Annotated in this window: 48 protein-coding genes and 1 tRNA gene (2 of these 49 cut by a window edge); 35 read left to right on the top strand and 14 right to left on the bottom strand. The window is 64.8% G+C overall.

What is annotated here, in order from left to right:
* From rplJ to AC07OC_RS22580, 10 genes are all read left to right on the top strand, one after another.
* Positions 1 to 395, top strand: the 3' portion of a protein-coding gene (rplJ, locus tag AC07OC_RS22625) for a 50S ribosomal protein L10 (RefSeq protein ID WP_218297387.1). Its footprint begins 130 nt before the window's first position; the window shows 395 of its 525 coding nt (coding positions 131-525); its start codon lies beyond the left edge, outside the window; the stop codon is at positions 393 to 395.
* Between the two features lie 40 nt (positions 396 to 435).
* Positions 436 to 813, top strand: coding sequence for a 50S ribosomal protein L7/L12 (gene rplL / locus AC07OC_RS22620; protein ID WP_008907085.1), 378 nt, complete (start codon positions 436 to 438; stop codon positions 811 to 813).
* A gap of 266 nt (positions 814 to 1079) precedes the next feature.
* The gene (gene rpoB, locus AC07OC_RS22615; RefSeq protein WP_218297386.1) at positions 1080 to 5192 is read left to right on the top strand and encodes a DNA-directed RNA polymerase subunit beta; all 4113 of its coding nucleotides are present in this window, start codon (positions 1080 to 1082) and stop codon (positions 5190 to 5192) included.
* A 21-nt stretch (positions 5193 to 5213) separates the two neighbouring features.
* Positions 5214 to 9449 (top strand): DNA-directed RNA polymerase subunit beta', encoded by a 4236-nt coding sequence (gene rpoC / locus AC07OC_RS22610; protein ID WP_218341322.1) that lies wholly within the window; start codon positions 5214 to 5216, stop codon positions 9447 to 9449.
* Between the two features lie 152 nt (positions 9450 to 9601).
* Positions 9602 to 10168: a LemA family protein gene (locus AC07OC_RS22605; protein WP_218341323.1), complete on the top strand. Its 567-nt coding sequence runs from the start codon at positions 9602 to 9604 to the stop codon at positions 10166 to 10168.
* A gap of 18 nt (positions 10169 to 10186) precedes the next feature.
* Positions 10187 to 11614, top strand: a complete 1428-nt coding sequence (gene rsmB, locus AC07OC_RS22600) for a 16S rRNA (cytosine(967)-C(5))-methyltransferase RsmB (protein ID WP_255591650.1) — start codon at positions 10187 to 10189, stop codon at positions 11612 to 11614.
* A 46-nt stretch (positions 11615 to 11660) separates the two neighbouring features.
* On the top strand, positions 11661 to 12233 hold the full coding sequence (locus tag AC07OC_RS22595) for a DUF4390 domain-containing protein (protein ID WP_218297403.1): 573 nt from the start codon (positions 11661 to 11663) through the stop codon (positions 12231 to 12233).
* Positions 12230 to 14530 carry a sensor histidine kinase gene (locus tag AC07OC_RS22590; RefSeq protein WP_218341324.1) on the top strand — a complete coding sequence of 767 codons (2301 nt, stop codon included), beginning with the start codon at positions 12230 to 12232 and terminating at the stop codon, positions 14528 to 14530. The genes AC07OC_RS22595 and AC07OC_RS22590 overlap by 4 nt, the downstream gene beginning before the upstream one ends.
* A gap of 38 nt (positions 14531 to 14568) precedes the next feature.
* The gene (locus tag AC07OC_RS22585) at positions 14569 to 15252 is read left to right on the top strand and encodes a response regulator (protein WP_218297382.1); all 684 of its coding nucleotides are present in this window, start codon (positions 14569 to 14571) and stop codon (positions 15250 to 15252) included.
* A gap of 68 nt (positions 15253 to 15320) precedes the next feature.
* Positions 15321 to 15396 (top strand) — tRNA-Phe (locus tag AC07OC_RS22580).
* A 501-nt stretch (positions 15397 to 15897) separates the two neighbouring features.
* On the opposite strand, the gene AC07OC_RS22575 is transcribed toward AC07OC_RS22580, so the two are convergent.
* Positions 15898 to 16317 carry a 5-carboxymethyl-2-hydroxymuconate Delta-isomerase gene (locus AC07OC_RS22575; protein WP_218297381.1) on the bottom strand — a complete coding sequence of 140 codons (420 nt, stop codon included), beginning with the start codon at positions 16315 to 16317 and terminating at the stop codon, positions 15898 to 15900.
* 14 nt (positions 16318 to 16331) lie between these two features.
* Positions 16332 to 17312: a Bug family tripartite tricarboxylate transporter substrate binding protein gene (locus AC07OC_RS22570; protein ID WP_218341325.1), complete on the bottom strand. Its 981-nt coding sequence runs from the start codon at positions 17310 to 17312 to the stop codon at positions 16332 to 16334.
* A 104-nt stretch (positions 17313 to 17416) separates the two neighbouring features.
* On the opposite strand from AC07OC_RS22570, the gene AC07OC_RS22565 reads away from it, so the two are divergent.
* Positions 17417 to 18349, top strand: coding sequence for a LysR substrate-binding domain-containing protein (locus AC07OC_RS22565; protein WP_218341326.1), 933 nt, complete (start codon positions 17417 to 17419; stop codon positions 18347 to 18349).
* A gap of 159 nt (positions 18350 to 18508) precedes the next feature.
* Here AC07OC_RS22565 and AC07OC_RS22560 read toward each other — a convergent pair whose 3' ends face one another.
* Positions 18509 to 19420 (bottom strand): LysR family transcriptional regulator, encoded by a 912-nt coding sequence (locus AC07OC_RS22560; protein WP_218297378.1) that lies wholly within the window; start codon positions 19418 to 19420, stop codon positions 18509 to 18511.
* A gap of 112 nt (positions 19421 to 19532) precedes the next feature.
* On the opposite strand from AC07OC_RS22560, the gene AC07OC_RS22555 reads away from it, so the two are divergent.
* The 5 genes from AC07OC_RS22555 (at position 19533) to AC07OC_RS22535 (ending at position 24712) form a co-directional block, all read left to right on the top strand.
* Positions 19533 to 20711, top strand: coding sequence for a CaiB/BaiF CoA transferase family protein (locus AC07OC_RS22555; protein ID WP_218341327.1), 1179 nt, complete (start codon positions 19533 to 19535; stop codon positions 20709 to 20711).
* Entirely contained in the window at positions 20704 to 21684 is a 981-nt protein-coding gene (locus AC07OC_RS22550; protein ID WP_218341328.1) for a hydroxymethylglutaryl-CoA lyase, read from the top strand. The genes AC07OC_RS22555 and AC07OC_RS22550 overlap by 8 nt, the downstream gene beginning before the upstream one ends.
* Positions 21685 to 21692: 8 nt before the next feature.
* Entirely contained in the window at positions 21693 to 22094 is a 402-nt protein-coding gene (locus tag AC07OC_RS22545; protein WP_218297375.1) for a VOC family protein, read from the top strand.
* 89 nt (positions 22095 to 22183) lie between these two features.
* Positions 22184 to 23146 (top strand): Bug family tripartite tricarboxylate transporter substrate binding protein, encoded by a 963-nt coding sequence (locus tag AC07OC_RS22540; protein WP_218341329.1) that lies wholly within the window; start codon positions 22184 to 22186, stop codon positions 23144 to 23146.
* Between the two features lie 51 nt (positions 23147 to 23197).
* Positions 23198 to 24712, top strand: coding sequence for a carboxylesterase/lipase family protein (locus tag AC07OC_RS22535; protein ID WP_494602293.1), 1515 nt, complete (start codon positions 23198 to 23200; stop codon positions 24710 to 24712).
* 40 nt (positions 24713 to 24752) lie between these two features.
* Here the strand turns inward: AC07OC_RS22535 and AC07OC_RS22530 are convergent, their stop codons facing one another.
* Complete coding sequence (locus tag AC07OC_RS22530) at positions 24753 to 25688, bottom strand: LysR family transcriptional regulator (RefSeq protein WP_218297372.1); 936 nt, start codon at positions 25686 to 25688, stop codon at positions 24753 to 24755.
* Positions 25689 to 25775: 87 nt separating this feature from the next.
* Here AC07OC_RS22530 and AC07OC_RS22525 point away from each other — a divergent pair, with 87 nt between their 5' ends.
* The 6 genes from AC07OC_RS22525 (at position 25776) to AC07OC_RS22500 (ending at position 31791) form a co-directional block, all read left to right on the top strand.
* Positions 25776 to 26993, top strand: coding sequence for a CaiB/BaiF CoA transferase family protein (locus AC07OC_RS22525; RefSeq protein WP_218341331.1), 1218 nt, complete (start codon positions 25776 to 25778; stop codon positions 26991 to 26993).
* Between the two features lie 4 nt (positions 26994 to 26997).
* A complete protein-coding gene (locus tag AC07OC_RS22520) occupies positions 26998 to 27849 on the top strand; it encodes an HpcH/HpaI aldolase/citrate lyase family protein (RefSeq protein WP_218341332.1) in 852 nt (283 codons plus the stop codon).
* Between the two features lie 38 nt (positions 27850 to 27887).
* Positions 27888 to 28856, top strand: coding sequence for a Bug family tripartite tricarboxylate transporter substrate binding protein (locus AC07OC_RS22515; protein ID WP_218341333.1), 969 nt, complete (start codon positions 27888 to 27890; stop codon positions 28854 to 28856).
* A gap of 122 nt (positions 28857 to 28978) precedes the next feature.
* Complete coding sequence (locus tag AC07OC_RS22510) at positions 28979 to 29941, top strand: D-2-hydroxyacid dehydrogenase (RefSeq protein ID WP_218341334.1); 963 nt, start codon at positions 28979 to 28981, stop codon at positions 29939 to 29941.
* Positions 29938 to 31245 (top strand): glycerate kinase type-2 family protein, encoded by a 1308-nt coding sequence (locus AC07OC_RS22505; RefSeq protein ID WP_494602289.1) that lies wholly within the window; start codon positions 29938 to 29940, stop codon positions 31243 to 31245. Before AC07OC_RS22510 ends, AC07OC_RS22505 begins: the two co-directional genes overlap by 4 nt.
* Positions 31246 to 31371: 126 nt before the next feature.
* A complete protein-coding gene (locus AC07OC_RS22500) occupies positions 31372 to 31791 on the top strand; it encodes a helix-turn-helix domain-containing protein (protein WP_218341336.1) in 420 nt (139 codons plus the stop codon).
* A gap of 25 nt (positions 31792 to 31816) precedes the next feature.
* Here the strand turns inward: AC07OC_RS22500 and AC07OC_RS22495 are convergent, their stop codons facing one another.
* Positions 31817 to 32710, bottom strand: coding sequence for a LysR substrate-binding domain-containing protein (locus AC07OC_RS22495; protein WP_494602287.1), 894 nt, complete (start codon positions 32708 to 32710; stop codon positions 31817 to 31819).
* Between the two features lie 124 nt (positions 32711 to 32834).
* Here AC07OC_RS22495 and AC07OC_RS22490 point away from each other — a divergent pair, with 124 nt between their 5' ends.
* From AC07OC_RS22490 to AC07OC_RS22475, 4 genes are all read left to right on the top strand, one after another.
* A complete protein-coding gene (locus tag AC07OC_RS22490) occupies positions 32835 to 34007 on the top strand; it encodes a CaiB/BaiF CoA transferase family protein (protein WP_494602285.1) in 1173 nt (390 codons plus the stop codon).
* A 14-nt stretch (positions 34008 to 34021) separates the two neighbouring features.
* On the top strand, positions 34022 to 34888 hold the full coding sequence (locus AC07OC_RS22485) for an HTD2 family dehydratase (protein ID WP_492245730.1): 867 nt from the start codon (positions 34022 to 34024) through the stop codon (positions 34886 to 34888).
* 85 nt (positions 34889 to 34973) lie between these two features.
* Positions 34974 to 35969 carry a Bug family tripartite tricarboxylate transporter substrate binding protein gene (locus AC07OC_RS22480; protein WP_494602283.1) on the top strand — a complete coding sequence of 332 codons (996 nt, stop codon included), beginning with the start codon at positions 34974 to 34976 and terminating at the stop codon, positions 35967 to 35969.
* Positions 35970 to 36229: 260 nt separating this feature from the next.
* Positions 36230 to 36523 carry a DUF4148 domain-containing protein gene (locus tag AC07OC_RS22475; RefSeq protein WP_369641186.1) on the top strand — a complete coding sequence of 98 codons (294 nt, stop codon included), beginning with the start codon at positions 36230 to 36232 and terminating at the stop codon, positions 36521 to 36523.
* A gap of 275 nt (positions 36524 to 36798) precedes the next feature.
* Here the strand turns inward: AC07OC_RS22475 and AC07OC_RS22470 are convergent, their stop codons facing one another.
* The 4 genes from AC07OC_RS22470 to AC07OC_RS22455 are packed head-to-tail and all read right to left on the bottom strand — an operon-like array spanning position 36799 to position 40265.
* On the bottom strand, positions 36799 to 37773 hold the full coding sequence (locus AC07OC_RS22470) for a Bug family tripartite tricarboxylate transporter substrate binding protein (RefSeq protein ID WP_218297361.1): 975 nt from the start codon (positions 37771 to 37773) through the stop codon (positions 36799 to 36801).
* A 33-nt stretch (positions 37774 to 37806) separates the two neighbouring features.
* Entirely contained in the window at positions 37807 to 38703 is an 897-nt protein-coding gene (locus tag AC07OC_RS22465) for an MBL fold metallo-hydrolase (protein ID WP_218297360.1), read from the bottom strand.
* Positions 38704 to 38737: 34 nt separating this feature from the next.
* Positions 38738 to 39724 carry a Bug family tripartite tricarboxylate transporter substrate binding protein gene (locus tag AC07OC_RS22460; protein WP_218297359.1) on the bottom strand — a complete coding sequence of 329 codons (987 nt, stop codon included), beginning with the start codon at positions 39722 to 39724 and terminating at the stop codon, positions 38738 to 38740.
* Positions 39725 to 39761: 37 nt separating this feature from the next.
* Positions 39762 to 40265, bottom strand: a complete 504-nt coding sequence (locus AC07OC_RS22455) for a 2,4'-dihydroxyacetophenone dioxygenase family protein (RefSeq protein WP_218297358.1) — start codon at positions 40263 to 40265, stop codon at positions 39762 to 39764.
* Between the two features lie 101 nt (positions 40266 to 40366).
* Here AC07OC_RS22455 and AC07OC_RS22450 point away from each other — a divergent pair, with 101 nt between their 5' ends.
* A complete protein-coding gene (locus AC07OC_RS22450; protein ID WP_218297357.1) occupies positions 40367 to 41371 on the top strand; it encodes a LacI family DNA-binding transcriptional regulator in 1005 nt (334 codons plus the stop codon).
* Positions 41372 to 41401: 30 nt separating this feature from the next.
* Here AC07OC_RS22450 and AC07OC_RS22445 read toward each other — a convergent pair whose 3' ends face one another.
* Positions 41402 to 41845 carry an ester cyclase gene (locus AC07OC_RS22445; RefSeq protein WP_218297356.1) on the bottom strand — a complete coding sequence of 148 codons (444 nt, stop codon included), beginning with the start codon at positions 41843 to 41845 and terminating at the stop codon, positions 41402 to 41404.
* Positions 41846 to 42079: 234 nt separating this feature from the next.
* Between AC07OC_RS22445 and AC07OC_RS22440 the strand changes: the two genes are divergently transcribed.
* Together AC07OC_RS22440 and AC07OC_RS22435 are read left to right on the top strand one after the other, a co-directional pair.
* Positions 42080 to 42874 carry an SDR family NAD(P)-dependent oxidoreductase gene (locus tag AC07OC_RS22440; RefSeq protein WP_218297355.1) on the top strand — a complete coding sequence of 265 codons (795 nt, stop codon included), beginning with the start codon at positions 42080 to 42082 and terminating at the stop codon, positions 42872 to 42874.
* Between the two features lie 126 nt (positions 42875 to 43000).
* Positions 43001 to 44059 carry a DMT family transporter gene (locus tag AC07OC_RS22435; RefSeq protein ID WP_494602280.1) on the top strand — a complete coding sequence of 353 codons (1059 nt, stop codon included), beginning with the start codon at positions 43001 to 43003 and terminating at the stop codon, positions 44057 to 44059.
* A gap of 138 nt (positions 44060 to 44197) precedes the next feature.
* On the opposite strand, the gene AC07OC_RS22430 is transcribed toward AC07OC_RS22435, so the two are convergent.
* The 3 genes from AC07OC_RS22430 to AC07OC_RS22420 are packed head-to-tail and all read right to left on the bottom strand — an operon-like array spanning position 44198 to position 46987.
* Positions 44198 to 44917, bottom strand: a complete 720-nt coding sequence (locus AC07OC_RS22430; RefSeq protein ID WP_494602278.1) for a glutamine amidotransferase — start codon at positions 44915 to 44917, stop codon at positions 44198 to 44200.
* Entirely contained in the window at positions 44914 to 45729 is an 816-nt protein-coding gene (locus AC07OC_RS22425) for a YggS family pyridoxal phosphate-dependent enzyme (protein ID WP_218341345.1), read from the bottom strand. The genes AC07OC_RS22430 and AC07OC_RS22425 overlap by 4 nt, the downstream gene beginning before the upstream one ends.
* Entirely contained in the window at positions 45722 to 46987 is a 1266-nt protein-coding gene (locus AC07OC_RS22420; protein ID WP_494602276.1) for a benzoate/H(+) symporter BenE family transporter, read from the bottom strand. Before AC07OC_RS22420 ends, AC07OC_RS22425 begins: the two co-directional genes overlap by 8 nt.
* Before the next feature lie 110 nt (positions 46988 to 47097).
* On the opposite strand from AC07OC_RS22420, the gene pdxR reads away from it, so the two are divergent.
* Complete coding sequence (gene pdxR, locus AC07OC_RS22415; protein WP_494602274.1) at positions 47098 to 48582, top strand: MocR-like pyridoxine biosynthesis transcription factor PdxR; 1485 nt, start codon at positions 47098 to 47100, stop codon at positions 48580 to 48582.
* 155 nt (positions 48583 to 48737) lie between these two features.
* Here pdxR and AC07OC_RS22410 read toward each other — a convergent pair whose 3' ends face one another.
* Positions 48738 to 48947, bottom strand: coding sequence for a hypothetical protein (locus AC07OC_RS22410; RefSeq protein ID WP_369641194.1), 210 nt, complete (start codon positions 48945 to 48947; stop codon positions 48738 to 48740).
* Positions 48948 to 49441: 494 nt separating this feature from the next.
* On the opposite strand from AC07OC_RS22410, the gene pgaA reads away from it, so the two are divergent.
* The 5 genes in view from pgaA to AC07OC_RS22385 are tightly spaced (at most 50 nt apart) and all read left to right on the top strand, a layout consistent with a single transcriptional unit that may run on beyond the window.
* Positions 49442 to 51883 (top strand): poly-beta-1,6 N-acetyl-D-glucosamine export porin PgaA, encoded by a 2442-nt coding sequence (gene pgaA, locus AC07OC_RS22405; RefSeq protein ID WP_218341348.1) that lies wholly within the window; start codon positions 49442 to 49444, stop codon positions 51881 to 51883.
* Positions 51883 to 53979, top strand: coding sequence for a poly-beta-1,6-N-acetyl-D-glucosamine N-deacetylase PgaB (gene pgaB, locus AC07OC_RS22400; protein WP_218341349.1), 2097 nt, complete (start codon positions 51883 to 51885; stop codon positions 53977 to 53979). The genes pgaA and pgaB overlap by 1 nt, the downstream gene beginning before the upstream one ends.
* On the top strand, positions 53976 to 55253 hold the full coding sequence (gene pgaC / locus AC07OC_RS22395; protein ID WP_218341350.1) for a poly-beta-1,6-N-acetyl-D-glucosamine synthase: 1278 nt from the start codon (positions 53976 to 53978) through the stop codon (positions 55251 to 55253). The genes pgaB and pgaC overlap by 4 nt, the downstream gene beginning before the upstream one ends.
* Positions 55243 to 55824 (top strand): poly-beta-1,6-N-acetyl-D-glucosamine biosynthesis protein PgaD, encoded by a 582-nt coding sequence (gene pgaD, locus AC07OC_RS22390; RefSeq protein WP_218341351.1) that lies wholly within the window; start codon positions 55243 to 55245, stop codon positions 55822 to 55824. The genes pgaC and pgaD overlap by 11 nt, the downstream gene beginning before the upstream one ends.
* Before the next feature lie 50 nt (positions 55825 to 55874).
* Positions 55875 to 56924, top strand: partial view of a sensor histidine kinase gene (locus AC07OC_RS22385; RefSeq protein ID WP_218341352.1) — the 5' portion only. It continues 855 nt past the right edge of the window; only the first 1050 of its 1905 coding nucleotides appear in the window; the start codon lies at positions 55875 to 55877; the stop codon falls past the right edge of the window.

Genomic DNA, 56924 nt, shown 5'->3' with positions numbered 1-56924 from the left:
AAGCTCGCAGCAAGGGCGTGAACCTGAGTGTTCTGAAGAACACCCTGGCTCGCCGTGCTGTAGCTGGCAGCGCGTTTGACGTGGTGGCTGACCAGATGACCGGTCCGCTGATCTATGGCTTCTCCGAAGACGCTGTGGCCGCCGCCAAGGTGGTGGCCGATTTCGCGAAAACCAACGACAAGCTGGTGATTCGTGGTGGCGCTTTCGGTGGCAAGGCCCTGGATGTCAACGGCGTTAAGCAACTGGCCAACATTCCTTCCAAGGAAGTGCTGCTGGCTCAGATTTGTGGCTTGCTTATGTCCCCCATGTCGCGTACGGCCGTTGTGCTGGGCGCACTGGCGGCGAAAAAAGGCGAAGGCGCAGCCGCACCGGCCGCCGAACCTGCCGCGGCTTGATAGCCGGGTAGTCAACCAACACAATTGTTAGGAAATCAAAATGGCATTCGATAAAGACGCATTCTTGACCGCGCTGGACAGCATGACGGTCCTGGAACTCAATGACCTGGTGAAGGCCATTGAAGAGAAGTTTGGCGTGAGCGCTGCAGCCATGGCTGCTCCTGCTGCCGCTGGTGGCGGTGCTGGCGCTGCTGCTGCTGAAGAAAAGACGGAATTCAACGTGGTGCTGACGGAAGCCGGCGCCAACAAGGTGTCCGTCATCAAGGCAGTGCGCGAAATCACCGGCCTGGGCCTCAAGGAAGCCAAGGACCTGGTGGACGGCGCTCCCAAGAACGTCAAGGAAGGCATTGCCAAGGCCGACGCCGAAGCTGCCGTCAAGAAGCTGGTGGAAGCCGGCGCCAAGGCCGAACTCAAGTAATTCGGTCTCGTTCAAGGGCTGGAGTGCTCCTCAAAGGGCCTCCAGCCTTTGGTGCTTTCAGAGCGCACCCGCAAGCCTCGTCTTCCACGAGTCTTTCGAGTGTCTTCTGACAACCCCGACAGCAGAAGACGCCTTGGTTCGGGTGATGTGCAATGCATCACCGTCCGCCATGGTTGGTAGTGGCCAACCGCCAAGCCCGTAAGGACACCTCTCCTTGCGGGTCAGTCGTCGAAGACCCAGGACTCATGTCTTTGCCCGGAGATCTCATGGCCTATTCCTACACCGAACGCAAGCGAATTCGCAAAAGCTTCGGCACCCGCGATAGCGTGCTCGAAGTTCCTTATCTGCTGCAGATGCAGAAGGACGCATACACCGCTTTCCTGCAGGCTGATAAAGCACCCCAGAAAAGAACCATCGAAGGCCTTCAGGCTGCATTCGACGCTGCCTTTCCTATCGTCTCCCACAACGGTTTCGTGGAGATGAAATTCATCGAGTACAACCTGGCCAAGCCCGCCTTCGACGTGCGCGAGTGCCAGACGCGTGGCCTGACGTTCGCGTCGGCCGTGCGTGCCAAGGTGCAGCTGATCATCTATGACCGCGAGTCCTCGACGTCGCAGTCCAAGGTGGTCAAGGAAGTGAAGGAGCAAGAGGTCTACATGGGCGAAGTGCCGCTCATGACCGACAAGGGCTCGTTCATCATCAACGGCACCGAGCGCGTGATCGTGTCCCAGCTGCACCGCTCGCCCGGCGTGTTCTTCGAGCACGACAAGGGCAAGACGCACAGTTCGGGCAAGCTGCTGTTCTCGGCGCGCATCATTCCTTACCGCGGTTCCTGGCTCGACTTCGAGTTCGACCCGAAAGACATTCTGTACTTCCGCGTGGACCGCCGCCGCAAGATGCCGGTCACGATCCTGCTCAAGGCCATCGGCCTGAACCCGGAATCCATCCTGGCGAACTTCTTCGTCAACGACAACTTCCGCCTGATGGACAGCGGTGCGCAGATGGAGTTCGTCTCCGAGCGCCTGCGCGGCGAAGTGGCGCGCTTCGACATCACCGACAAGTCCGGCAAGGTCGTCGTGGCCAAGGACAAGCGCGTGACCGCGCGCCACACCCGCGAACTGGAGCAGTCCGGCACCACGCACATCAGCGTGCCCGAAGACTTCCTGATCGGCCGCGTGGTGGCCCGCAACATCGTGGATGCGGACACCGGTGAGATCATCGCCAAGGCCAATGACGAACTGACCGAGGCACTGCTCAAGAAGCTGCGCAGTGCCGGCGTGCAGGACGTGCAGTGCATCTACACCAATGAACTCGACCAGGGCGCGTACATGTCGCAGACCCTGCGCATCGACGAAACGGTGGACGAGTTCGCAGCCCGCGTCGCCATCTACCGCATGATGCGCCCCGGCGAGCCGCCCACGGAAGACGCCGTGCAGGCCCTGTTCCAGCGCCTGTTCTACAACCCCGACACCTACGACCTGTCGCGCGTGGGCCGCATGAAGTTCAACGCCAAGATCGGCCGCGACGAATCCACCGGCCCCATGGTGTTGTCCAACGAGGACATCCTGGCCGTGGTCAAGATCCTGGTGGACCTGCGCAACGGCAACGGCGAAGTCGATGACATCGATCACCTGGGCAACCGCCGCGTGCGCTGCGTGGGCGAACTGGCCGAGAACCAGTACCGCACCGGCCTGGCACGTATCGAGAAGGCTGTGAAGGAGCGTCTGGGCCAGGCCGAGCAAGAGCCGCTGATGCCCCACGACCTGATCAACAGCAAGCCGATCTCGGCCGCGCTGAAGGAATTCTTCGGCGCCTCGCAGCTGTCGCAGTTCATGGACCAGACCAACCCCCTGGCTGAAATCACGCACAAGCGCCGTGTTTCCGCACTGGGCCCGGGCGGTCTGACCCGCGAACGCGCAGGCTTCGAAGTGCGCGACGTGCACGTGACCCATTACGGCCGCGTCTGCCCTATCGAAACGCCTGAAGGCCCAAACATCGGCCTGATCAACTCGCTGGCCCTGTACGCACGCCTGAACGAATACGGTTTCATCGAAACCCCGTACCGCCGCGTGGTGGAAGGCAAGGTCACGAACGAGATCGACTACCTGTCGGCCATCGAGGAAGGCAAGTACGTGATCGCGCAGGCCAACGCCGTGCTCGACAAGGACGGCCGCTTGACGGGCGAACTGGTCTCTGCCCGCGAAAAGGGTGAATCCATCCTGTGCGGTGCAGACCGTGTGCAGTACATGGACGTGTCGCCCGCGCAGATCGTGTCGGTGGCCGCCTCGCTGGTTCCATTCCTGGAGCATGACGATGCGAACCGCGCATTGATGGGCGCCAACATGTCGCGCCAGGCCGTGCCCGTGCTGCGTCCCGAGAAGCCCCTGGTGGGCACGGGCATCGAGCGTGTGGCCGCCGTGGACTCGGGCACCGTGGTCACCGCGACCCGTGGCGGTATCGTCGACTATGTCGATGCCACCCGCATCGTGGTGCGCGTGAACGACGACGAGGCCGTGGCCGGTGAAGTGGGCGTGGACATCTACAACCTCATCAAGTACCAGCGTTCCAACCAGAACACCAACATCCACCAGCGCCCCATCGTCCAGAAGGGTGACAAGCTGGTCAAGGGTGACGTGATCGCCGACGGCGCATCGACGGACTTCGGCGAGATCGCCATCGGCCAGAACATGCTGATCGCCTTCATGCCCTGGAACGGCTACAACTTCGAAGACTCGATCCTGATCTCCGAACGCGTGGTGGCCGAAGACCGCTACACCTCGATCCACATCGAGGAACTGGTGGTGATGGCGCGCGACACGAAGCTGGGCGCCGAAGAAATCACGCGCGACATTCCGAACCTGTCGGAACAGCAGCTGAACCGTCTGGACGAGTCCGGCATCATCTACGTGGGTGCCGAAGTGCAGCCCGGCGATACGCTGGTCGGCAAGGTCACGCCCAAGGGCGAGACCACCCTCACGCCCGAAGAGAAGCTCCTGCGCGCCATCTTCGGCGAGAAGGCTTCCGACGTGAAGGACACCTCGCTGCGCGTGGACCAGGGCTCGCAAGGCACCGTGATCGACGTGCAGGTGTTCACCCGCGAAGGCATCCAGCGCGACAAGCGCGCCCAGCAGATCATCGACGATGAACTCAAGCGCTTCCGCCTGGACCTGAACGACCAGCTGCGCATCGTCGAGGCCGACGCGTTCGACCGTATCGAGAAGCTGCTCAACGGCCGCGTGGCCAACGGCGGCCCGCAGAAGCTCGCCAAGGGCACGAAGATCGACAAGGCCTACCTGGCCTCGGTGGAGAAGTTCCACTGGTTCGACATCCGCCCCGCCGAAGACGAAGTCGCCACGCAACTCGAGTCCATCAAGAACGCTCTGGAGCAGACGCGCCACAGCTTCGACCTGGCCTTTGAAGAAAAGCGCAAGAAGCTCACGCAAGGCGACGAGCTGCCAGCGGGCGTGCTCAAGATGGTCAAGGTCTACCTGGCCGTCAAGCGCCGCCTGCAGCCCGGCGACAAGATGGCCGGCCGCCACGGCAACAAGGGTGTGGTCTCCAAGATCGTTCCGGTCGAAGACATGCCCTACATGGCCGACGGCACCCCTGCCGACATCGTGCTGAACCCCCTGGGCGTGCCCTCGCGGATGAACATCGGGCAGGTGCTCGAAGTCCATCTGGGCTGGGCCGGCAAGGGCATCGGCCAGCGCATTGGCGACATGCTGCAGCAGCAGGCCAAGGCCTCCGAGCTGCGCAAGTTCCTGGAAGAGGTGTACAACTCCCGCGGCCGTACCGAAGACCTCTCGCAACTGAGCGATGAGGATGTGCTGAACATGGCGGCCAACCTCACCAGCGGCGTGCCTTATGCCACTCCGGTGTTCGATGGTGCTTCGGAAGAAGAAATCAAGGACATGCTGAAGATCGCCTACCCGGACGACATTGCCGAGCGCAAGGGCCTCACGCCCACCCGCACTCAGGCATACCTGTTCGACGGCCGCACCGGCGAGCGTTTCGAGCGTCCGACGACCATCGGCTACATGCACTACCTGAAGCTGCACCACTTGGTGGACGACAAGATGCATGCCCGTTCGACCGGTCCTTACTCGCTCGTCACGCAGCAGCCGCTGGGCGGCAAGGCGCAGTTCGGCGGCCAGCGTTTCGGGGAAATGGAAGTGTGGGCGCTGGAAGCTTACGGCGCCGCCTACGTGCTGCAGGAAATGCTGACGGTGAAGTCCGACGACGTGGTGGGCCGTACCAAGGTGTACGAATCCATCGTCAAGGGCGAACACGCCATCGAAGCCGGCATGCCGGAATCGTTCAACGTGCTGGTCAAGGAAATCCGTTCGCTGGGCCTGGACATCGAGCTGGAACGCTCCTAAGCAGAAAAGGAAAGAGTCACTATGAAATCGCTACTCGACCTGTTCAAGCAATTCACGCCGGATGAGCATTTCGATGCCATCCGCATCGGCATGGCTTCGCCCGAAAAGATCCGCTCGTGGTCTTTCGGCGAAGTGAAGAAGCCCGAGACCATCAACTACCGCACGTTCAAGCCCGAGCGCGACGGCCTGTTCTGCGCCAAGATCTTCGGCCCCATCAAGGATTACGAGTGCCTGTGCGGCAAGTACAAGCGCCTCAAGCACCGCGGCGTGATCTGCGAGAAGTGCGGCGTTGAAGTCACGCAGACCAAGGTGCGCCGCGAGCGCATGGGCCACATCGACCTGGCCGCGCCCTGCGCGCACATCTGGTTCCTGAAGTCGCTGCCATCGCGCCTGGGCCTGGTGCTGGACATGACGCTGCGCGACATCGAACGCGTGCTGTATTTTGAAGCCTATGTGGTGACCGACCCCGGCATGACCCCGCTGAAGAAGTTCAGCATCATGTCCGAGGACGACTACGACGCCAAGCGCAAGGAATACGGCGACGAATTCATCGCCAAGATGGGCGCTGAAGGTATCAAGGACCTGCTGGAATCCATCGACATCGACCTGTCGATCGAACGCCTGCGCGGCGACCTGACCGGCTCCGAAGTCAAGGTCAAGAAGAACGCCAAGCGCCTGAAGGTGCTCGAAGCGTTCAAGAAGTCGGGCATCAAGCCCGAGTGGATGGTGCTCGAAGTGCTGCCCGTGCTGCCACCGGACCTGCGTCCGCTGGTGCCGCTGGACGGCGGCCGCTTCGCGACCTCCGACCTGAACGACCTGTACCGCCGCGTCATCAACCGCAACAGCCGCCTGCGCCGCCTGCTGGAGCTGAAGGCCCCTGAAATCATCGCCCGCAACGAAAAGCGGATGCTGCAGGAAGCCGTCGACTCGCTGCTGGACAACGGCCGCCGCGGCAAGGCCATGACGGGTGCCAACAAGCGCGCCCTGAAGTCGCTGGCCGACATGATCAAGGGCAAGTCGGGCCGTTTCCGCCAGAACTTGCTGGGCAAGCGGGTGGACTACTCGGGCCGTTCCGTGATCACCGTGGGCCCAACGCTCAAGCTGCACCAGTGCGGCCTGCCCAAGCTGATGGCCCTGGAACTGTTCAAGCCCTTCATCTTCTCGCGCCTGGAAGCCATGGGCATCGCGACGACGATCAAGGCCGCCAAGAAGGAAGTCGAATCCGGCACGCCGGTGGTGTGGGACATCCTGGAAGAGGTCATCAAGGAGCACCCCGTGATGCTCAACCGTGCGCCTACGCTGCACCGTCTGGGTATCCAGGCCTTCGAGCCCATCCTGATCGAAGGCAAGGCCATCCAGCTGCACCCACTCGTCTGCGCGGCCTTCAACGCCGACTTCGACGGTGACCAGATGGCTGTTCACGTACCGCTGTCGGTGGAAGCGCAGATGGAAGCCCGCACGCTGATGCTGGCCTCCAACAACGTGCTGTTCCCCGCATCGGGCGAACCCTCCATCGTTCCTTCGCAGGACGTGGTGCTGGGCCTGTACTACGCCACCCGTGACCGCATCAACGGCAAGGGCGAAGGCCTGGTGTTCGCTGACACCGGTGAAGTGCAACGTGCTCTGGACGCCGGCGAGGTCGAACTCGCCGCCAGGATCACGGTGCGCATGACCGAGTGGACCAAGAACAAGGAAACGGGCGACTTCGTTCCGTCCACCTCGCTCGTGGAAACCACCGCTGGCCGCGCACTGCTGTCCGAGATCCTTCCCAAGGGCCTGCCGTTCTCCAACATGAACAAGGCGCTCAAGAAGAAGGAAATCTCGCGCCTGATCAACGTGTCCTTCCGCAAGTGCGGCCTGAAGGAAACGGTCGTGTTCGCCGACAAGCTGCTGCAAAACGGCTTCCGTCTGGCCACGCGCGCCGGTATCTCCATCGCCATCGACGACATGCTGGTGCCTCCACAAAAGGCCGGCATCATCGAGCGCTCCGAGAAGGAAGTGAAGGAGATCGAACAGCAGTACGTGTCCGGTCTGGTCACCTCTGGCGAACGCTACAACAAGGTGGTGGACATCTGGGGCAAGGCCGGCGACGAAGTGTCCAAGGTGATGATGGCCCGGCTCTCCAAAGAGAAGGTCATGGACCGCCACGGCAAGGAAGTGGACCAGGAGTCGTTCAACTCCATCTACATGATGGCCGACTCCGGTGCCCGCGGTTCCGCCGCCCAGATCCGCCAGGTGGCCGGCATGCGGGGCCTGATGGCCAAGCCAGACGGCTCGATCATCGAAACGCCCATCACCGCGAACTTCCGCGAAGGCCTGAACGTGCTGGAGTACTTCATCTCCACCCACGGTGCCCGTAAGGGTCTGGCCGACACGGCGCTCAAGACCGCCAACTCCGGTTACCTGACCCGCCGCCTGGTGGACGTGACGCAGGATCTGGTTGTGACCGAGGAGGATTGCGAAACCTCCAATGGTTCGCTGATGCGCGCCATTGTCGAAGGCGGCGAAGTGATCGAATCGCTGCGCGACCGTATCCTGGGCCGCACGGCCGCAGAAGACGTGCTGCATCCGGAAACCCGGGCGGTGCTGGTCCAGGCGGGCGTCATGCTCGAGGAAGACCTCATCGAGGAACTCGAAGCCGCTGGCGTCGACGAAGTGAAGGTGCGCACGGCGCTGACCTGCGAGACCCGCTATGGCCTGTGCGCCAAGTGCTACGGCCGCGACCTGGGCCGTGGCGGCCTGATCAACCTCGGCGAAGCCGTGGGCGTGATCGCTGCCCAGTCCATCGGCGAACCCGGCACGCAGCTGACCATGCGCACGTTCCACATCGGTGGTGCCGCTTCGCGCGCCGCCATCGCATCGAGCGTGGAAGCCAAGTCCAACGGCGTGATCGGCTTCAATGCCACGATGCGCTACGTGAGCAACACCAAGGGCGAGCTGGTCGTCATTGCACGTTCGGGTGAGATCATCATCCACGACGAGCATGGCCGCGAGCGCGAGCGCCACAAGGTGCCTTACGGCGCGACGCTGACGGTCAAGGCCGACCAGCAGATCAAGGCCGGCACCATCCTGGCCAACTGGGATCCGCTGACGCGCCCCATCATCACCGAGTTCGCCGGCCAGACCAAGTTCGAGAACGTCGAAGAAGGTCTCACGGTGGCCAAGCAGGTCGACGAAGTGACCGGCCTGTCCACGCTGGTGGTGATCGATCCGAAGCGCCGCGGCGCTGCCAAGGTCGTTCGTCCACAGGTGAAGCTGATCGACGCGCAGGGCAACGAAGTGAAGATCCCTGGCACCGACCACTCGGTGACCATCGGCTTCCAGGTCGGCGCGCTGATCCAGGTGCGCGACGGCCAGGACGTGGGCCCCGGCGAAGTGCTGGCGCGTATTCCGGTCGAAGGCCAGAAGACCCGCGACATTACCGGCGGTCTGCCCCGCGTGGCTGAGCTGTTCGAAGCCCGCACTCCGAAGGACAAGGGCACGCTGGCCGAGATGACCGGTACCGTGTCGTTCGGCAAGGAAACCAAGGGCAAGGTCCGCCTGCAGATCACCGATCCTGAAGGCCACGTGTTCGAAGAGCTCGTGCCCAAGGAAAAGAACATCCTGGTGCACGAAGGCCAGGTGGTGAACAAGGGCGAGTCGATTGTGGACGGCCCCGCCGATCCGCAGGACATCCTGCGCCTCTTGGGCATCGAGGAACTGTCGCGCTACATCGTGGACGAAGTGCAGGACGTGTACCGCTTGCAGGGCGTGAAGATCAACGACAAGCACATCGAGGTGATCGTTCGCCAGATGCTGCGCCGCGTTGTGGTCGAGAACGTCGGCGAGTCGAACTACATTGCCGGTGAACAGGTCGAGCGCTCCGAGATCCTCAACACCAACGAGGCGCTGCAGGCCGAGGGCAAGATTCCCGCGACCTACAGCAACCTGCTCTTGGGTATCACCAAGGCTTCGCTGTCGACCGACTCCTTCATCTCGGCGGCTTCCTTCCAGGAAACCACCCGCGTGCTCACCGAGGCTGCCATCATGGGCAAGCGCGACGAGCTGCGCGGCCTGAAGGAAAACGTGATCGTGGGCCGCCTGATCCCGGCCGGTACGGGTCTGGCTTACCACCAGGCACGCAAGGCCAAGGATGCCATGGACGACGCCGAGCGCCGCGCCATCGCCGAAGCCGAAGCGGCCGAGATGGAAGCCCAGGCGGATGCCACCGAAGTCGAGGGCAGTGCCTCCACGGCCACCGACGCAGCTGCTGACTAAGCCCGAGGGCTGTCACTGAAGAGCTCCCGCCCTGTCCCTGGCAGGCCGGGAGCTTTTTTTTGGACACACCGTCTGCGCACCTTTCTTCTTTTCCTTTCTCCATTTACTTTTCGGGCCGGAACGCGTGGTGCACGCGGAGACGGCAGCTGTGCATGTGGTCATCGCCTCTTTTCTGGATTGTTTTTGCCATCGCCGTCTTCTGGGCCCTGGGCGCCTACAACCGCCTGATGCGGCTGCGCTCTGCCGTCGTGCAGGCGTTCGGCAGTTTTGACGCGCACATGGTGCGGCTGGTGGCGCTGCTGGGAGAGTTTGGAGCCGCGCATGCTGTCCAGCCTTCCACCTTGAGTGCCCCGGAACAGGAGATGGCAGCACTGCAGGGCGCCACCACCCAATTGAGTGCGTCGCTCGCAATGGCGCGTGCCCGTCCCCTGCAGGCAGATGCAATCGCCGCTCTGACGGCCGCACGCGATGTGCTGCAGGCTTGCTGGCAGAAGGCGGGGCGCAGGGAAGGGCAGGGCGACCCACCGCCCACAGCGGCTGACGCGCGGGACGCCTTGCCGTCGCCCTGGCAAATCCGGTGGGATGAACATGTCCAGCAGAACGACCAGGCCATTCGCGTCTTCAACGATGCGGTGTTGCACTACAACGCCGCCATTGCCCAGTTTCCCGCGAACCTGCTGGCCTGGGTGTTCGGATTCAAGGCCGCCCGGGGCCTGTAGACCGTTTTCAGGACCACCATGACCCAACTCCCTGCGCGCCGCCCCATGTCTTCTTCCGGGGGGCAACCTCCTTCGCCCCGCAGCCCCGCCCACCCGCCGTCCGGGGGCGGACAGCCGGTGGCGCTGTGGCAGCAGCTGGATGCCGTGGCCGGCGCCTTGCTGGCCATTCGCGGGGGCCAGTCCGGAACCGCCGCCATGGCGGCGGTGGACGTGGGTCTGCGCCCGGGCGTGCAGTCTCTGCTGTTCCAGGTGCTGCGCCAGGCCGGGCGCGCCGAGGCATTGCGCCGCCAGATGGTCGCCCGCACGCCGCCGCCGGCGGCGGATGCCTTGCTGTGCACGGCCCTGGCGCTGTGCTGGAACCCGGACGAATCGCCGTATGAGGCCTTCACGCTGGTGAATCAGGCGGTGGAGGCGGCCAAGCGGAGCGCATCCACCCGCGCGCAGGCCTCGTTCATCAATGGGTGCCTGCGACGCTTTCTGCGCGAGCGCGATGCGCTGGTCGCCCGCACCGGCGACGACCCGCTGGCCCGCTGGAACCATCCCCAGTGGTGGATCGCACGGCTGCGCAAGGACCATCCCCAGCATTGGGAGCAGATCCTTCAGGCCAACAACGCCCACGCGCCAATGACGTTGCGGGTTAACAAGCAAAAATGCACTCCGGCGCAATACCAGCAAGCGCTAGATGCTATTGATTTGGAAGCGTCTTCGTGGGGCGAGGCCGGGCTGGTGCTGCGGCACCCCGTACCTGTGCAATCCCTGCCGGGCTTTGACCAGGGCTGGGTGTCGGTGCAGGATGCCGCCGCGCAGATGGCGGCGCCCCTGCTGCTGGACGGCCTGGACCTCGCACAGCCCCTGCGTGTGCTCGACGCCTGCGCCGCACCGGGGGGCAAGACGGCCCACCTTCTGGAGCTGGCCGGTGCTGGCGCCCCTGTACAGGTCACCGCGCTGGAGATCGACGCCGCCCGCAGCGCCCGCATCGGTGACACCATGCAGCGCCTGGGGCTTCGTGCGCAGGTGGTCGTGGCCGACGCCGCACGCCCCCAGGACTGGTGGCAGCAGCACTGCGGGGGTGAACTGTTCGATGCCATCTTGCTCGATGCGCCATGCACCGCCTCGGGCATCGTGCGGCGCCACCCCGACGTGCGCTGGCTGCGCCGCGAGAGCGACATTGCCCAGTTGGCCGCCCTGCAGGCCCGCCTGTTGAAGACGCTCTGGCCCCTTCTGCGCCCAGGCGGGCGGCTGCTGTATTGCACCTGTTCCGTGTTCCGCGCCGAAGGCGACGACCAGGTGCAAACGTTTCTTGCACACAACACCGATGCGCAATTGCTGCCGTCGCCGGGGCATTTAATTCCCGGCAACGGGGACAAGCCCGGGGCTGTCCCGGACAATCAACCGGGTGACCACGACGGATTTTTTTACGCACTGTTGCAAAAATCGCCGCAATGAGTCCGTGATGGCTCGGTGGATGGTGGTTTGCGCAATTTTTGTGCTCATGGGATGTGCCGCCCTGCTGCCGGGGCTGGTTGCGGCAGGGCAAGCCGCCGCGCCCGAGGTGGGCGAACTGCGGCTCGAGCGGGCCGAAGACGGCCTGTACCTCAGCACCAACCTGCAGTTCATGCTGCCGGAACTCGCAGAAGACGCATTGAACAAAGGCATTCCCATGTTCTTCGTGGCGGAGGCCCAGGTGCTGCGCGACCGTTGGTACTGGTCTGACCGCCAAGTGGCGGAAACCACCCGCTATCTGCGCCTAAGTTATCAGCCATTGACGCGAAGATGGCGATTGAACATCTCCCCCGTGCCGTTCACCAACAGCGGCCTGGGCGTGGTGCTGGGGCAGAACTTTGACGACTATGCCGACGCGTTGTCTGCCATTCAGCGGATTTCGCGTTGGAAGATCGCTGAAAACGAGGTGATCGAGGCAGATGTCGTGCACACGGTCAACTTCCGGTTCAGGCTCGACATGTCCCAGCTGCCCCGCCCGTTTCAGATTGGGGCCGTGGGGCGATCCGGATGGAATCTGCTGGTTTCGCGCAGCCAGCGCCTGGCAGCGGAGCCTGCGAAGTGAGCCGCCCCGGCGCTCCCCGGCCGGCGGCGGCCTCCGCGTCGGCCCACGCCGCCGCACGCCAGTCGCGCGCCGTGCGCTGGGCGGTGGGGGTGGGCGCCGCCGCCATGTCTGCCATCGGCTTGGTGCTGATGTTCCTGCTTACCCTGGCGACCAACAACCGCGCGCTGTACGAGCGCAACTACGCCTGGCTCTTTGGCGTGAACGTGCTGGTGGCGCTGCTGCTGCTGGCCGTGCTGGTCTGGGTGGCGGTGCGCCTGGGCATGCGCCTGCGCAAGGGGCGCTTTGGCAGCCGGCTGCTCGTCAAGCTGGCGGCCATTTTCGCGCTGGTGGGCCTGATGCCGGGGCTGCTGATCTACGTGGTGTCCTACCAGTTCGTCACCCGCTCCATCGAGAGCTGGTTCGATGTGAAGGTGGAAGGGGCCCTGTCGGCGGGGGTGAATTTGGCCCGGGTTTCACTCGACTCGCTGGCCACCGACATGGCCGCCAAGACGCGCAACGCGGGTGCGCAGGTGGCCCAGGTGCCCGATGCCGCCGCCGGGCTGGTGCTCGAACGCATCCGCGAGCAGCTGGGCGCCACCGATGTCGTGCTCTGGAACGCTGCAGGGCAGGCGGTGGCCAGCGCCGGCCAGTCGCGCTTCAGCCTGAACCCCGACCGCCCCGGGGTGCCCCTGCTGCGCACCGTGCGCCAGCAGCGCGCCACCGCGCAGATCGAGGGGCTGGACGATATATCGGACCCTGCCGCCGCGCAGAACGCGCGGGTCAAGGTGCTTGCCCTGGTGAGCAGTCCCAGTGTGGGCTTGCTCGTGGAGCCCCGGTACCTGCAAGCCACGCTCCCGCTGCCGCCCGCGCTGGTGGCGAACGCCATCGCCGTGCAGGAGGCCAACCGTGAATACCAGGAGCGCGCGCTGGCGCGGGGAGGCCTGCGGCGCATGTACGTGGGCACGCTCACGCTGAGCCTTTTCCTGGCGGTATTTGGAGCCGTGCTGCTGGCGGTGCTGCTGGGCAATCAGCTGGCACGCCCCCTGCTCGTGCTGGCCGAAGGGGTGCGCGAGGTGGCGGCGGGCAACCTCAGCCCCAAGGCCGTGCTGCAGGGCAAGGACGAACTGGGCGGCCTCACGCGGTCCTTCGCCTTGATGACCCAGCAACTGGCGGATGCCCGGCAGGCCGTGGAACAGAGCATGGGTGAGGTCGATGCCGCCCGCGCCAATCTCCAGACCATTCTGGACAACCTGACAGCGGGGGTCATCGTCCTGGATGCGCAGGGGCTGATCCGGTCGTCCAACCCCGGCGCCACGCGGATCCTGCGCGCACCCATGGCGGTGTACGAAGGGCGTCCGCTGTCCGAGGTGCCCGGCCTTGCCGAGTTTGCGGCATCGATCCAGGGCCATTTCGACGCCTTCCTGGGGGACACCGAACGCCATGGGCTGGACCACTGGCAGCAACCGTTTGAACTGCATGCGTCGTCCGGCGGCGTGGGGCAGCACGCCACCAGCCTCGTGGCCCGGGGGGCCGAACTGCCTGATTCGGCCCGATTGTTGGTTTTTGACGACATTTCGGAAATTGTTTCAGCACAGCGTGCGCAGGCCTGGGGCGAGGTGGCACGGCGCCTGGCGCATGAAATCAAGAATCCGCTGACGCCCATCCAACTGTCCGCCGAGCGGCTGGAAATGAAGCTCTCGGGCAAGCTGCCGGATCCAGAGCAAGCCATCCTGGCCAAGTCCGTCAAGACCATCGTGGACCAGGTGGACGCCATGAAGCGGCTGGTCAACGAATTCCGTGACTACGCACGGTTGCCCGCCGCAGAACTGCATGCGCTGGACCTCAATGCGCTGGTCGCGGATGTGCTCCACCTGTATGGGGAAGAGAACGCCACCGTGCGTGTGGAAGCCGAACTGGACCCGCGCTGCCCCAGCATCGCGGGCGACGCGCAGCAACTGCGCCAGGTCGTGCACAACCTGCTGCAAAACGCGCAGGATTCCACCGAACAGGCCCGCGCCAGCACCTCCGAGCCCGTGCCCGCGGTGCGCATCAGCACGCGCTGGAGCGAGTCCTCGCGGCGCGTGCGGCTCACGGTATCGGACAGCGGCGCCGGCTTCCCCGCGCACATCCTTCAGCGGGCCTTCGAACCCTACGTCACCACCAAACCGCGGGGTACCGGCCTGGGGCTGGCCGTGGTCAAAAAGATTGCCGACGAGCACGGCGCACGCATCGACTTGTCGAATCGCATCGAAGATGGCGTGGTGCGGGGAGCCCAAGTGTCGTTATCATTCGCCCCTGAACCAGCGGTGGCGTCATAACAACACCGCCCCGCAGTACCCAAGGCGCTTCAACACACATGGCAAACATTCTGGTGGTCGACGATGAGCTCGGCATTCGTGATCTGTTGTCGGAAATCCTGAACGACGAAGGTCACAGCGTAGACCTCGCAGAAAACGCAACCCAGGCGCGTGCTGCCCGGTCGGGCAATACTTACGACCTGGTGCTGCTTGATATCTGGATGCCCGATACCGACGGTGTCTCGCTGCTCAAGGAATGGGCAACGGCCGGCGTGCTCACCATGCCCGTGATCATGATGAGCGGCCACGCCACCATCGACACCGCCGTGGAGGCCACGCGCATCGGCGCGTTCTCTTTCCTTGAAAAGCCCATCACCCTGCAAAAGCTGCTCAAGGCGGTGGAGCAGGGCCTGGCGCGCAATGCCGCCCACCAATCGGCCCCGGCGGCCGCCACCCAGGCGCCCGTTCACGCTCCCGCCGACCCCACGTTCTCGCAACTGCCGGCCGTATCGGCCGTGATGGCCAGCGTGGACGCCGGCCCGCACGCCCACCAGGGGTTTGATCTGGACCGCCCCCTGCGCGAAGCGCGTGATGGCTTCGAGAAAGCCTATTTCGAATTCCACCTTGCCCGCGAGGGCGGCTCGATGACGCGGGTAGCCGAAAAAACCGGCCTGGAGCGCACTCACCTGTACCGCAAGTTGCGCCAGTTGGGCGTAGACCTGGGGCGAGGCAAGCGCACCTAGCAGCACCGCAATAAATTCCTTCAGGTTCTTCAGAAGCCTCGATTTTTCTGGTTATAATTTGAGGCTCAGGCCCGGTAGCTCAGTCGGTAGAGCAGAGGATTGAAAATCCTTGTGTCGGTGGTTCGATTCCGCCCCAGGCCACCACTATTCATTTTGTAGTCGTCCATAGACGTCCGCAGAAGTTAAAAAGCCCTAAGTAAATCAACGACTTAGGGTTTTTTCATTCCAGGTCCGTCCGTAGTTATCCACCCCAAGCCAGCGCAAAGTGGGGCAACTTTGGGGGCAACTGCTGGGCTCGGGAGCAATATGTCCGGGCGACGCGCTTTCATTCACCATTGAGCGCAGTGATGGATCGAGACGATCCGCCAATGCCGCTGCGGATCAGACCTTTGGTCCGATTGGCGTGCTTCAAGCTGGACCAGGGCAGTCGAATCCCGCAGACGGACTGCCGCTCAGCTCAGATCAGCATGGACGGAGCGAGCATGGCGTTCGATCTCGCTCACGGTAGCCCTTTGCGCTACGTGCGGCTTGCGGTCTTCAATCGCGGCGCCCAAAGCGACCGTTGGAACTCTGCGGGCATCGCAAAGATGCCGATATCCCTTTCCGGGGTAAACATAGTCTGGGACGTTGGGCAGGACGCTGCTCCTAAGCTGGTTGCCGTTCGGCAAGATCAGGTCGTTGTCTTGCGGTTGGAAGTGGTCCATTCCACTCCCGCTTGAGGTAGTGTGTCTTCGGATGCTCACGCAGAAACACGCAGCATTGCACCCAGTCCATGGTCGCCGGGTGGGCGTCGATTGCGTGAGAAAGATGATCCAACACCATCGCGGCCATCGCGGCGCAGGTATCCGGCGGGCGCGGGTTGGTCAGCATGAGGGTCGCGATCAGTTGCTGCGCTTGCGGATCTACTCCGCACAACTCGGCGGCGATGGGAGTCACGCGCGACTTCAGGTCTGCGAGCACTGCCCATCCGCGCTCCGCCAGCGCATGGTGCAGAGCCCGCAATACAGGCTCCCATTCAATCGCTGCAAGCAGCGGCGGTGAAACCTGGATGGCAATATGCGGCATGGGGGGCTCCGTGTTCAGTCGATCTTGATGCCGACATCGCGGATCAGCTTCTGCCAGCGTGTCCGCTCGCTCGCCATCAGTCGCGCGAAAGCCTGGGGGGAGCTATCGACAGGTACCGAGCCGAGTGCGGCCAGCTTGTCTTGAGTGGTCTTGGTTGCGAGCACTGCGCCCATGTGTTTGACCAACCAGTCCGTGCGGTCGGCCGGCGTGGCAGCGGGGGCCAGGAAACCGTACCAGCCGCCAATTTCGGCATCCACACCCGATTCCTTGAGCGTTGGCACATTGGGCAAGGAGGGAATGCGCTGGGCTGCCGTCACCGCAAGCGCCTTCAGGCGCCCGCTGTGCACATGCTGCAAGATGGCCGGCATGGCCTCGAACACCATGTGAGCCGTCCCTCCCAGCACATCGTTGAGTGCAGGGGCGGAGCCGCGGTACGGAATGTGGAGGATGGACGTACGGGTCTGCTGCTTGAACAGTTCGCCCGCCAAGTGTTGAGGTGTGCCGTTGCCTGCAGACGCGTAGAAGTGCTTGCCGGGGCTCTTGCGCAGCAGTTCGAGGGCTTCGTTGACCGTCGTCGCTGCAAAGGAGGGGTGCACGGCCCAGAGCAACGGCACCGAAGCGGCCCATGCCAGCGGCGTGAAGTCTTTTGCTGCATCGAAGTTGAGCTTGGGATACAGCGCTGGGTTGGCGGCCAACGGGCCGAGCGCACCCAGCAGCAGCGTATATCCGTCGGCCTCACCGCGTGCGACCGCCTCGGTGCCGATGTTCCCGCCCGCACCACTGCGGTTGTCGACCATCACCGTGGCACCACTGTGCGTTTGCAAGGCATTCGCCATCAGGCGCGAAACCGCATCCGTAGTAGCACCTGCTGGATAGGGACACACGATCCGGATCGGCCTTGAGGGAAAAGCCTGCGCGTGAGCGCAGGGCGTCACGCCGAGGGCGGGAAGTGCCGTGGCCGCGCCAGCGTACTGAAGGAAGTTGCGTCTTTTCATCGGTGCACAGTTGGTTGGAGTTATCTCGTGTTGTAGTGTCGACAGTGCAGCGGGTCTGCGCAATTTGCATTTTCTGGTCGTATCTATCGGATAATCCGATAACGATGGGCACACGCGACCGCGATCCACTTGATCTTGTCTCCTTGCGCCAGTTGCGCTACTTCGCGGCAGCGATGCGTGCGCGCAGCTTCAATGCAGCTTCGCGCGATGCCTCGATCTCTCAGGCGGCCCTGTCGGAGCAAATCGCCTTGTTGGAATCGACCCTCGATGTGCATCTGTTCGACCGTACGAGCGGGCGCGCCATTGCGACGGTCTCTGGGCAGGAGCTTGACCGCCGGGTTTCGACCTGTCTGATGGAACTGCAGTCGGCCCTGCGCGATGCGCGCCAACGTGCGAACACCGTGGCAGGGCTGGTCCGCGTCGGGCTGGTGCAGTCTTACGCTGGATGCTGGGTGCTCCCCGTGGTGCGCACCGCGCAAGCTCAGTGGCCGGAGCTTTCGATTGCGCTGCGCAGACGGACTGCACAAGCCTTGATCGAAGGCGTTTTGCGCGGTGATCTTGATCTTGCTGTCAGTTTCGACCCGGAACCACATGCGGATCTTGAAGTCCTGGCATGTTTCGAGGAGTCTGCTGTTGCTGTCGGGTTGGGGGCCAGAAGGCGCTCGCTGAGCCTCGCCGACGTCGCGAAGCACCCTCTGGCATTGCTTCCCGCCGAGTATTCAATGCGCCGCCAGCTCGACAACGCCTTTGCCGCGCTGGGGCTGAAGCCAAACGTCCAACTTGAGTCCGATGCGCTTGAAGATCTTGTGCATGCGGCGCGTGAAAACAGCATGGTTGCACTGCTCAACGGCGCTGCCGCGCTGAGCCTGGATGTGAACGACGCCACCCCTTTGGCTGACAAAAAACTACGCAGGCAAGCCTGCCTGGTGCGCTCACGCAGCCGGCATCACAGCCTGGCTGCCCGGCACCTTTGGGATGCGCTGTCGGCCGCAAGCCCCAGGCAGCCGGTATCGTGGGTCCGACGATCAAAAAACTGAAGAAGACAAGGCCCGGTAGCTGCCATGGCCTTGAACGGGAACACTTCGCCAGGCGTCTCGACTTCCATGTCGCCTAGGCTAGCTACCCTTGCATCGACGTTCCCAAGAACCAGTGGACTGGCACTGAGCCGTCCCGCGGTTTGTGCACACTGCCGGCTCTCAAGAGGAACTCGCGGCGGACAGCCTCAGGTGGTCTCGCAGAAGTCCCGCCGCGGCTGAACAGGACGGCGACACTCCGAGGAGAAGGTTGCGCCTGGCCCACGGCTCACTCAAATGGACCGTCTTGAGTGGATGAGGTTGCGTATTTCTCAAGACAGCAACTGGCAAGACTCCAATCCCGAGGTTCGCGTTGATCATCTGGCACATCGCGTCGAAACTGCGGACCTGCACGCGAACGCGCATCACTTCGCCATATTGCTCTGCGGCTCGCGAGGTCAACTCCAGCAAAGAGCTCCCACGATTCAGGCCCACAAAGTCGTACTTCAGGCATTCCCTGAAGCTGACCCGCTTCCGCTTTCCCAATGGATGGTTGTGCGCACAAACGGCCACAAGAAGGTCTTGCTGGAATCGCTCCACGTTCAAGTCGCCGACCGCCGTGTTCTCGGCGAATATGCCAATGTCCGCAACGCCTTCGACCACCGCGCGGACGATGTCACCGCTCAGTTGCTCTTCGAGCTCCACATGGATGTCGGGGTACTCGGCCATGAACGTGGAGAGGCAACCAGGCAGGAACTCCGTCAGTGCGGACATGTTGGCCCACAGGCGGACATGGCCGCGTATCCCTTTGGTGTAGTCCCGGATCTCGCTGCTGAACTGTTCGAACCCCTGGAAAAGCCGAAGTGCATGCTGCATTGCCAAGTGGCCAGCAGGTGTCAGTTGGACTCCACGGGATGTTCTATCGAAGAGCCTTGTGCCCGAAGCGTTTTCAAAGTCCGACAGCCGCCGGCTCGCGGCCGAGACAGCGAGACTGCAGGCTTCAGCCCCCCGTGTAACGCTGCCCGCCTGCGCGACTGCGCAAAAAAGCCTGAGGGTGACGAAGTCAACGCGTGCGGGGTTGATGAGCGTGGGCATGGGTCAATTCTAGGAAGGTTTCGCAAAACGCGAATGCCGTGCCACAAATGAGCAATTCCACGACAGCAATGATCCTCCTACAGTCGCCCCACAGACAACGGATAAGGCGAACGTGCAAGCACTCCACGGAATCAAGGTACTGGAACTCGGGCAGCTGATTGCGGGCCCGTTTGCTGGCAAGACTCTGGCCGACTTCGGCGCGGATGTCATCAAGGTAGAGCCGCCAGGGGTTGGCGACCCGCTGCGAAAATGGCGCCTGCTCCGGGAGGGCACCTCGGTCTGGTGGGAGGTCCAATCCCGCAACAAGAGGTCGGTCGCACTGGACCTTCGCACGCCCGAAGGCCAGGACGCAACCCGTGCGCTGCTCACCGAGGCAGACGTGGTCATCGAGAACTTCAAGCCCGGAACCATGGAGGCCTGGGGTCTGGGTTGGGAGACGCTGCATGCGCTCAATCCCAGGCTCATCATGCTGCGCATCTCTGGGTATGGGCAGACGGGGCCCTACAGGCAGAAGCCCGGCTTCGGCGTTCTCGGCGAGGCCATGGGCGGCCTGCGCCACCTGACGGGCGAGCCTGGGCGGGTGCCGGTGCGCTGCGGCATCTCCATTGGGGACAGTCTGTCCGCCATGCACGGAGCCCTCGGCGTCATGCTGGCTCTCTACCACCGTGATGCCCGGGGCGGCGAAGGCCAGGTGATTGACGTCGCCCTCTATGAGAGTGTCTTCAACATGATGGAGAGCCTGGTGCCCGAATACGACGCCTTCGGCGCTGTGCGTAAGCGCTCGGGCAGCGCGCTGCCAGGAATCGCGCCGACCAATGCCTATCGGTGTTCTGATGGTGGCTATGCGCTGATTGCGGGCAATGGCGACAGCATCTTCAAACGGCTCATGGCTGCCATAGGCCGGCATGACCTGGAGCATGAACCGGCACTTGCCCAGAACGACGGCCGTGTCGCACGGGTTCAGGAAATCGACGCCGCCATCGAGGCATGGACACTCACCAAGTCGCTGGCCGAAGTGCTCAACGTGCTCGACGAGGCCAAGGTGCCTGCAGGCAAGGTCTACACGGTGGAGGACATCGTGCACGACCCCCAGTACATCGCCCGGGAAATGATTGTCGAGCAGGAAACCGCCGACGGAACGCGAGTGAAGGTACCCGGCATCGTTCCCAAGCTCAGCGCCACACCCGGACGTGTTTCATATCCAGCGCCTCTGCTGGGAGAACACACCCACGTCCTGTCGGAAACCGCAGGATGGCCAGCACGCAGCGAGAAGGAGGCCCACCATGTTTGAGGGCAGGGCGATCAAGCTCAAGATCAATGAGGTCGGCCCCCGCGACGGCCTTCAGAACGAGGCAGCGTTCGTAGAGACCGACGACAAGGTGCGGTTGGTGGACCATCTGAGCGGACTGGGGTACTCCAAGATCGAAGTGACGTCGTTCACTTCGCCGACCGCAATCCCTGCGCTCAGGGATGCCGAGGCCGTCATGCACCGCATTCGACGCGAGCCCGGTGTCGTGTACACCGCGTTGATTCCCAATGTCCGTGGCGGCGAGCGCGCCCTGGAGTGCCGGGTCGACGAATTCAACCTGGTGATGTCGGCCAGCGAAACCCACAACCTGGCCAACCTGAGGATGACCCGTCCACAGTCGCTGCGCCAGCTGGGTGATGTGGCTGCCCTTGCCGTGTCGGCCAAGGTGCCTGTGAACATTTCGCTGTCCTGCGTGTTCGGTTGCCCCATGGAGGGAGAGGTGCCGCAGGCCACCGTGCTGGACCTGGTGGGTCAGTTCGTTGGCCTGGGTGCAACGGGCGTCACGCTTTGCGACACGACGGGGATGGCATACCCCACCCAGGTCCATGGCATCTGCGAATCAGTCGCCAAGGCTTATCCCCAACTGAACATCACCGGCCACTTCCACAACACGCGGGGGATGGGCCTGGTCAACACACTTGCGGCGGTCGAGGCTGGCATCCGCCAGTTCGACATGTCGCTGGGCGGCATCGGTGGCTGCCCCTATGCCCCAGGTGCGTCCGGCAATGTGGCCACGGAGGACGTGGTCCACATGCTGCAGTGGATGGGCTACGACACGGGTGTCGATGTTCCTGGTCTCATCCAGGCAGCCCACGAGCTGGAGCGGCTGATTGGCCACGAGCTCCCCGCCCAGGTGAGCCGCGCCGGTGAACGCCTCAAGCGCCATGAGCCTCCGGCGGGCTTCGATGAAATCCGGGAGCGCGCCATCGCTCGCAACACGGCATCTGCAAAGTAGTCCACACCATGATCAGCCACCTCGACCACCTGGTCCTTACCACTGCCAACGAGACAGAGTGTGTTCGCTTCTACACCGAAGTACTGGGGATGAAGCTGGAGTCCTTCATCGGTGGCACGCCCCCGGTGGAGCGCCGGGCCTTCAAGTTCGGCAGCCAGAAAATCAACCTGCATGTGAAGGGGCGGGAATTCGAGCCCAAGGCCCACACGCCTGTACCCGGCGCGCTGGACCTGTGCTTCCTGGCATCGGTTCCGCTCGACCAGGTCATCGAGCACCTGCGGCAGCATTCGATTCCCATCGCCGAGGGCCCGGTCCTGCGCACGGGCGCCACTTCCAGGATTCGCTCGATTTACCTGCGCGACCCCGACTTGAACCTCATCGAGATTTCTGAGCTGGCGCCTGCGGGCTAGCCGCCGAACACTTCCCCGATTCTCTCAGCCCGGATGGCCTCACGGCACCCGGGATGGGGATGCTTTTTCCACAAAAAAAGGAGACAGACATGATTCGTAGAAATGCATTGCTGGGCATCGCGGTGTGCGCGGCGTTCGGGGCTGCGCACGCGGAAACCTACCCCTCCAAACCCATCACGCTCGTGGTGCCCAGTGCCCCGGCGGGTTCCACCGACATCGTGGCCCGCCTGATTGGCGAGCAGCTGCAGACGGCGCTTGGCCAGGCCGTCGTGGTTGACAACAGGCCCGGCGGCAGTGGGAACATCGGCACCGAGTTTGCGGCCCGCGCACCGGCCGATGGCCATACGCTGCTGGTCCAGTACTCGGGCTATCACGTGGGCAACCCCGCGCTGTTCTCGCAGATTCGCTGGAAGACCTCTGACTTTGTGCCCATCGCGCTGGTGATGCGCGCACCGCACGTCGTGGCGGTCAGTGCCACCCTTCCGGTCAACAGCCTGAAGGAGTTCATCGCCTACGGTCAGAAGAATCCCAAGGGCCTGTTCTACGCATCTTCTGGCAATGGCTCGATTCAGCACATTGCCGGCGAGATGTTCGGCAAGCAGTCCAAGGTCCCTGTGACCCATGTGCCCTACAAGGGCGCTGGTCCGGTCATCACCGACCTCATCAGCGGCCAGGTCGACATGTTCATCACGACGCCGCCATCCGTCATTGGCCAGGTGCAAGCGGGCAAGTTGAAGGCCCTGGCGTATGCGGGGCCCAAGCGCCATCCATCCCTTGCGAATGTGCCGACCGCTGCCGAGGCGGGGCTGCCCGGCTACGAAGTTGAAAGCTGGTTCGCCGTCTTCGCCCCCGCCAAGACACCTTCCGCCATCACGGCCCGCCTCGCTGCAGCCATCAAGACCATCGTCGAGAGCGACAACTACAAGAAAAAGATCGAAGACCAGGGCGCCTTCGCCGCCTACATGGGCCCCGCAGAACTGGGCAAGTTCGTGGACCAGGAATCAGCCGCGTGGGCCAAGGTGGTTCGCGAAGGCAACATCAAAGCCGAGTGAGGGGACAGGGGCATGAAATTCGCACTACGTCTACTGACGACGGGTCTGTCCATGGGCCTCCTGATTTCCTGCGCATCCCCCGGTGGTGGCGCTGACACCGGCCTCGCCACGGCACGGACCGAGTCGGGCGTTGTCCGCGGCCAGGGCACGGACGTGAAGAAGTTCTACGGCATTCCCTACGCCGCTGCGCCCGCCGGCGACCTGCGCTGGAAGCCGCCGCAGCCAGCCGCCCCATGGACCGGTGTGCGCGACAGCACCGCGTTCGGCGACTACTGCGTCCAGCCGCAGGAGTACCCTGAGCAGCGCGGTGGCATGAGCGAGGACTGCCTGAACCTGAATGTCTGGACACCGGCCCGGCGCAAAGATGAACGCCTGGCGGTCATCGTCTGGATCCATGGTGGCGGGTTCGCGTACGGCGCAGGCTCCCATCCCTCCTACGATGGCGAAGCCCTTGCCCGCCGCGGCGTGGTCGTCGTCACACTGAACTACCGCCTCGGCCTGCTGGGCTTCATGGCCCACCCCCACCTCACTGCGGAGTCGCCCCAGCGGGCCTCGGGCAACTACGGCCTGATGGACCAGGCGGCCGCGCTCAAGTGGGTGCAGCGGAACATCGCGGCCTTTGGTGGCGACCCGGCCAGGGTGACCGTGATGGGCCAATCCGCCGGCGCCCATGCCATCAGCACGCTCATGACCACGGACATGGCCCAGGGCACGTTCCAGAAGGCGATCATGCAGAGCGTGGGTGTGATGCGCCCGACGATGGCGCTGAAGGATGCGGAGCTGTACGGCCTGCGTTTCGGCAGCGACCTGGGCGCGCTGCGCAAGCTCCCTGCTACCGACTTCGTGGAATTGATCAAGAAGCAGCCCTCTGGCCGGTCTCTCGCCACCGGAAGGCCGGTGAGCATCATCAACGATGGCTACGCCGTGAAGACGCCCGACTACCAGGCGTACGCCACCGGCAAGTTCGCCAAGGTCCCCATCCTTGTTGGAAACAACGAGAACGAAGGGGGCGGGGCCACCCGCAACTGGTCCATCAAGACCGTGGCGGATTTCCAGGGCTTCGTCCAGCAGTCCTTCAAGGGCAGGGAGCAGGCAGCCTGGGCCGCGTACGCCGTGGCCAGCGACGACAAGGTTCCTCAGGCGCTGGCCGACCTCTACGCTGATACGGAGTACCTCTTTGGCACGCGGGAACTGCTGGCGCGTTACCAGGACCATGGCCTGAAAAGCTATCGCTACGTGTTCACCCGCCATCGCAATGAGGCGGCGGCAATGCCCATCCACGGGGATGAGCTGCAGTTCGTCTTCGACAACCTGCAGTCACCGCACCGCGGGAAGAACCGCCCCTTCAATGCTGTCGATGCAACCGTCGCAAGAACGATGGCGGATGCCTGGGTGCAGTTCGCAAAGACCGGCGACCCCAACGGCCAGGGCTTGAGTGCCTGGAAGCCGTACAGCGCCCAAGAGCAGTCGTACATGGAGTTTGGAGCCAGTCCGGCCCTGCGCGCAGGTTACAACGGCAAGGGCATCGACTTCGTGCGCGACCACTTCAGCTCAGCGGGGCGCTGATGCACCTGCGCAAGGGGCATCCCCGCCGCTGTCTGGCCACCTAGGCAGGCGCGTCGCCAATCCACTCCGCTGGCCAGAGCCCTTGCTCAACCAGCGAGCGCATTTCCTCGGTCACCAGCGAAATCATGGCCGCGGTCGCCGGCGTCACGGGGCGCGTCATCGAGGTCGCACATGCCACTTGGCGCGGGATGTGCGGCCGGGTGATGGTGGTGACCGCCAGGTGGCCCGCCTGCACCTCGTCGGCAACCGCGCCCGGCGACAGGATGGTGCTGGCCATGCCTTCCTGCACCGCCTTCTTGATGTTCGGCAGCGAGTCAATCTCCGCAATCACTTCCAGCTCCACTCCATGCTCCGCGCACACCCTGTCGATGATCCTGCGCAACCCGTGTTCCTGGGCGGGAAGCACGAGCGGGCGGGAGGCCAGAGACTTCAAGGAAATCTCCCTGGTGGCAGGTGTGTCCTGGGGCGTGGTCACCAGCGCGAGCCGTTCTTCAAGAAGCAGGCGGTACTCGAAAGCCGGCTCATTGCCGGATACGAACAGAACCGACAGGTCCAGCCGTCCGGCGCGCAGCCACTCGCCCAGAAAGCCGCTGTGGCTCTCGATGATCTTGAGCTTCAGCTTCGGGTACCGCGTCCTGGTGGCGCGCAGGATGGGCAGCGTTGCCACCAGCGCCACGGTCGTCGGCAACCCCACGGCCATCTCACCCTGGATGTCCAGCGCCGAATGCTGAACGGCGCTGCGGGCCCGCTCGATGTCGGCAAGCACAACCCGCGCGTGTTCAAGCATGGTACGGCCCGCATCCGTGAGGGTCATTCCCCGGTTCGTCCGCACGAACAGCTGCACCCCCAGCTCGCCCTCCAGCGAGGAAATGCTCTGGCTCAGCGCTGGCTGCGCCACGTGCAAGGTCTTGGACGCAGCCAGCACGCCCCCCGCCTCACAGACCCCAATCAGGTACCGAAGTTGGCGCAGTTCCATTGATATTGATTTTCACGATATCCAGTAGATGTCGAATGTATTTTACAGATATCAGATGAAAACAGAGACTTGCCCCAGGAGCTACTGATGAACCCACAAAACCACTCTTCGGCCCGTGGCGGCACGCAACCCCTGTCGGGGGTGAAAGTCGTCGACCTCTCGCGCCTGGTGTCTGGAAACATGCTGACCCACGTGCTCGCAGACCTGGGCGCCACGGTCATCAAGGTGGAGCCGCCGCGCAAGGGCGACGAGCTGCGCGCCTGGCAGCGCGAAGGCATGAGCACCTACTGGCTCGCGTACAGCCGCAACAAGGACAGCGTCGAGCTCAACCTGCGCACCGAGGACGACATGGCCAGGCTGAGGGGTCTCCTGGCCGATGCCGACATCCTGGTCGAGAACTTCCGCCCTGGCACGCTGGAGCGCATGGGACTCGGCAAGGACCGGCTCAATGCATTGAACCCGAAGCTGGTGGTGGTTCGCATCTCCGGCTGGGGCCAGACGGGCCAGTTTGCGAGCAAGGGTGGTTTCGGCTCGCTGATTGAAGCCATGAGCGGCTTCGCGGCCATGAATGGCTTCGCCGACCTGCCGCCGGTGCTTCCACCCTTCGCCATGGCCGATTCCGTGGCCGGCATCTACGGCGCCGCGCTGGCGCTCGCCGCGCTCCATGGCCAGCGTGGCAATGCGAACGCATCGGTCCAGGAGGTTGACCTGTCGTTGTTCGAACCGCTGTTCTCCATCCTCGGGCCCCAGGCAGCGGAGTTCCAGCTGACGGGCAAGTCGACGCCGCGGTCGGGCAGCCGTTCGCCCACCCATGCACCTCGCAACGTCTACAAGACCCGCGACGAGAAGTGGGTGGCCTTGTCGGCCGGCATGGAGGGCACGCTGGCCCGCTTGTTCGAAGGCATCGGCTACCCGCAAGGTCTTCAGGACCCGCGGTTTTCCTCCCATGAGGCGCGGCTGAAGAACATAGACGCCCTGGATGCGCTCATCCAGGGGCATATCACCCAACTCACGCTGCCGGAGGCGCTGGAGTTCTTCGCGGTGCGGGACATCACTGCCGGCCCGGTCTGTGACATCGCGGACCTGCTGGAGCATCCCTATATCGCCGAAAGCCAGCTTCTGGTCGACCAGGTCGCTCCAGATGGCCGGACGGTCTCCGTCCATGCGGCGCCTTACCGCATCAATGGGCAGCGCCCCCCTATTCGCCGCGGCGCGCCTGCGCTCGGCCAAGACAACACCGCCTGGTTTGGCGCCGCCAAGCCGTCTGCCGACGCAGGTCCCGCTGCAGCCGTACAACCGACTTGATGCCATGAAAACTGTCCGCTCTTTCCTCTTCGTTCCGGCAGCCAATGAGAAGCTGCTGCGGAGCGCCGTCACCAAGTCCAGCGACGCTGTCATCCTGGACCTTGAGGATGGAACCCACCCTTCCCAGCGACCGGTTGCCCGTGAGCGGCTCGCGGATTCGATGGGCCGTCTGAAGGCGGTGAACAAGCTGGCCGCCGTGCGCATCAACGGCGACTGGCTCACCGCGGTCGTGGACCTGAAATCCGCGGTGTTGCCCGGCCTGGACATCATCGTGCTCCCGAAGGTGGAGCATGCACGCGACGTTCAGATCATCGCGCAGATGGTCACGGACCTGGAAGCAGCGGCGTCGGTGCCACCGGGGCATGTGCGCTTTCTCCTGCAGATTGAAAGCGCGGCGGCCTTGCCGCATCTCCACGACATCGCGGCGTCTTCGCCCCGCGTGATGGGAATGATGCTCGGCAGTGAGGACTACTCGCTCGATTGCGGAGGACTCCCGACCGCCGACGCATTGCTCTATCCCAGCATGGCCGTCCTGACCGCGGCACGTGCGGCCCGGATCCAACCCATCGGCTTCATTGCATCGATTGCCGAGCTTGGTACTCCCGAGGACTTCAGTGCCGTGGTGCTGCGTGCCCGCGGGCTGGGGTTTCGGGGGGCCGTCGTCGTGCACCCCAAGTTCGTCGATGTGGTCAACGAGTGCTACACGCCGACCGCCGACGAAATCCAGCGGGCCCAGCGAGTGGTGGATGCCTTTGACGAGGCGTTCGCCCGCGGAGAAGGAGCCATCAAGCTCGATGGAGCCATGGTCGACAAGCCCGTGTACCTCCGTGCCCAGGAGCTGCTCGCGCAGCTCTAGGAACCCCGTTCCCCACACCAGAAATACAGGAGACAACCATGAATCCAACACGTCGCGAGTTCAGCGTCCTGGCCGCAATGGGCCTGCTGGGCTTGAATGCCTTTGCCGATACATACCCGTCCAAGCCGGTGACCATCGTCGTGCCGCAGGCGCCCGGTGGCACCAACGACACGGTCGGCCGCATCCTGGCCCAGAAGCTGAGCGAGCTGAGCAACCAGCGGATCATCGTGGACAACCGTCCTGGCGCCGGCGGGAACATCGGCACCGATTTCGCTGCGCGCGCGCCCAAGGATGGCTACACCTTGCTGTTGACCATCAGCAGCACACAGGCCATCAACCCTGCCTTGTATAAAAAGGTGCCATTCGACCCGGTCAAGGACTTCGAGCCTATCGCCCCCGTGGGCGTCGTGCCCAACGTGTTGGTGGTGAATGCATCCTTTCCCGCCAGGAACCTGGCCGATTTCATCAAGGTGGCTCGCGCCAGCAAGGAAGAGATTCAATACGCTTCCGCGGGCAACGGCTCGCTGAACCACCTCCTGGGGGCCATGCTTTCCACGAGCACGGGCGTGCCGCTGCAGCATGTTCCGTACCGCGGTGTGGCACCTGCATTGACCGACGTCATGGGTGGACAGGTCCCCGTGGCCTTCGCCAGCCTGCCCTCGTGCATCGAGTTCATCAAGAGCGGCAAGCTGCGCGCCCTGGGCGTGAGTTCCGCCAAGCGGTCTCCCGCGCTTCCCGATGTGCCCTCCATCAGCGAAGTGGTTCCTGGCTACGTCGGAGACCTCTGGGTAGGCCTGTTCGCGGCACGTGGCACGCCAGCACCCGTGGTATCCAAGCTGACCCAATGGGTCACCGCCGCGGTCGCCGCCCCCGATGTGCTGGAGCGATTCAAGGTTGCAGGCGTCGAGCCGCTGAGCGGGGGGCCGACACGGCTTGCGCAGCTGCTGCAGGAAGACATTGCCCGATGGGCACCCATCGTCAAGGCGTCGGGGGCGGTTGTTGACTAGACCTTTGCCTCTCTCGACGTAGACCCTCTCGTCAGCTGTCCCTGCAATGGGGGACAGCTGATTTTTGCGTTTCCACATTCCTATTCGCCTCCACTACTAAGCTGGCCGCTGCCAGGACCGCCATGAAGATTGCATTCCTTGACCGTTCCACGCTGTCCCCTGACACCACTCTGCGCGCACCTTTGTTCGAGCATGAGCTCGTGAGCTACGAAAACACGCAGCCTGGCGAGGTGGCGCAGCGCATCGCGGACGCCGACATCGTCATCACCAACAAGGTGAAGCTCGGCGCCCAGGCCCTGCAGCAGGCATCCAGGCTGAAGCTGGTGGCCGTGGCGGCCACCGGAACCGACAACATCGACTTGAAGGCATGCGCCCAGCATGGCATCACGGTCACCAACATCCGCAACTACGCTGGAAACACAGTTCCCGAGCACACCTTTGCGCTGATGTTCGCGCTCCGGCGGAGCATCTGTGCCTACCGGGAATCGGTGAAGGCTGGCCGGTGGCAGCAGTCAGGCCAGTTCTGCTACTTCGACTACCCCGTGCGCGACCTCGCCGGCTCCACGTTGGGCATCGTGGGCGACGGCGTGCTTGGCAATGCGGTGGCGGCCATCGGGCGCGCGCTCGGCATGAAGGTGCTCTTCTCGGCCTTCAAGGGCCGTTCTGGCCAGGGCAGCCTCTACACCCCATTTGAGGACGTCCTTGCGCGTTCCGACATCATCACGCTCCATTGCCCGCTGAACGCCCAGAGCCACAACATGCTGGGCGCCGAAGAGTTCGCCAAGATGGCGCGCAAGCCGCTCATCGTCAACACGGCACGGGGCGGCCTGGTGGACGAGGCAGCGTTGGCCGCCGCCTTGCGCGGCGGGCAGATTTCCGGAGCGGCGTTCGACGTCGTCTCCGCCGAGCCGCCGCCAGCCGACCACCCCTTCATGGCGCTCCTGGACCTGCCGAACTTCATCCTGACCCCGCACGTCGCCTGGGCTTCCCAGGAAGCCATCCAGGGCCTTGCAGACCAGCTCGTCGACAACCTGGAGGCGTTTGTCCGTGGTGAGCCCGTCAACGTGGTGGGGACCGCAGCGTGAACCCGATTGCCGACCCCCGGGCGCTTCTTGAGCGCCTCTTCAGGGTGGCGGTGCGGCGCGCACAGCCGTCGGAGACCTTGGCGGCCCATCTACCTCCTGCCCCGAAAGGCCGCACGCTGGTGTTGGGAGCCGGAAAGGCAGCAGGGGCGATGGCGCACGCGTTGGAGGCGGCGTGGCCCGAGGGTGCGCCAATGAGCGGGCTGGTGGTCACGCGATATGGCCACACCCCGCCGCGCCCGAACGGATTGCCGGAACGCATAGAGATCATGGAAGCCTCTCATCCCGTACCTGACGAAGCAAGCCGAATCGCCGCCGTGCGCACCCATGCAATGACCCGGGGCCTCTGCGAGGACGACCTCGTGGTCTGCCTGATATCGGGTGGTGGCTCGGCGCTGCTCACCCTCCCGGTCGCCGGACTCGATCTGGCCGACAAGCAACGCATCAACAAGGAGCTGCTGGAAAGTGGCGCCGACATCCGGGAGATGAACTGTGTCCGCAAACACCTGTCACGCCTCAAGGGCGGGCAGCTGGCTGCGGCATGCTGGCCCGCGCAGGTCGTCACCCTCGCGATCAGCGACGTGCCCGGCGACGACGTTTCGGTCATCGCCAGCGGCCCCACGGTGGAGGACGCCACCTCCTGTCGTGACGCACTCGACATCCTGGCCCGCTACTCCATCGCGGTGCCTGAGGCGGTCCACGCAGCCCTGGCCGAGGGAAAGCTGGAAACCCCAAAGCCGGGAGACAAGCGTTTTGCGCGGAACAGCGTGCACCTCATTGCCACGCCCCACGAATCATTGCTGGCAGCCGCCGAGGAAGCGCGCCGCCTGGGCATGGAGACGCGCATCCTCTCCGACGACATCGAGGGCGAGTCGCGGGAGGTAGGCAAAGTGCATGCTGCGTTGGCAAGATATGCCCTGCGCGATGGCAACTCCAGAACGAGCCCGTTGCTGCTGCTCTCTGGCGGAGAGACCACGGTCACGGTCAGGTCCCAACCTGCTGGCAGCCTGCGTGGCCGAGGTGGGAGAGCGGGAGAGTTCTGCATGGGGCTAGCCCACGCTCTTCAGGGGGAGCCAGGCGTTTGGGCGCTGGCAGCCGACACCGATGGAATCGATGGTGTTGAAGACAACGCGGGGGCCTTCGTGATGCCCGACACGATCGCCCGTGGCCGCGGGGCTGGCCTCACGCTGGCCGATCACCTGGAGAGAAATGACGCGTACGGCTACTTCTCGGCGCTCGGGGATCTTTTCGTCACCGGGCCCACCCATACCAATGTCAATGACTTCCGAGCGTTGTTGATTCTGTAGAGGTCCTGGAGTGCCCTTTCCCGTTGAACGGAGCCATGAGATATGCCATCCGCATTTTCGGCGTGGGGCGCGCGCCAGGCGCCATGCATGCGCGCTGCCCGCGAAACAGCCCTGGATGCGGCGTGAATGTCGCGCAATGCGAATGAAGTCGCATCGGTGAAGAAGGTGTCGGCGCCCTCCACCAACATGGCTCGGCTGGACCTGTTGTCCCTGCGGCTGGTGGTCGCCTGCGCGCAAACAGGTTCGTTGACGCATGCGTCTCCGCTGTGCCACATGTCGGTCATGTGTGCCAGCCGTCGCTTGAGGATTCTTGAGGAGCGCCTGGGCGTTGTGCTCTTCTATCGCCGCAAGGGGGGGCTGGTACCGACCGATGCCGGGCACATCGTCGCAACCACTTCGCAAGAGCTGCTCGTGAAACTGGACCAGATGGTCGCTGACGCCGTGTCTGCGCCAAGGCCTTCCGGCAACATCCATGAGAACTGCGGCCGGGCTGGCCACCGCCAGGTCACATTGAGCAGTCGCTTGGACAGTGTCCAGCATGCATGAACCCGTGGCCGCCGGGTGCCCGTGATCAGGAGCTTGCGTTTCCTTCGCACAGTGTGTCGATGAACTGCGCAACGAAAGGGCTGCGCAGGGTCTGCTCCCGAAGGCATATCTGCAGATGGCGCATGGCCCAGGTTTCCTTGATATCAAGCACTGCCAGGTGCTGCAGGTCAGCATCCTGGAGCGCTGAGCGTGGCACGACGCCGATGCCAGCCCCGGAGGCCACGAGCTGCGCGATGGCGCGGTAGCCCGATACCTGCACCCGGATATCCAATTTGCCGCCCAGCGCCACCGCGTGATTGGCCAGAAATGTGTGCAGGGCCATGCCGGACTGAAGGCTGACGAAAGGCTCACTCAGGCACGCGCCGAAATTGATGCTGCCGCGTCCCGCCAGCGGGCTGAAACGTGGCACGAGCAAAATCAGTTCGTCTTCTCGGTAAGGCAGGTAGCGCAGTTCCGAGTGCGGTTGTTCGACGGCCACGACCCCGAGATCGGCGCGCCCTGCCATGACGGCTGTCACGATGTCCAGGCTCGGCCGCTCCTCCAGGGTGATGCGCACCGATGGATGGCGCGCGAAGAATCGCGCCAGATCGCCAGGCAGGTGACTGCTGATGGCATTGTTGTTGGCGAACAGGGTGATGTGGCCTCGAATTCCATCAGCGAATGGCGCCAGGTCGGCATGCATCTGTTCGAGCTGAGCAATACACCGGCGGGCGTGTTCCAGCATGACGGCTCCAGCCGGCGTGAGTTCCATTCCGCGGGCATGGCGTTTGAAGAGTGGTGTCCCGACGGCTTCCTCAAGCTCCCTGAGGCGCAGGCTGGCTGAAGACGGTGCCAGAAAACAGCGGGCGGCGCCGCGGGAGAGATTCTGTGCATCGGCCACGGCCAGAAACACTCTCAGATCCATCAAGTCGTAGCGCATGAATTGATCCCGCACAGGAGCTTCAGTAGCGCCTAGTATGTACAAAGAGCGTTCGCGCAAGACGAAGGCTGGGTTTGGAAAAACTCGCTTGTTGGCAGAGACGCAGAGTTTGAAACTTCGGCCTATGAACACCGAACTGCTTTCAACCTCCTTGGCGTCGACCGCCCCTTCAAAAAAACCGTTCGAAGGTCTTCTTGTCGTGGCCATGGAGCAAGCCCTGGCGGCACCGCTCGCAACGTGCAGGCTGGCCGAGATGGGCGCACGGGTCATCAAGATCGAACGCCCCGAAGGCGACTTCGCGCGTGGCTACGACCGTGCGGCCAACGGCGAGGCCTCGTACTTCGTCTGGACCAACCGCGGGAAGGAATCCGTGGCGCTGGACTTCAAGCAGCCGCATGACCGCGCGGTGCTCGACGCCTTGCTGGCGAAGGCCGATGTCTTCGTGCAGAACCTCGCTCCGGGGGCGCTGGCCCGCGCCGGGTTCGACAGCGACGCACTGCGCGTGCGCCACCCCCGGCTCATCACCTGCGACATCAGCGGCTATGGCGCCGAGGGGCCCGCCAGCACGCTCAAGGCCTATGACCTGCTGGTGCAATGCGAGAGCGGCCTGGCTGGCATCACTGGCTCCCCCGAGGCGTGCGGCCGCATTGGCGTGTCGATCTGCGACATCGGTGCCGGCCTCAATGCGACGATCGGCATCGTCTCCGCCCTGGCTTCACGCGCACGCACCGGCAAGGGTTGCGGCATCTCCGTCTCGCTCTTCGATGGCGCCGCCGACTGGATGACGGTGCCTTACGTGCACGCGATCTACGGTGCCGGCGCTCCCACGCGCCAGGGTTTGCAGCACCCCTCCATTGCCCCCTACGGGGCCTACGCCACGCGCGATGGTGGCAGCGTGGTCATCAGCATCCAGAACGAGCGCGAATGGCGCAACTTCTGCGAATCCTTCCTGGGGCAGGGCGCGCTGGCGCAGGACGAGCGTTTCAGCAGCAACTACCTGCGTGTGCAGAACCGCCTGGAACTCAACGCACTCATCGCCCAGAGGTTCGCTGAACTGGATCTTGCGCAGGCCTTGCAGCAGTTGCAGGTCGCCAACACCGCCTATGGCCAGGTGCGATCCGTTGCCGATATGGCCCGGCACCCCGCGTTGCGCACTTGGCCCATGGCTGTCGGCGACAAGGAACTCGACCTGGTGGCACCGCCCGTCCGCGCCCCCTGGGACAGCGGGCGCTTCACGGCCGCGCCAGGTCTGGACCAGCACGGCGCCGCCGTGCGCGCCGAATTCCTTCCCGCATGACACGAGATCACTCCATGAGCACACTGAACACCTCGGATGGCAGCGCCATCGATCTGGATTTCCTTCGAACCTGGATGGGCCGGGAGTCTGTCGCAGAAGACACGCTGTCGGTACGCCATGCCCGCCTCATGGCCGCCACGCTGGGGCTGCCGCAGGCGCAATTCGCCGAAGGCACGCCGCTGCCGCCGTTGTGGCATTGGCTGTATTTCCTGGAAGGGCTTCCCGCCAGCGAACTCGGCCGCGATGGCCATCCGGCCCGGGGCGGGTTCTTGCCTCCGGTGCCCCTGGCGAACCGGATGTGGGCAGGCGGTCGCCTCGCGTTCCACGCACCGGTGGCGCTGGGCACCACGGTGCGCAAGCGCTCCGCCGTCACCTCGGTCGAGCACAAGCGCGGCCGCAGCGGCGACCTGGTTTTCGTCACGGTGCGGCACGAGATTCTCGATGGCCAAACGGTGGCGATCACCGAAGACCACGACATCGTCTACAAGCAACCCACGCCGCCTGGCACGACGCGCGCCGCCGCGGTGGCCATGCCGGCACCGAGCCACAGCGAACCTTTCGAGGCGACCTCCACGGTGCTGTTCCGCTACTCGGCGCTCACCTTCAACGGCCATCGCATCCACTACGACCTGGACTACTGCCGCAACGTCGAGGGCTATGCCAACCTGGTCGTGCACGGACCGCTGCAGGCCACCCTCCTGGCGGGGTTGGCGGCACGACTGGGGACGCGGCCGCTCCGGCAATTCCGCTACCGCGGCGTGCAGCCCAATCTGCTCGGCACCCCGCTGACCGTCAATGCGGCTTCCAGCGGCGATGGCCTGACGCTGTGGACTGCGCAGCCGGACGGCGCGGTGTCCATGCAGGCCGAGGCGTCGTTCTAGACGACCTTTCCCACTTTCGCGAAAACCCGAGCTCGGGCCGCCTCCTCGCGGCCCGAGGACTCGCCACATCCATAGGAGACAAACCATGCACGCTACATCTCGCCGATCCGTTCTCGCCGCGACCGCCAAGGCCGCTCTGGCGGCTGTACTGCCGCTCGCCACGCAACTTGCCTGTGCGCAGGACTACCCCACCAAGCCCATCACCCTCGTGGTGCCCTTCGTGGCGGGTGGGACCACCGACATCCTCGGCCGCATCGTGGCGGATGGTTTGGGCAAGAAGCTGGGCCAGCCCGTGATCGTCGACAACCGTGGCGGTGCTGGCGGCAACATCGGCGCGGCGGCAGTCGCCAACGCCAAGGCCGATGGCTACACCTTGCTGATGGGCTACAACGGAACGAATGCGATCAATCCATCGCTGTATAAAAAGCTGTCCTGGAATCCCGTGAACAGCTTCGATCCGGTGTCGCTCGTGGCGCGTGTCAACAACGTGGTGGTCGTCAACCCGACACTTCCGATCAAGACCTTGCCTGAACTGGTGACCTATGCGAAGGCCAATCCGGGCAAGGTGAACTATGGTTCGGCCGGACCCGGCAGCATCTTTCACCTCGCGGGGGAAATGCTGTCGCAGCAGGCCGGCATTTCCATGACCCATGTGCCTTACAAAGGCGCCGCTCCCGCGCTGACGGATCTGATGGCGGGCCAGACACAGGTCATGTTTTCAACCATACCCACCGCGCTGCCTTTCATCAAATCGGGCCAGTTGCGAGCGATCGCCGTCACCGGCGCTCAGCGATCCCCTCTCTTTTCTCAGTTGCCCACCGCAAGGGAGAGCGGCCTGAAAGACATGGTCGTGGACTCCTGGTTCGGCGTCTTTGCGCCCAAGGGGCTGCCTGCCCCGATCCTTGGCCGCCTGAACCAGGCGCTTCACGAAGTGCTGGTAGACCCCGCCGTCGTGCGGAGTTTGAAAGAACAAGGTGCGGAGCCCGTCGCCTCCACGCCGGCAGAACTGGCCACCTTGTTGGCCAACGACCTGAAAAGCTGGCAGGCCATCGTCAAGAGCGCCAGTGTGTCCCTCGACTGAGGCGGGCTTGGACATGGGAGGGCGAGGGGTTGATGTTCGGCTTGCTGTTGAGAATGGTCTGGGGAGCTGCGCTCCTTTTCGATTGTTCTCAATACTGGAACAGTTAGTTCGCGACCAGGTAGTTTTTCTTTGGATACCCCAGACGTACAGTTCAACCCATCGATGAGCCGAACCCGCAAGGCGACTCACCGAACCCGGTTCAGAAATGGTTTTTGTCCCGGCTTTTTTGAGACGCTTTTTTAACTTCAAGGATTTTCATCATGAACACGACCGCACGTTTCCTCTCCATCGCCGCTGTGGCTGCTTTCGCTTCTTTCGGTGCCCAGGCCGATGAAGCCGATGCTTCGCAGTTCGCCACCAAGTTCGAGACCAACCGCACCCGCGCTGAAGTGCAAGCCGAAGCCGCCACCGTGGCACAGACCCGCTCCATCGAACCCGCCGGTTCGCGTGTGGTGACCTACAAGTCCACCGCCGACCGCGCCGCCGTGCGTGCCCAGGCTGCCGAAGCCGTGCGCACCGGCCAGATCCCTTCGGGCGAATTCAGCGCCATGTAATTGAATTGACGCAGTTGCGGGCCTTCCCATGGTGGCGGTACTTCGCGGGTGCCGCTGCCATGGGGAGTGTTTTGAACAGACCCGCACTGATGACAAGCAAACTGGGTTCCCTTTGGGAGCCCTTTTTGTTGGTGCAGCGCATCCTTGCCAGCGGCGGGCGATAGGCCGCGAGTGCGGTGACCGCTCCTGCGCCGTGGTCCCCAGCTTCCCGCGAGTGAGCCAACTCGCAGAATCGGCCCGCATCCGCCGCCTTGGCAGGAATGTGGGCGTGGCGCTCAGTTTGGCAGCACGTTCGCGGCTTCCGCCACCTGCTTCCAGGTTGCCACGTCTTCGGCCATCAGCTGGCGCAGTTGCGCTGGCGGCAGGTAGGCCGGCTGTATTCCGAGTTCCAGCATCCGGTCCGCAACGCCTTTGTCCGCCAACGATTCTTTCAGCGCCTCCGTGAGCTTGAGCGTCAACTCCGCCGGCAACCCCCCGGGGGCCAACAGCACCCAGCTGAGCTCGCTCTTGAAATCAATGCCTTGGTCCGGGTAGGTCCCCACGTCCGGCATGCTGGGCGAGCGTGTTCCGCAGATGCCCAGCGCCCGGATCTTGCCTGCTTTCACGAGGGGCGACGCGGTGCCCATGTCGAGCACCGCCACGTTGATGTGGTTGCCCAGAAGGCCTGTGACCAGGTCGGACGAAGACTTGAAGGGGATGTGGTCGAATTTCGCTCCCGCTTTCTGAACCATGACTTCGCCACACAGGTGACCGGTGGAACCATGACCCCAGGTCGCGTACTGAAGCGGTTTGTCGAGGGTCTTGGAGTGCGCGACCAGCCCCTTGAGGTCCTTGGCGGGAAATGCCATCGTGGAAACCACCACGACCCCTGCGGTACCGATGCGGCCAATTTGAGTGAAGTCCTTCACGGGGTCGTAGGGCAGCTTCGCATAGACGGCCGGCGCAATGATGTGGGACGTCATGCCTCCCATCGTGATGGTGTATCCGTCGCTCGGCGACTTGGCCGCCTGGGCGGCCCCGATGGTACCGCCGGCCCCCACCCTGTTTTCAACGAAGAACGATCCGTTCAAGCGCTTGCCCATCGCTTCGGCGACCAGGCGGCCCAGGGCGTCGCCGCCGCTGCCCGCGGACAAGGGAAGCAAGAGCTTGATGGGACGGTGGGGATAGTCCTTGCCTTGCGCAAGGGCCGCCACGCTCGCCAGCATCACGAGGCCGGCAAGAACGCGAGATAGCTTGAATGTCTTCGTCATCGGTTGTCTCCTTTTTGGGGTTGCACTGGCCCGTCAGCTGAGGTACTTGAACTTGAAGCCGTGACTGCATGAATGGATGCGGCCGGCGGTCGGCGCGGGGAAGTGCATCGTCAGCAGGACGGACGATGTGTCGGCAAATCGCTCACAAAGCCGTTGCCGCGTCTCCCGCGCCAGCGTGGGGTTCCAGTCGCCGGTGTTGATGAGCCCGGGCTCCAGGAAGATGATGGGGTGATGGAAGATGTCGCCCGTCATGACCCCGTGCTGTCCGTTGTCCTTCACATGGACCGTGACGTGGCCTGGCGTATGCCCTTTGGCATCCTCGAGCCAGACGCCTTTGGCCAGGTCTCCATCCACCCTGTGGTTGGAGTCGACCAACAGGGCCTGCCCGGCCTCCACGACCGGCAGCACGCTGTCCAGGAAGGAGCCCTGACCCACCGGAAATTCCGGCCCGCTTTGGTGCTGCCGAAGGAAATGTTCGAACTCTTCCCGTGCAAAGATGTACTTTGCGCGGGGAAAAGTCGGCATCCATCGGCCATCACTGAGCACGGTGTTCCACCCCACATGGTCGGTGTGGAGGTGGGTGCACAGAACCATGTCGATGTCCTCGGGGCCCAGGCCCAGGCGTGCCAGATTGCGCAAGTACTCCTGCGACTTGAACATGTGCTGCCACTTCGCGCGGGGCCGGTCCTTGTGATTTCCGTTGCAGGTGTCCACCAGGATATTGGCCGTCCCCGTGCGCACCAGATAGCTGTGAAAGCTCAGGTTGAGTTTCTTCGTCTCTGGGTGAATCAACGTCGGGCCCAAGGCCTCCTGGTGTTTCAAGACTGCTGACGGTTCAATGTTGGGATAGAGCCAAGTGGGGTCTACCCAGAAATTGTCGATTTCCACGACCTTGTCGACCGTGGTGTTGCCCAGGTGGAGCTGTTTCATCGCAGGAAAAGCACGGATGACGACATGCGGGCACCTAGCCAATGTTCTGGCGCGTCACACCCGCTTCACGGGCAATCCGGGCCCACTGGGCGAACTCGTGGGAGATGACCTTCTTGAAGTCCTCTGGCCCGACGAATTCGGCGATGGCACCGAGCTCTTCGATGCGGCTCTTCACGGCCGCAAGGGCCATCGCCTTGCGCACCTCGTCGGCGATGGTGTGCACGGCATCGGCGGGGGTTCCGGGCGGCGCCATGATGCCCACCCAGAACTCCTTGGTCTCGTTGATGACCAGTCCTGCCTCGTCCATCGTGGGGACATCGCGCATGGCCGGCGATCGGTTCCTGGACATGACCGCCAGCGGCTTCAGGTGTGCGCGTGCCGATGAAATCAGCGGAATGGCGCCCATCATGGCATCCACCTGGCCAGCCATCAGCGCCTGAATAGCCGGAGCGCTGCCGGTAAACGGCACGTGCAGCATCTCCCTGGTGCCGGCGGCGCGGCCGAAGAGCATCATGGCGGCCTGGCCGGTGGTGCCCACGCCCCAGGTCGAGAAGCTCACTTGCTGGCGCTTGGCGAGCGCGATGAATTCGCCAACGTCCTTCACGTCCAGGTCCTTGCGCACGGCCAGCGCGAACGGCACGAAGCACAGCACGGCCACGGGGACGTGGCCTTCGGGGCGGAAGTTCGGATTGTTGAAGAAGTGCGGGTAGATGGTATGGGTGTCGCTGCTGGCGGCCAGCAGGTAGTGGCCGTCTCCTGGCGACTTGCTCAGAATGCCCGATGCCAAGGTTCCCGAGGCGCCAGGCTTGTTGTCCACCACGATGGGTTGGCCCAGGGCATTGCCGATGGCGTTGGAGATCAGTCGGGCAAAGATGTCGGAGTTGCCCCCCGCCTGGCCAGGAACAATCAATTGAATCGGCTTTTTCGCCGTCCATTTGGCTTGCGCCCATGACAGGGCAGGAGCAAACACCGAGGCGGCGACCGCCGCAGTGGTTTTCAGAACGTTTCTGCGCGACTTCATATCATGTCTCCTTTTGCGGTTGAAAATCAGGCCGGGATTATCTGTTTTTGTATCCGGCAGCCCTGGGTGAGATATATGCGGGTATGGAATGCCCTTGTGTCCTTGCATAATTCAATATCCCGTCTTCGATGGCCCCTGCATCGCGGACATTCATGAAGGCCTCGCCATCGAAATTCACATTGGCTCCGTGAACGACCATGAATCCTTCCGCCGGCTCCGGTGCGTCGTCAGGCACGCAAAAAGTGTGGATGGAGCCCGCCGGCTCATAGAGGTAGCTCCCGGCGGTCTGCGGGTTTTGGGGGTACTCGACGTAGTTCCATTGCCCCTTGGTGGTGAAAAAGTGCACCGTACCCGTGTGGAAGTGCTTTGGAAGCCTGGTGCCAGGGGCGAATTTCCCATAAAGCACCCATATTCCATTTTCCCGGTCGAGAAAGAGCGGAATGATTTCCGAGCCCGGTGCTCCGCCCGGGAAATAGTCCATGTTCCTGATATTGACCGTGAGCAGCTCATCTTGTGGGGTCAGCGAGGTGGGGGTTGCCATGGGGTATCCTGTCCGCGTTAATATGAAGAAACGTTTCCGCAAAAACTAAAAATAGGCGTAAAATTGCGGCGATTGAATGATTTGAACGTACGGCGGATTCGATGGCAGCAGTTAGCATTCACGATGTGGCTCGCGTGGCGGGCGTTTCGATCAGCACCGCATCTCGGGCCATGAACCGGGCGGGCCGTGTCAGTGAAGACACGGTGAAAAAGGTTCAGGAGGTTGCGGCGCGCCTGGGTTACCAGCCCAATGCGATTGCGCGGGCCATGCGTTCCAAGCAGAGCCATGCGGTGGGCGTTATCGTGAGCGACATCTCCAATCCGTTCTACGGCCGCCTGGTCAAGACACTCGAGCGCAGCCTGTCCGAAAGTGGCTACGCCTGCTTTGTCGCCAGTTCCAACAACGACATCTCGACCGAAGTCAACCTCGTGCGCCTGTTCAAGAGCCGAGAGGTCGACGGCATCATTCTTGGCCCGTGCCAAACCGACTCCATCGCGCACCTGGTGTCTGAAATCAAAGGCACGCCAACAATTCTGTTCGACCGCGATGGAGGAAACGCACTGAGTTCGGTGAAGGTCGACCACTACCAGGGCACGTGCTCCGCGATGCGCTATCTGATTGCCAGGGGCCACCGGCGCATCGCCCTTCTGACACCGGGCAGCCAGATCCAGCCCATCAAGGACCGGATCCGGGCCTATCAGGACTGCCTCGTGGAAGCGTCCATAGGCTTCGACCCCAGCCTGATTTGCCTGGCGGATTCGTCGATGAACTTTCCTCCCGAGCGGGCCCAGATGCTCCTGAACATGCCGGGAGAGCGGCCCACGGCCTTCCTGTGCCTGGGCACGAAGATTCTGGCGGGCGTCCTGGCCGCGATACGCAGCGCTCGGCGGGCCATCCCGAAAGACGTGAGCGTGATATCCATCGGCGACTCGGACTTCTCGGAACTGCACAGCCCGTCCATCACCTCGCTGGCCTGGGACATCAAGGCGTTGTCGGGCGACATCTCCTCGCTGCTGCTCTCCCAGATGCGGGACGAATCCACAGGCCCCCGTTCGGCCGTTGTGGAGATGCGGCTCATCGAGCGGGAGTCGTGCGCGACCATCTAGCGCGCCGGCCTGAAGGGGTGGGTGTTGCACCTACAGGAGCCCGAGTTGCTGAAGCTTGAGGTCCGGCGAGGTGTAGGGGCGCTCGCAGATGATTTTCGCCGAGCCCGGCTTGAACAGGAACGTGGCCGCCATACGCACCTTGAAGCTCTTGCCGGTCGGCGCAAACGTCCTGTCGCGCACGCGGAACTCGCCCAGGTGAGTTCCGAAAAGGAAGAACTCCACCAGCACGGTGTTCTGTGCATCGTCGGCGGCGATGGCGATGACTTCGTTGGCCTGGTCCGGGAAGGCCTGGCGCGAAGCGTGGAAGTAGGCGCGAACCTGCTCTTCGCCGTCGTAGACAGCGCCATTGCCATACATCTCATACCGCGGGTGCTCGAAGGTGTCGATGACACCGTCCCAGTCCTGGGTGCACTCCAGCGCCATGTGGTCTCGCACGGTCTGGATGCGCGCCTGGCGCAACTCTTCGTTGGTCATGGGTCCTTTTCCTTGTTGTGGAAACGTTTGCGCTATTTTGCGCAGATTCTGCCAAAGGGTTGACCGGGGTTTACCCTGCCATGCCGACAGGTGTTGATTTCTGAAATTCCCCTAGGGCAATAGGCCAGTTGCACAAATTCACCCAGCGAGCCGCGAGACCGTGGGGTTATCCCCATCCGCTCCATGACGAGGTTGGCATAGCATGAGAGGAAACGTTTCCTCAAAGGATGGGCTATGAAACTGAAAGACAAGGTGGTGCTCGTCACGGGTGCCGGTACCCTGCGCAAGGACTTCACGGACGCAGGGCAGGTGGGCAATGGGACCGCGTGTGCGCTCACCTTCGCGCGGGAAGGCGCGATCGTGGTTTGTGCAGACCGCTCGCTGGACGCCGCCGGGCTCGCTGCAAAGATGATTCACGGGGAATCCGGCCGCGCCCAGGCCGTGCAGATGGACGTCACCGACACGGCGCAAGTGAACGATGTCGTGCGCCAGCTTCTGTCGCAGCACGGGCGCATCGACGTGTTGCACAACAACGTGGGCATTGAAATGCAGGGCGACCTCCTGGAGGTGAAGGATGAGGACTGGGACCGGGTCATGGAGATCAACCTTCGCGGAGCGATGGCCACGTCACGTGCTGTGGTGCCCGGGATGCGCGCCCGCAAGTCGGGCTCCATCATCAATGTCTCGTCCACGGCAAGCCTGAAGTGGAGTCCCATGCAGTTTCTGTCGTACAGCACGTCCAAAGCCGGCCTGAACCACATGACCCGTGTCATTGCCCGGCAATATGCCGCGGACCAGGTGCGTTGCAACTGCATCATCCCCGGCATGATCCGCACCCCCCATGCCGACGCTCTGTACGGCGGCGCGGAAGAGGCTGCAGCCGGCCACCGGGCCCGTGATGCGCGATGCCCGATGGGGCGCCAGGGTTCGCCCTGGGACATCGCCAAGGCCGCGCTGTTTCTTGCCTCGGACGATTCGTCCTACATCACCGGGGTCCAGTTGGTCGTCGATGGGGGCTCGAGCTTGTAGCCACACATGGCAGGCAAGGGCCAGCGCTGCGGGTGCGAACAGCGCCCTGGCCGGAGCTTTTTTGGAGGCGGGAAAGAAAGAAGGGCGGGGGCGCCGATCGGGCCGATGGGCAAGAATGGCGCGCTGATGAAAGATCCGACCCACACCCTTCCTGCCCTGCGGGGCGGCCTGCTTGCGTTGCTGGCGGCCGTCCTGTTTGGCATCAGCACGCCGCTGGTGCAGAAACTCGGCCTGGGCGTTGGCCCGTTCACCACGGCGGCGCTGCTCTATGCAGGCGCTGCCTTCATCGGCGCACTGCTGCGCCAGCCCGCCGAGCGGGAGGCGCGCCTGCGGCGTTCAGACTTTCCGCGCCTGCTGGCGATGGCCTTGCTGGGCGCCAGCATCGGCCCCGTGGCCCTGGCCTGGGGTCTGCAGCGCACGAGCGGCACCGGCGCGTCGCTGATGCTGACCCTGGAGGCGCTGTTCACGGCCTTGCTGGCCTGGCGCCTCTACGGCGAAACCATGGACCGCAGAGTGGGACTGGCCGTGGCACTGCTGCTGGCCGGCGGGATCGCCCTCGTGCTGGACCAGGGGCAGAGCGGAAACAGCAGCCAGTTCTGGGGACTGATGGCCGTTGTGGGCGCCACGGCAGCCTGGGGCCTGGACAACACGCTGTCACGTGCGCTGGCGGAGCGTGACCCGGGGCAGGTCGTGGTGGCGAAGGCCGTGCTGGGCGTCACCGCCACGCTGGCGCTGGCCTGGCTGACGGACGAGCCCGCTCCCGCGGCGGGGCCCGCCCTGGGGCTTCTGGCCGTGGGTGCGAGCGGCTATGGCCTGAGCCTGCGTTTCTACCTGCTCGCACAGCGCGCGTTCGGGGCGGCACGCACGGGATCGGTATTTGCCTTTGCCCCGTTCATGGGCGCGGCGCTGGCGCTCATGCTGGGGGATCGCCCCGGGGGGTGGGGCATGCTGCCGGGGGGCGTGCTGATGCTGCTGGGGGTGGCCGTTCATTTGATGGAGTCCCATCACCACGAGCATGCGCACGAGTTCCTGGAACATGAGCACGCCCACACCCATGACGACGGTCACCATGGGCACGCCCATGAGTCCATGCCCGCGGGGCCGCACAGCCATGTGCACGTCCACGGTCCGGTGCGGCACCGCCACGCCCACGTGCCGGATGCCCATCATTCGCACAGGCACTGAGGGACCCCGCAGCCCTCGGCGCATGCGACGGCGGCGTGCGTCCCGGGCCAGAAATGGGGCTATTCATTTCTGGCCTGGGGTCGGTCCAGGCCGGGCCGGTTCATGGCGGTCGAGATGCCGTGGAATGCCGGGTTTTTCTCACGGAGTCTCCTCCTGAAGGCCTGCCTCCATCCCGTCCAGCCAGGCGGTGAAAGCCGCCCGTGCCGCCAGCGGCAAACCGGGTTGCAAGGCTTGCGCTTCGGCGCGCAATGCGCGCGGATCGATGCCCGCCTGCGCGAGTTCGCAGGCATGGCCGACCAGCCATCGCTCGATCTGGCGGGGGTCGGCTTCCAGATGGCATTGCAGCGCCAGCACGTGGCGTCCCATGCGGAAGGCCTGGTTGGCGCAGGTGGGTGTACCTGCCAGTCGCGTTGCCCCCTCGGGAATGTCGAAGCGGTCGCCATGCCAGTGCAGCACGGGCATGTGGGCCAGCGCCGCCAGCGGCGATGCCTCGCCTTCCGGGGTCAGCACCAGGGGCGCAAAGCCGATTTCCTTGATGCCCATGCTGGCAACACCCGCACCCAGCGCGCGGGCAATCAGCTGCGCGCCCAGGCAGATGCCCAGCAGCGGTCGCCGGCTTTGCAGCCTCTGACGTATCACCGCCAGCTCGTCGTGGATGAAGGGGTAGATGTGGTCATCGAAAGCGCCGATGGGGCCGCCCAGCACCACCAGCAGATCCGCCGCGGTCGTGTCCACGGCGTGCAGATCATCCGTGGTGGCGTCCAGATAGCGCACGGCATAGCCACGCGCCGCCAGCAGCGGCTCGAGCGTGCCCAGGTCTTCAAAATGCAGATGGCGCAGGGCGATGGCGGTTTTCATGGACGTGGCTCCTGGGTGCTGGGCTCGCCGGGCCAGTAGTGGCTGTCGGGCAGGGGGCGGGCGCCAAAGATGGCCTGGCCGACACGCACCACCGTGGCGCCTTCCTCGATGGCGATCTCGAAATCGCCGGACATGCCCATGGACAGTTCCTCCAGGGCGATGTGGGCGGGCGCACTCTGGCGCAAGCGGTCGCGCAAAGTGCGCAGCAGAATGAAGCACTGCCGCACCCGCTCCGCCTCTGGCGAAAACAGCGCGAGCGTCATCAGCCCGCGCACGCGCAGCGCGGGGAAAGCGGGCAGCGCGCGCAGGAACGCCGGAACGTCCTCGGGCGACAGGCCGTACTTACTGGCCTCGCCCGAGGTGTTGACCTGCACGAGCACATCCAGCGCGCGGCCCTCGGCCTGCAGGCGGCGCTCCAGCGCCTCGGCCACGCGCAGACTGTCCAGTGCCTGGAACTCGCTGGCGAAGCGTGCCACCAGCCTGGTCTTGTTCGTCTGCAGATGGCCGATGACCGACCAGCGCAGATCGGCCAGGTCCTGCATGGCTTCCCATTTGCCGAAGGCTTCCTGCACCTTGTTTTCACCCAGCAGGCGGCAACCCGCCGCGTAGGCCAGGCGCAGGCTGGACTCGGGCTTGGTCTTGCTCACCGGCAGCAGGCGCACCCCGGCCGGGTCGCGCCCCGCGCGGCGGCAGGCGGCATCCATGCGGGCGCGCACCGCCGCCAGGTTGTGCCGGAAGTCGTCGACGGAAGCTGCCTGCGGATAGCGGCCATGCTGGCCGTGGCGGGTCTGGGTGTCCGGTGGCTCAAGCATTGGCCTGGTTCCTTTCCCTCTTGATGATCGCGGGCTCTGCGGCCGCTGCCGCGGTGGCGGGGCGCCCGCGGCGCGGCAGTGTGCCATTGAGCACGGCGTGCGCCGCCAGGCCCACCACCAGGCCCCAGAACGCACCACCGATGCCCAGCAGCGTGATATTGGCCGCCGCGGCCAGGAAGGTGATCAGCGACGCTTCACGGGTCTTGGCATCGGCCAGTGCGGTGGCCAAACTGCCGCCGATGGTGCCCAGCAGCGCCAGGCCCGCCAGCGTGGTGATGAAGGTTGCCGGGAATGCCATGAAGACAGCCGCCAGCGTCACGCCGAACACGCCCACGAGGATGTAGCACACGCCTGCGGCGATGCCCGCGATCCAGCGCTTGGAGGGATCTTCGTGCGCCTCGCGGCCCGTGGCGATGGCTGCGGTGATGGCGGCGATGTTGAAGGCATGCGAACCGAACGGCGCCATCAGCAGCGAGCCGAGCCCGGTCAGCGCCACGATGGGATTGGCGCTGGTCCTGAACCCGTCATTGCGCAGCACCAGCATGCCGGGCATGTACTGGCCGGTCAGCGTGATGAGGAACAGGGGCAAGGCGACGCTCAGCAAGGCATTGAGCGAGAACGCCGGCATGGTGAAGACCGGGGCGGCGAGCTTCAAGCTCAGTCCCGACAGGTCCACCCGGTCCTGCATGAGCAGAAAGAGCAGGCCCAGCACCAGGATGCCCACGACGGCATAGCGTGCGCTGAAGCGCTTGAGCACCACATACGTCACGATCAGCAAGCCAGCCAGCACCGGATCGATGCCCATGCCGCCGAAAGCCTGGATGCCGAATTGCAGCAGGATGCCCGCGAGCAAGCCTGCGGCCACGCCCGAAGGAATCAGCCGGATCAAGCGCTCGAACCAGCCTGACAGCCCCAGCGCCACAAAGGCCGCGGCGGAGATCAGGTACGCGCCCACCGCTTCGGCATAGGGCGTGGTGGCCAGTGCCGTCACCAGGAACGCCGCTGCCGGCGTGGACCAGGCGGTAATGATCGGCTCGCGCGTCCGCCAGCTGAGCATGAGCCCCGTGACGCCCACGCCAATCGAAATCGACCACACCCACGATGCCGTCAGCTCCGGGCTCAGGCCTGCCACCCTGGCCGCCTGGAACACGAGAATGAAGGTACCGCCGTAGTTGACGATGACGGAAATGAGGCCCGCGACAATGGGATGGGCGAGATCGGACCAGCGGGAAGAGGAGGCGGGCGGTGGGGACGGCATGTGGGATCGGGGCTCCTGAAAGTGGCCCCATGGAGCGGGCCATGGTGCTGATTTATAGGCTTGAAATGGCATACTGCGCCCAGCCAATTTTTCGATGAGATACCGGCCAATTGTTCAAGCATGCGCAACTTGAATCCGTGAAAGCCTGGGTGCTCGATCCAGCGCATGGCGCTTTGCCCCTGCACGCGCGCATTCAGCGCGCCATCCGGCAACTCATCCTCGACGGTGCGCTGGAGGTGGGGGCGCCACTGCCTGCGTCGCGCGCACTGGCAAAGTCGCTGGGCCTGTCCCGCGACACGGTGGAGGCGGCATACAGCCAGCTGCATGCCGAGGGGTTTATCGAACGGCGCGTGGGCAGCGGCAGCTTCGTTTCGGAGAGGGCTCAGCGTTTGCGGAGGCGGGGCACGGGGCGGCGCCCTGCAGCACTGCGGGAACCTCTGCGGCTGAGCCAGCGCGGATCGGCCATGTTCCGCGGCGGTGGGGTGCGGGACTTTCTGGCTCCCCGCCCGTTCGCTCCCGGCGTGCCGGAAACGCGCGGCTTCCCGCTGGCCACCTGGGAGCGGCTGGAGCGGCAGGTGCTGAAGGACTGGGGCACCACGGCACTGCTGCACAGCCCACCGCAAGGGATGGAGCCGCTACGGCGTGCGATTGCGAACTACGTCAATCTCGAACGCGGCGCGCATGCCACGGCCGAGCGTGTGCTGGTGCTCACCAGCTCCCAGCAGGCCCTGACCCTGTGCGCTACCGTGCTGCTGGACGCTGGCGACCGCATCTTCGTTGAAGACCCCGTGTACCACGGCGCGCGCAAGGCGTTCGACGCCGCGGGGCTGGAATGTGTGCCCGTGCCGCTGGATGGGGAGGGAATGCGGGTGGAGCCTCTGCGCAAGGCGCGGCAACCGGGCAAGGCGGTGTTTCTCACGCCTTCGCATCAATTTCCGACCGGAGCCACCCTGGCGCTGGACCGGCGGCTGGACATCATCGAATGGGCCCGGCAGCACCAGGCCTGGATCATCGAGGATGACTACGACAGCGAGTTCCATTACGCGGGCAAGCCCACGGCCTGCGTGCAGGGCCTGGACCCGAACCAGCGAACGATCTACATCGGCACATTCACCAAGTCGATGTTTCCGGGCTTGCGCATTGCCTTCATGGTGCTGCCGCCCGAACTCGTGGCTCCGATGACCGCCGCACGCACCCTGCTGGATGGGCACAGCGCGCCGATTCCGCAACTGACCCTGGCGCGCTTCATGGAGGGTGGCCATTTCGGGGCGCACGTGCGGACCATGCGTGCCGTCTATTGTGAGCGGCGCGATGCCCTGGAACTGCTCGTGCGCAGGCACCTGGCGGACTTCGTCGAGCCTGAAGTGCCGGACGGCGGCATGCAAATGTCCTGCCGGTTCATTCGCGACATTCCCGAGCTGGAAGCCATGGGCGCAGCGCAGCGTGCCGGTATCGATCTGCTGGGACTTACGCCATTGCATGCAGCGGGCACGAGCCGGGCCGGATTCCTCATGGGATTTGCCGCGTATGCGCCGAAGGAACTGGAGACCGCTGTGAAGAAGCTCGCGCAGGTGTTGCGCACGCTGGATCGTTGAAGGCGGCCGCCCAGTCCGTGGCTGGGAAGGTTTCGGATCCGTCGAGGTTGCTGCCGAAGCCCCATGGCCATTCTGTGGATGCGCAGCGCGGCCATCCACCCGCAGCGACACCCCCCAGCCGCAAGGCGCCCAGCGTATGGGGGCGATCTGTCGGCTCATTGGCCGCCGGCACGGGCCGGACAAGCCCGGGGTTGTCTTTCCTTCAGGCACATGCCGCGTCCGGGGTGAACGCGGGCGCAGGGCATCACCGCGCGGCATGTGCGGATTTCCAGCCTCTCCGGTTTTTTGGGATGGATTTTCATCCAGGAATGCGGGAAAGGTGCCGCCATGGAAATGGAAATCTCTTTGAAATCAATGACTTCCAAGGACGGCGCCGTGTGGCACATGCGTTGCTAGATGGACATTCGTTGATCGGTTCATCGATTGCAGAAATGGATGCCGTGTGAACCATCTTCTTGCGTGATTTCAAGCCACCATGAACAAGGCGGCTTCGTCCAACACAGGTTCAGGAACCCCCATCTCCATGCTGTCACACCCCAAGCCGCACGCCCCTCCACCCTGCCTCCACCCGTCTTGCCAGGCAGTCATCGGCGATGACGGCGAGCGCCTGGGGTGTGCATGGGCGCCGCGCACTGCTGCCAAATTCCATCGATAGCCGGATTGCCGAGTGCCAGTCCTCCAACAAGACGGCGGATCGTTTGCCGCGGAACGGCCATCCGGGGCTGTCGGCGCAGTTCCGCTGCGGCATCGAGGGTGGTCAACGGCTTTCCCTCCCATCGCCTGCGCATTGATGCTGGGTGCCTCGGTGGCATTCGCGAACCCGGCGGACTCCGCCCCAGCTGCCACGGGCCGCAGTTCCATGGCCTATGACCCGCAGCGGCATGATGCCTTGATCCTGGCGCACCGCGGGGGGCATGTCCCCCCGGCCCAAGCGCTGCAGCAGTTGAAGGACTGGCTCGACGTGCCATTGAGCGACAGCGTGCGCCAGCGTCTGGTCTCCGACGCCGTCGTGATGGCGACCGCCGGCGGCCAGTTCGCCGAAGCCGTGACATTGGGACGCCAGCAAACCCCGGCGGGGTTGAGCGACTACGCGCTGGAGGCGCTCGCCGTGGCCGCGCGGCGCGTGCAGGACACCGCGTTGCAAGGCGACACCATCAGCATCTGGCGCGCGCGGCAGCCGCAGGCGCTCGGACCCCGCATCCACGAAGCTTTCTGGCGCCTCGACAGCGGAGATGTCGTGGGCGCGAAAACAATCAGCGAGGCGCTCATGCGGAAAGCGGCAGAGCACATCGAAGTCCGTGTCGCGCTGCTGGAGTTGCGCGCTGCCGTGGCCCGCGCCGAAGACCAGCCGCTGATCGCGATGGCCGCCTACGCCGAGGCCGGTGCGCTGCGCCCCGAGCGCCTGGACATTCGCCGCGAGGCCGACTTTCTGCTCGCCGACAACGGCGCGGCGCCTACCGCCTTCGACGACGCCGAAGCCGAAGCAGCCGCAGGGAAAAACCCCGGCGCCTTTTCCGCGCTGGCGCTGTCCATGCTGCAGCAGAAGGCACTGGCCCAGCGGCTGCGCTGGGCCCTCCAGGAGCGCGACCAACGCCGGGGCGTGGCGCGCGTGGTCGCACTCGACAAGGTGCTGGCCGGCCAGGAGGCCGCCCTGGTCCGGCTAGAAGCCGCGGCGCAGCAGGCCCACGGCGCGGACGCCGAGGCCTGGCGCGTGCTGCGCAGGAATCTTGAGTCCGATCGGCTGCTCGCGCTGGTGGAGCGTGGCCGTCCCGGGGACGCCGTCGCGCTCTACGAAACCCTGAGCTTGGCGGGCATCGACCTGCCGTTCCACGGACTTGCCGCGGCGGCCCGCGCTTTCGCGCAGGAGCGTCGTTCGGCCGAGGCCGTGCCCCTGTATGAAGCCGCCATCGCGAAGGGTGGGGCGGACGTGCCGATGCCGGGCGAAATCCACTTCGGCCTGGTCTATGCCTACCTGGACACCGGCCGCTTCGAACAGGCTGAAGCGCTGCTCAAGCGGCTCGAGGAGAGCACGCCGGCGCTCACGCGCCTGGCACCCGAACCTGGCCGGCCCAACAGCCAATACACCGAGGTGATTGGCATGCGTGCGCTGATGCAGCTCTACACCGACCGGCTCGCGCTTGCTCAGCAGAGCTTCACGGCGCTGACGCTGGACGCGCCGCTCAACGCGGGCTATGCCCTTGGCGCCAGCCTCACCGAGCGCTTGCGCGAACGCCCCGAGGCCGGGCTCGCGCGCCTTGAGGCGCAGATGGCGGACCATCCCGACGACATCGGCATGCGCGTCGGCCATGTCGAGGCGCTGCTCGGTGCGGGCTGGTTCGGCGAAGCCCGCCAGCGCGCCGCATCGCTGGTGGCCGATGTTCCCGACAGCCTGCAGGTGCGCGACATGGAACGCAAGCGCGATACCCTCACCGGTGCGCGGCTTGAGGTCGACGCCGCGGCGTCGCGTGGTGGCGCCGTGATCGCCAGCGGCGAGTGGCGCATCGACAGCCGGCTGAGTTCGGGACTCATCGCAGACCAGTGGCGCGTGTTCTACGACCAGTCGCTCGCCCAGGGCAGCACCGAGGCCGGCAACGCCAAAAGGGTCCGTGGTGGCCTCGGCCTGCGCTGGCAGCGCGGTCCCTGGGTGGCCGAAGGTGCTCTGCAGCATGCCGCTGCCGGCCCTTACCGCAACAGGATGGCCGGTCGCGTCGACTACCGCGCCAGCGATGCCTGGCGGCTGTGGGCTGCCTACGATGGCGACAGCAAGGAACTGCCCTGGAAGGCGCGGGTAGCTGGCACAGGCGCGCGCGAGATGGCGGGCGGCGTGGGCCATGTGGTGAACGAGGCGCGCCGCTTCAACCTGCAGTGGCAGCGCCTGGATTTCAGCGACGGCAATGTGCGCAGCGGCCTGGGCCTGGGCTGGACCGAGCGCTGGGTCAGCACGCCGCGCGTCCAGGCCGAGACCCGGCTCGAGGCCGGCACGGGCCGTGGCCGCGTGCTGGACACGCCGTACTTCAACCCGCCGCGCGATGCCAGCGTGCGGCTTGCGGCGCGGGCCCAATGGCTCACGTGGAAGAGCGACGACCGGCAGTTCTTCCAGGCCATCGAGGTCGGTGGAGGCAACTATCACCAGCGCGGCTTCGGCAGCGGACCGCTGTGGAGCCTGCGCTATGAACACAGCTGGAGCCTGGGCCAGCGGCTCACGCTGCGCTACGGCCTGGGCATCGCCAGCCATCCCTACGACGGCGTGCGTGAACGACAGCGCAGCGTCTTTCTGAACTTCTCGATGCCCCTGCAGTGATGTCCGCAAAGAACACCTTCCCCTTCCTGCGGGCCGCCATGGCATGGCTGCTGATCGGGCTTGCGCTGTGCGCGCTGTCCCGGCTTGCGCCCGCCCAACCGCTGCCGCCGGCCGACCCCGACGATGGCGTGAGCTTTCGCGTGATCTCGTTCCATGACGTGCGCACCGGCGTGCGCGCCAGTTTCGAGAGCTCGCCCGATGCCACCGCCATTGACGACCGCACGCTCGTGGAGGTGTTCGCCTGGCTGCAGTACAGCGGCTACCACCCGGTGAGCCTGCAGCAGATCATCGACGCGCGTGCGGGCGGCCGGCCCCTGCCCGTCCGGCCCGTGCTGTTGACCTTCGACGACGGCTACCGCAGCGCCTACACCAAGGTGTTTCCGCTGCTCAAGCGCTACGGGTACCCGGCGCTTTTCGCGCTGGTGACGAGCTGGCTCGAGGTGCCCGAAGGCCAGCCGGTGCACTGGGGCGACAAGCCGGCGCCACGCGAGAACTTCCTGCTTTGGCGCGAGGCCGCCGAAATGGCGCGCTCGGGCCTGGCCGAGTTCGCCAGCCACAGCGATGCCATGCACATGGGCATCCAGGCCAACCCGCAGGGGAACATGCTGGCGGCCGCCGCCACGCATCGCTACGATCCCGGGACCGGCCGCTACGAAGAAGATGCCGCCTACCTGCACCGCATCGAGACCGACCTGCGCCGCAGCCGGGAGATCATCGAGGCGCGCACCGGCGCCAGGGTCCGCGCCACCGTCTGGCCTTATGGCGCCTACAACGCGATGGCGCTGCGGGCCTCCGAGCGCGCGGGCATGCCAATCACCTTCACGCTGGACGATGGCCCCAATACGGCCGCCGTGCCGCTCGCACGCATCCGCCGCGCGCTGGCCGTCTACGACAATGCGGCGCCCGAATACGCCCAGCTCCTGCGCAGCCCTGCGGGCGGCGAGACGCGGCCTGTCAACCGCGTGATGCACGTGGACCTTGACTATGTGTACGACCCCGATCCGGGACAGCAGGAGCGCAACCTTTCGGCACTGATCGAGCGTGTGGCCGCCGTGCGGCCGCGCTCGGTGTTCCTGCAGGCCTACGCCGACCCCGATGGCGACGGCGTGGCCGATGCCATGTACTTCCCGAACCGCCATCTGCCCGTGCGCGCCGACCTGTTCGGCCGCGCTGCCTGGCAGCTGCGCAGCCGCGCCGGCGTGAAGGTCTATGCCTGGATGCCGGTGATGGCCTACCGTCTGCCGGCTTCGCATCCACTGTCTGCCCATACGGTGATGGCGCAGGGCGGCAAGGCGCCGGCCGACCGCTATCACCGGCTCACGCCCTTCCATCCGGCGGTGCGCACGCTGATCGGCGACATCTATGAAGACCTGGGCCGCTACACCTTCTTCGATGGCCTGCTGTTCCACGACGACGCAATGCTGGCCGACGACGAGGACGCCTCTCCCGACGCGCTGTCCGCCTACGCCCGCTGGGGCCTGCCGCCCGACGTGGGCGCCATCCAGGCCGATCCGGCGCTGCGGTCCCGCTGGACCACCGCCAAGACCCGCCACCTCATCGAGTTCACCCAGGAGCTCCTGGGCCGGGTGGGCGCCTGGCGGCCAACGCTCGAAACCGCGCGCAACCTGTACGCCCGGCCCGTGCTCGAACCCGAGGCGGAGCAATGGTTCGCGCAAAATTACGAAGCATCGCTCGCGGCCTACGACTATGTTGCGCTGATGGCCATGCCGCGCATGGAGCGCGAGAGCGATGCCCAGGGCTGGCTTGCCCGGCTGGCGCGCCGCGCAGCCGACACCCCCCGTGGTCTGGACGGCACCGTGTTCGAATTGCAGGCCCGCGACTGGCATACCGGAAAGCCCGTGCCCAACGACGAGCTCACGCGCCAGTGGGCGCAGCTGCAGCGCGCAGGCGTGCGGCACCTGGGCTACTACCCGGATGACTTTCTTGGCAACCATCCCTCGCTCGACACGGTGCGCCGCGCGATCTCGGTGCGCAAGCTGCTGCCGCGCGCGCTGCGCTCGCCGGCGGGTGCCGCGGCGACGGTCCCTCCACAGACGGCGCCTGCGGTGCCTGCGCAGGCCGGGGAATCCCGATGACCTCCGGCCCGTGGCTCGTCCAGGCGCTGCCCTCGCTGCTCTTCGGTTTCGTTTTCTACTACCCGTTCTTCATGGCATGGGTGTGGATGGCCGGCGGCCTTTCGCACGCGTGGGCGTTCGAACGCAAGGACGACGTAGAGACCGACCCTTTGCTGGCATTGCCCTCGCGGCCGTTCGTCACGGTGGTGGTCCCTTGTTTCAATGAGGCGCCTCACCTGCGAGAAGTGATCGAGCAGCTGATGCGCACGCGCTACCCGAACTATGAAGTGATCGCCGTCAATGATGGCAGCACCGATGGAACTGGCGATCTGCTCGACGCGATGACGCTGGAGTTCAGCCGCCTGCGCGTGATCCACAACGCCAGCAACCAGGGCAAGGCCGTCGGCCTCAACACCGCGAGCCAGCTCGCGCGCGGCGAGTACATTCTCGGCATCGACGGGGACGCGCTGGTGGACCCCAACGCCATCGCCTGGATGCTGCGGCGCATGCTGGTCTCGGACCGCATTGGCGCCGTCACGGGCAACCCGCGCATCCGTACGCGCACCACGCTGCTCGGGCGCATGCAGGTGGGTGAGTTCTCCTCGATCATCGGTCTCATCAAGCGCTCGCAGCAGCTTGTCGGCACGCTGTTCACGGTGTCCGGCGTGCTCGCCATGTTCCGCCGCCGCGCGGTACTCGAGGTGGGCTTCTGGAGCCCGGATGTGCTCACCGAAGACATCGACATCAGCTGGAAGTTGCAGCTCCTTGGCTGGCGGCTGCGGTTCGAGCCGCGCGCGCTGTGCTGGATTCTGATGCCGGAAACGCTGCGCGGCCTCTGGAAACAACGCCTGCGCTGGGCGGTGGGCGGTATCCAGACCATGCTGCGCATCACGCCCTCCATCCTGCGTCTGCGCAGCTGGCGCCTGTGGCTCATCTATGGCGAATACATGGCGAGCGTGGTGTGGGCCTACGCGATGGCGATCGTGCTGCTGATCAGCGCGATGCGTCCGCTGCTGCCGCAGGAATCGGTGTGGCACTCCACGCTTCTTCCGCACTGGCAAGGCACGCTGCTGGCCATGACCTGCATCCTGCAGATGCTGCTGAGCCTGTGGATCGACCGGCGCTACGACCGCGATCTCATGCGCTATTTCGCCGGAACGATTTGGTATCCGATCGCATTCTGGACCATCACGATGACCACCACCGTGGTCGCGCTTCCCAACGCTCTGATGCGCCGCCGCGGCAAGCGCGCGGTGTGGACGAGCCCCGACCGAGGAGTCTCCGATGTCTCATGAGCCCGACGACCACGCCCTGCCGCCCGCGCCGCACGCCGACGTGCGCCCACCGAGCCGGCGGCATTCCTGGGGGCAGCCAGTGGGCGAGGAGCCGATCATCGATGCCGCCCGGGTCTCGCTGCAGGCGTTCGGCGCGGGGCGGTCGCCGCGGCGCACGCTCGCCATGTACCTCTGGCTGCGCGTGCTGCGCCCTGCGCTCACCCTCGCGATCTGGTTCTGTGCGGTCTGGTACGCTTGGCCCTATGTGCTCAATGCCCGCTCGCAGCCCGAAGTGCTACATCTGCTTGGCCTGTACGCGGCAGTGATCGCCGCGATCCTTGTATCGATGCTGGTGGTGGCACCGTGGCGCCGCCGCCAGCATGAACGCGAGGCGCCATCCACCCATGAGCCATCGTCGCTGTCCGCATTGGCCTCCTACATTGACGTGCCGCCCGCCCGCCTGTCGTCCTGGCAGCGCACGCGGCAGCTGCTGGTTCACCACGACCATGAAGGGCAGCTCAGGGATGCCACCGACACCACCCCCGGGGCGCTGGAGCCCGAGCCCCCTGCATCGCGCCGGGGACGGCGCTGATGGAAGAATGGGCCTGCGCCGTGCAGGCAGGTTGACCCCACGGATCGCCCATGACGACACCCCGCAATGCCTCTTCGCTGCGGGTCTTGCCTGCGGCGGATCCGCTGCGCGATGCATCCTCGGGCGATCTCTCGATACCCGCCCGGGCGGGCACGACGCTCCGCTGGCGGTGGCGCCACGTTGTCGTGCTGGCGGCATGCGCGCTGTGCGGCGCGGTCGCCTATGTGGCCACCTTCACTTTCTATCGGGAAGAGCAGGCCCGGGGCGCCGCGAAACGCCTCGAGTTTGTCGTGCTCAGCCTGCAGGCGCTCGTCCATCGCAACGAAGCCCTGCCAGGCATCATCGGACTCAAGTCAACGCTTGGCTCGCTGCTGGACACGAACACGCTGGCGGCCCAGGCCGCCGCCAACGCGTATCTTGAAACAGTGGCGAAGGCCTCCGGCATTTCTGCCGTCTACCTGCTGGATGCCGGCGGGACGACGCTGGCTTCGAGCAACTGGAACCAGGTGCTGACCTTCGTTGGCGAGAACTACGCCTATCGGCCTTACTTCAAGGATGCGATGGCGGGCCGCACCGGGCGCTTCTACGGCATCGGATCCACCACCGGCGAAGCCGGCTACTTCCTGGCGGCCGGCGTGGTGGCGCCGGGCGGCGCCCGCGGTGTGATCGCGGTCAAGCTCTCGCTCGAAAAGTTCGAGGAAGCCATGCGGCAGAGCACCGACGTGGTGATCCTCACGGACCGCGAGGGCGTGGTCATTCTCAGCTCCGTTCCCGAGTGGCGGTACCGCACCGTCGCCGCGCTCGCACCGGCCGCGCGCGACCGCATCCGGCAATCGCGGCAGTATGGGGACCTGCCGCTGCTCGCGCTGCCCGGGCCGGGGCTGGATTTCACCCGGTCCCACGCAACGCTCGTGCGCGAAGGGGGCATCACGCACTACACCATGGCCACCCATGCGAGCGAAGATCTGGGTTGGCGTGCCGCACTTCTGGTGGACCAGGCACCCTCGCGCCGCGCCGCCGTCCTGGCCGCACTGGCCGCCGCCTCCGTCGTCGCCTTCCTGGGGGCGCTCACCATCGGCTTTCAGGAAGGCCGGTATCGC

This window comes from Acidovorax sp. GW821-FHT10E04 (genome assembly GCF_059415185.1).
This window is presented reverse-complemented; position numbering and strand designations above follow the sequence as displayed.

What these genes read in the sequence shown, in the direction of transcription:
- AC07OC_RS22530 (WP_218297372.1), bottom strand. Translation starts at nt 25,688, where the DNA reads ATGGAACTGCGCCAACTTCGGTACCTGATTGGGGTCTGTGAGGCGGGG.
- AC07OC_RS22440 (WP_218297355.1), top strand. Translation starts at nt 42,080, where the DNA reads ATGAAACTGAAAGACAAGGTGGTGCTCGTCACGGGTGCCGGTACCCTG.
- rsmB (WP_255591650.1), top strand. Translation starts at nt 10,187, where the DNA reads ATGACCCAACTCCCTGCGCGCCGCCCCATGTCTTCTTCCGGGGGGCAA.
- AC07OC_RS22575 (WP_218297381.1), bottom strand. Translation starts at nt 16,317, where the DNA reads ATGCCGCATATTGCCATCCAGGTTTCACCGCCGCTGCTTGCAGCGATT.
- pgaA (WP_218341348.1), top strand. Translation starts at nt 49,442, where the DNA reads ATGGCCTATGACCCGCAGCGGCATGATGCCTTGATCCTGGCGCACCGC.
- AC07OC_RS22515 (WP_218341333.1), top strand. Translation starts at nt 27,888, where the DNA reads ATGAATCCAACACGTCGCGAGTTCAGCGTCCTGGCCGCAATGGGCCTG.
- AC07OC_RS22560 (WP_218297378.1), bottom strand. Translation starts at nt 19,420, where the DNA reads ATGCCCACGCTCATCAACCCCGCACGCGTTGACTTCGTCACCCTCAGG.
- AC07OC_RS22490 (WP_494602285.1), top strand. Translation starts at nt 32,835, where the DNA reads ATGAACACCGAACTGCTTTCAACCTCCTTGGCGTCGACCGCCCCTTCA.
- AC07OC_RS22455 (WP_218297358.1), bottom strand. Translation starts at nt 40,265, where the DNA reads ATGGCAACCCCCACCTCGCTGACCCCACAAGATGAGCTGCTCACGGTC.
- AC07OC_RS22565 (WP_218341326.1), top strand. Translation starts at nt 17,417, where the DNA reads ATGGGCACACGCGACCGCGATCCACTTGATCTTGTCTCCTTGCGCCAG.
- AC07OC_RS22510 (WP_218341334.1), top strand. Translation starts at nt 28,979, where the DNA reads ATGAAGATTGCATTCCTTGACCGTTCCACGCTGTCCCCTGACACCACT.
- rplL (WP_008907085.1), top strand. Translation starts at nt 436, where the DNA reads ATGGCATTCGATAAAGACGCATTCTTGACCGCGCTGGACAGCATGACG.
- AC07OC_RS22495 (WP_494602287.1), bottom strand. Translation starts at nt 32,710, where the DNA reads ATGCGCTACGACTTGATGGATCTGAGAGTGTTTCTGGCCGTGGCCGAT.
- pgaC (WP_218341350.1), top strand. Translation starts at nt 53,976, where the DNA reads ATGACCTCCGGCCCGTGGCTCGTCCAGGCGCTGCCCTCGCTGCTCTTC.
- AC07OC_RS22470 (WP_218297361.1), bottom strand. Translation starts at nt 37,773, where the DNA reads ATGACGAAGACATTCAAGCTATCTCGCGTTCTTGCCGGCCTCGTGATG.
- pgaD (WP_218341351.1), top strand. Translation starts at nt 55,243, where the DNA reads ATGTCTCATGAGCCCGACGACCACGCCCTGCCGCCCGCGCCGCACGCC.
- AC07OC_RS22570 (WP_218341325.1), bottom strand. Translation starts at nt 17,312, where the DNA reads ATGAAAAGACGCAACTTCCTTCAGTACGCTGGCGCGGCCACGGCACTT.
- AC07OC_RS22595 (WP_218297403.1), top strand. Translation starts at nt 11,661, where the DNA reads ATGGGATGTGCCGCCCTGCTGCCGGGGCTGGTTGCGGCAGGGCAAGCC.
- AC07OC_RS22435 (WP_494602280.1), top strand. Translation starts at nt 43,001, where the DNA reads ATGAAAGATCCGACCCACACCCTTCCTGCCCTGCGGGGCGGCCTGCTT.
- AC07OC_RS22420 (WP_494602276.1), bottom strand. Translation starts at nt 46,987, where the DNA reads ATGCCGTCCCCACCGCCCGCCTCCTCTTCCCGCTGGTCCGATCTCGCC.
- AC07OC_RS22545 (WP_218297375.1), top strand. Translation starts at nt 21,693, where the DNA reads ATGATCAGCCACCTCGACCACCTGGTCCTTACCACTGCCAACGAGACA.
- AC07OC_RS22485 (WP_492245730.1), top strand. Translation starts at nt 34,022, where the DNA reads ATGAGCACACTGAACACCTCGGATGGCAGCGCCATCGATCTGGATTTC.
- AC07OC_RS22535 (WP_494602293.1), top strand. Translation starts at nt 23,198, where the DNA reads ATGGGCCTCCTGATTTCCTGCGCATCCCCCGGTGGTGGCGCTGACACC.
- AC07OC_RS22540 (WP_218341329.1), top strand. Translation starts at nt 22,184, where the DNA reads ATGATTCGTAGAAATGCATTGCTGGGCATCGCGGTGTGCGCGGCGTTC.
- AC07OC_RS22520 (WP_218341332.1), top strand. Translation starts at nt 26,998, where the DNA reads ATGAAAACTGTCCGCTCTTTCCTCTTCGTTCCGGCAGCCAATGAGAAG.
- AC07OC_RS22430 (WP_494602278.1), bottom strand. Translation starts at nt 44,917, where the DNA reads ATGAAAACCGCCATCGCCCTGCGCCATCTGCATTTTGAAGACCTGGGC.
- AC07OC_RS22460 (WP_218297359.1), bottom strand. Translation starts at nt 39,724, where the DNA reads ATGAAGTCGCGCAGAAACGTTCTGAAAACCACTGCGGCGGTCGCCGCC.
- AC07OC_RS22605 (WP_218341323.1), top strand. Translation starts at nt 9,602, where the DNA reads ATGTGGTCATCGCCTCTTTTCTGGATTGTTTTTGCCATCGCCGTCTTC.
- pgaB (WP_218341349.1), top strand. Translation starts at nt 51,883, where the DNA reads ATGTCCGCAAAGAACACCTTCCCCTTCCTGCGGGCCGCCATGGCATGG.
- AC07OC_RS22525 (WP_218341331.1), top strand. Translation starts at nt 25,776, where the DNA reads ATGAACCCACAAAACCACTCTTCGGCCCGTGGCGGCACGCAACCCCTG.
- AC07OC_RS22445 (WP_218297356.1), bottom strand. Translation starts at nt 41,845, where the DNA reads ATGACCAACGAAGAGTTGCGCCAGGCGCGCATCCAGACCGTGCGAGAC.
- AC07OC_RS22585 (WP_218297382.1), top strand. Translation starts at nt 14,569, where the DNA reads ATGGCAAACATTCTGGTGGTCGACGATGAGCTCGGCATTCGTGATCTG.
- AC07OC_RS22500 (WP_218341336.1), top strand. Translation starts at nt 31,372, where the DNA reads ATGTCGCGCAATGCGAATGAAGTCGCATCGGTGAAGAAGGTGTCGGCG.
- AC07OC_RS22465 (WP_218297360.1), bottom strand. Translation starts at nt 38,703, where the DNA reads ATGAAACAGCTCCACCTGGGCAACACCACGGTCGACAAGGTCGTGGAA.
- AC07OC_RS22425 (WP_218341345.1), bottom strand. Translation starts at nt 45,729, where the DNA reads ATGCTTGAGCCACCGGACACCCAGACCCGCCACGGCCAGCATGGCCGC.
- AC07OC_RS22450 (WP_218297357.1), top strand. Translation starts at nt 40,367, where the DNA reads ATGGCAGCAGTTAGCATTCACGATGTGGCTCGCGTGGCGGGCGTTTCG.
- rpoB (WP_218297386.1), top strand. Translation starts at nt 1,080, where the DNA reads ATGGCCTATTCCTACACCGAACGCAAGCGAATTCGCAAAAGCTTCGGC.
- AC07OC_RS22480 (WP_494602283.1), top strand. Translation starts at nt 34,974, where the DNA reads ATGCACGCTACATCTCGCCGATCCGTTCTCGCCGCGACCGCCAAGGCC.
- rpoC (WP_218341322.1), top strand. Translation starts at nt 5,214, where the DNA reads ATGAAATCGCTACTCGACCTGTTCAAGCAATTCACGCCGGATGAGCAT.
- AC07OC_RS22475 (WP_369641186.1), top strand. Translation starts at nt 36,230, where the DNA reads ATGAACACGACCGCACGTTTCCTCTCCATCGCCGCTGTGGCTGCTTTC.
- AC07OC_RS22550 (WP_218341328.1), top strand. Translation starts at nt 20,704, where the DNA reads ATGTTTGAGGGCAGGGCGATCAAGCTCAAGATCAATGAGGTCGGCCCC.